General features: G+C 71.2%; 46 protein-coding genes and 16 pseudogenes (2 of these 62 cut by a window edge). 25 read left to right on the top strand and 37 right to left on the bottom strand.

Translation table 11 applies throughout. The features are described 5' to 3' along the window. Both L2X98_RS12685 and L2X98_RS12680 read left to right on the top strand, forming a co-directional pair. Nucleotides 1-692 (top strand): annotated as a pseudogene (locus L2X98_RS12685) (MFS transporter); it begins 680 nt to the left of the window's first position. Nucleotides 693-741: 49 nt separating this feature from the next. Then, a complete protein-coding gene (locus L2X98_RS12680; RefSeq protein WP_259611137.1) occupies nucleotides 742-1638 on the top strand; it encodes an alpha/beta hydrolase fold domain-containing protein in 897 nt (298 codons plus the stop codon). A 36-nt stretch (nucleotides 1639-1674) separates the two neighbouring features. Here the strand turns inward: L2X98_RS12680 and L2X98_RS12675 are convergent, their stop codons facing one another. Continuing rightward, nucleotides 1675-2418, bottom strand: coding sequence for a FadR/GntR family transcriptional regulator (locus L2X98_RS12675; RefSeq protein WP_259611136.1), 744 nt, complete (start codon nucleotides 2416-2418; stop codon nucleotides 1675-1677). A gap of 859 nt (nucleotides 2419-3277) precedes the next feature. Here L2X98_RS12675 and L2X98_RS12665 point away from each other — a divergent pair. From L2X98_RS12665 to L2X98_RS12655, 3 genes are read left to right on the top strand one after another with little or no spacing between them, the layout of a single operon-like run. Continuing rightward, entirely contained in the window at nucleotides 3278-4141 is an 864-nt protein-coding gene (locus tag L2X98_RS12665) for a phosphogluconate dehydrogenase C-terminal domain-containing protein (protein ID WP_259611135.1), read from the top strand. Between the two features lie 38 nt (nucleotides 4142-4179). After that, nucleotides 4180-4950, top strand: a complete 771-nt coding sequence (locus tag L2X98_RS12660; RefSeq protein WP_354002774.1) for an SDR family NAD(P)-dependent oxidoreductase — start codon at nucleotides 4180-4182, stop codon at nucleotides 4948-4950. A 16-nt stretch (nucleotides 4951-4966) separates the two neighbouring features. Next, entirely contained in the window at nucleotides 4967-6688 is a 1722-nt protein-coding gene (locus L2X98_RS12655; RefSeq protein WP_259613314.1) for a D-apionate lactonase family protein, read from the top strand. 9 nt (nucleotides 6689-6697) lie between these two features. On the opposite strand, the gene L2X98_RS12650 is transcribed toward L2X98_RS12655, so the two are convergent. Next, nucleotides 6698-7861, bottom strand: coding sequence for a glycerate kinase (locus L2X98_RS12650; protein ID WP_259611133.1), 1164 nt, complete (start codon nucleotides 7859-7861; stop codon nucleotides 6698-6700). A 130-nt stretch (nucleotides 7862-7991) separates the two neighbouring features. On the opposite strand from L2X98_RS12650, the gene L2X98_RS12645 reads away from it, so the two are divergent. From L2X98_RS12645 to L2X98_RS12620, 6 genes and pseudogenes are all read left to right on the top strand, one after another. Further along, on the top strand, nucleotides 7992-9512 hold the full coding sequence (locus L2X98_RS12645) for an MATE family efflux transporter (RefSeq protein ID WP_259611132.1): 1521 nt from the start codon (nucleotides 7992-7994) through the stop codon (nucleotides 9510-9512). 12 nt (nucleotides 9513-9524) lie between these two features. Continuing rightward, nucleotides 9525-9884, top strand: a complete 360-nt coding sequence (locus L2X98_RS12640) for a hypothetical protein (protein ID WP_259611131.1) — start codon at nucleotides 9525-9527, stop codon at nucleotides 9882-9884. Nucleotides 9885-9897: 13 nt separating this feature from the next. Then, nucleotides 9898-11568 carry a prolyl oligopeptidase family serine peptidase gene (locus L2X98_RS12635; protein WP_354002773.1) on the top strand — a complete coding sequence of 557 codons (1671 nt, stop codon included), beginning with the start codon at nucleotides 9898-9900 and terminating at the stop codon, nucleotides 11566-11568. A 43-nt stretch (nucleotides 11569-11611) separates the two neighbouring features. Next, nucleotides 11612-12172: a hypothetical protein gene (locus L2X98_RS12630; RefSeq protein WP_259613414.1), complete on the top strand. Its 561-nt coding sequence runs from the start codon at nucleotides 11612-11614 to the stop codon at nucleotides 12170-12172. Next, entirely contained in the window at nucleotides 12079-12699 is a 621-nt protein-coding gene (locus L2X98_RS12625; RefSeq protein WP_354003053.1) for an alpha/beta hydrolase, read from the top strand. The genes L2X98_RS12630 and L2X98_RS12625 overlap by 94 nt, the downstream gene beginning before the upstream one ends. 398 nt (nucleotides 12700-13097) lie before the next feature. Further along, a pseudogene (locus L2X98_RS12620) lies at nucleotides 13098-14314 on the top strand (molybdopterin-dependent oxidoreductase). An 18-nt stretch (nucleotides 14315-14332) separates the two neighbouring features. On the opposite strand, the gene L2X98_RS12615 reads toward L2X98_RS12620, so the two are convergent. The 16 genes and pseudogenes from L2X98_RS12615 to L2X98_RS12545 all read right to left on the bottom strand — a co-directional run bounded on the left by L2X98_RS12615 (nucleotide 14333) and on the right by L2X98_RS12545 (nucleotide 25458). Further along, nucleotides 14333-14869, bottom strand: coding sequence for an alpha/beta hydrolase (locus L2X98_RS12615; protein ID WP_259611130.1), 537 nt, complete (start codon nucleotides 14867-14869; stop codon nucleotides 14333-14335). A 46-nt stretch (nucleotides 14870-14915) separates the two neighbouring features. Further along, a pseudogene (locus tag L2X98_RS21190) lies at nucleotides 14916-14987 on the bottom strand (hypothetical protein); the annotation flags it as partial. Between the two features lie 507 nt (nucleotides 14988-15494). Then, nucleotides 15495-15917 (bottom strand): MarR family winged helix-turn-helix transcriptional regulator, encoded by a 423-nt coding sequence (locus L2X98_RS12605; RefSeq protein WP_259611128.1) that lies wholly within the window; start codon nucleotides 15915-15917, stop codon nucleotides 15495-15497. A gap of 156 nt (nucleotides 15918-16073) precedes the next feature. Beyond that, complete coding sequence (locus tag L2X98_RS12600) at nucleotides 16074-16937, bottom strand: alpha/beta fold hydrolase (protein ID WP_259611127.1); 864 nt, start codon at nucleotides 16935-16937, stop codon at nucleotides 16074-16076. 45 nt (nucleotides 16938-16982) lie between these two features. After that, on the bottom strand, nucleotides 16983-17672 hold the full coding sequence (locus tag L2X98_RS12595) for an alpha/beta fold hydrolase (protein ID WP_259611126.1): 690 nt from the start codon (nucleotides 17670-17672) through the stop codon (nucleotides 16983-16985). A 90-nt stretch (nucleotides 17673-17762) separates the two neighbouring features. Beyond that, complete coding sequence (locus tag L2X98_RS12590) at nucleotides 17763-18482, bottom strand: MFS transporter (RefSeq protein ID WP_259611125.1); 720 nt, start codon at nucleotides 18480-18482, stop codon at nucleotides 17763-17765. Further along, on the bottom strand, nucleotides 18476-18940 hold the full coding sequence (locus L2X98_RS12585; protein WP_259611124.1) for an MFS transporter: 465 nt from the start codon (nucleotides 18938-18940) through the stop codon (nucleotides 18476-18478). The genes L2X98_RS12590 and L2X98_RS12585 overlap by 7 nt, the downstream gene beginning before the upstream one ends. Before the next feature lie 66 nt (nucleotides 18941-19006). Further along, nucleotides 19007-19715, bottom strand: a pseudogene (locus L2X98_RS12580) (ABC transporter permease). 90 nt (nucleotides 19716-19805) lie between these two features. Then, on the bottom strand, nucleotides 19806-20639 hold the full coding sequence (locus tag L2X98_RS12575) for an ABC transporter ATP-binding protein (RefSeq protein ID WP_259611122.1): 834 nt from the start codon (nucleotides 20637-20639) through the stop codon (nucleotides 19806-19808). Between the two features lie 17 nt (nucleotides 20640-20656). Continuing rightward, nucleotides 20657-21430: pseudogene (locus L2X98_RS12570) on the bottom strand (ABC transporter substrate-binding protein); the annotation flags it as partial. Nucleotides 21431-21841: 411 nt separating this feature from the next. After that, on the bottom strand, nucleotides 21842-22006 hold the full coding sequence (locus tag L2X98_RS22690; RefSeq protein ID WP_494337235.1) for an aconitase X swivel domain-containing protein: 165 nt from the start codon (nucleotides 22004-22006) through the stop codon (nucleotides 21842-21844). A 34-nt stretch (nucleotides 22007-22040) separates the two neighbouring features. Further along, nucleotides 22041-22268: pseudogene (locus L2X98_RS22685) on the bottom strand (aconitase X swivel domain-containing protein); the annotation flags it as partial. After that, entirely contained in the window at nucleotides 22265-23341 is a 1077-nt protein-coding gene (locus tag L2X98_RS12560) for an aconitase X (protein WP_259611120.1), read from the bottom strand. The gene L2X98_RS12560 and the pseudogene L2X98_RS22685, both read right to left, overlap by 4 nt. Then, a complete protein-coding gene (locus tag L2X98_RS22680; RefSeq protein WP_259611119.1) occupies nucleotides 23338-23805 on the bottom strand; it encodes a hypothetical protein in 468 nt (155 codons plus the stop codon). Before L2X98_RS22680 ends, L2X98_RS12560 begins: the two co-directional genes overlap by 4 nt. After that, nucleotides 23802-24917: a hypothetical protein gene (locus L2X98_RS12550; protein WP_259611118.1), complete on the bottom strand. Its 1116-nt coding sequence runs from the start codon at nucleotides 24915-24917 to the stop codon at nucleotides 23802-23804. The genes L2X98_RS22680 and L2X98_RS12550 overlap by 4 nt, the downstream gene beginning before the upstream one ends. Nucleotide 24918: 1 nt before the next feature. Further along, entirely contained in the window at nucleotides 24919-25458 is a 540-nt protein-coding gene (locus L2X98_RS12545; RefSeq protein WP_259611117.1) for a UGSC family (seleno)protein, read from the bottom strand. Between the two features lie 181 nt (nucleotides 25459-25639). On the opposite strand from L2X98_RS12545, the gene L2X98_RS12540 reads away from it, so the two are divergent. Next, on the top strand, nucleotides 25640-25957 hold the full coding sequence (locus L2X98_RS12540) for an AMP-binding protein (protein ID WP_259611116.1): 318 nt from the start codon (nucleotides 25640-25642) through the stop codon (nucleotides 25955-25957). A gap of 162 nt (nucleotides 25958-26119) precedes the next feature. Beyond that, on the top strand, nucleotides 26120-27238 hold the full coding sequence (locus L2X98_RS12535) for an AMP-binding protein (RefSeq protein ID WP_259611115.1): 1119 nt from the start codon (nucleotides 26120-26122) through the stop codon (nucleotides 27236-27238). A 35-nt stretch (nucleotides 27239-27273) separates the two neighbouring features. Here the strand turns inward: L2X98_RS12535 and L2X98_RS12530 are convergent, their stop codons facing one another. The 4 genes and pseudogenes from L2X98_RS12530 to ddaH all read right to left on the bottom strand — a co-directional run bounded on the left by L2X98_RS12530 (nucleotide 27274) and on the right by ddaH (nucleotide 30193). Next, nucleotides 27274-27918, bottom strand: coding sequence for an IclR family transcriptional regulator (locus tag L2X98_RS12530; protein ID WP_259611114.1), 645 nt, complete (start codon nucleotides 27916-27918; stop codon nucleotides 27274-27276). 23 nt (nucleotides 27919-27941) lie between these two features. Further along, nucleotides 27942-28076: pseudogene (locus L2X98_RS21180) on the bottom strand (hypothetical protein); the annotation flags it as partial. 6 nt (nucleotides 28077-28082) lie between these two features. Then, nucleotides 28083-29306 carry an ornithine--oxo-acid transaminase gene (gene rocD, locus L2X98_RS12525; RefSeq protein ID WP_259611113.1) on the bottom strand — a complete coding sequence of 408 codons (1224 nt, stop codon included), beginning with the start codon at nucleotides 29304-29306 and terminating at the stop codon, nucleotides 28083-28085. After that, the gene (gene ddaH / locus L2X98_RS12520; protein ID WP_259611112.1) at nucleotides 29303-30193 is read right to left on the bottom strand and encodes a dimethylargininase; all 891 of its coding nucleotides are present in this window, start codon (nucleotides 30191-30193) and stop codon (nucleotides 29303-29305) included. The genes rocD and ddaH overlap by 4 nt, the downstream gene beginning before the upstream one ends. Before the next feature lie 620 nt (nucleotides 30194-30813). Between ddaH and L2X98_RS12515 the strand changes: the two genes are divergently transcribed. Next, nucleotides 30814-32208 (top strand): HNH endonuclease signature motif containing protein, encoded by a 1395-nt coding sequence (locus L2X98_RS12515; protein WP_259611111.1) that lies wholly within the window; start codon nucleotides 30814-30816, stop codon nucleotides 32206-32208. Nucleotides 32209-32278: 70 nt separating this feature from the next. On the opposite strand, the gene L2X98_RS21175 is transcribed toward L2X98_RS12515, so the two are convergent. The 5 genes and pseudogenes from L2X98_RS21175 to L2X98_RS12500 all read right to left on the bottom strand — a co-directional run bounded on the left by L2X98_RS21175 (nucleotide 32279) and on the right by L2X98_RS12500 (nucleotide 41989). Then, the gene (locus tag L2X98_RS21175) at nucleotides 32279-32632 is read right to left on the bottom strand and encodes a glycosyl hydrolase-related protein (protein ID WP_354003052.1); all 354 of its coding nucleotides are present in this window, start codon (nucleotides 32630-32632) and stop codon (nucleotides 32279-32281) included. After that, a complete protein-coding gene (locus tag L2X98_RS21170) occupies nucleotides 32601-33161 on the bottom strand; it encodes a glycoside hydrolase family 38 C-terminal domain-containing protein (RefSeq protein ID WP_354003051.1) in 561 nt (186 codons plus the stop codon). The genes L2X98_RS21175 and L2X98_RS21170 overlap by 32 nt, the downstream gene beginning before the upstream one ends. A 1-nt stretch (nucleotide 33162) precedes the next feature. Beyond that, nucleotides 33163-37125, bottom strand: a complete 3963-nt coding sequence (locus tag L2X98_RS21165; RefSeq protein ID WP_354002772.1) for a glycoside hydrolase family 38 N-terminal domain-containing protein — start codon at nucleotides 37123-37125, stop codon at nucleotides 33163-33165. After that, nucleotides 37070-37774, bottom strand: coding sequence for an excinuclease ABC subunit UvrA (locus tag L2X98_RS12505; protein WP_259611110.1), 705 nt, complete (start codon nucleotides 37772-37774; stop codon nucleotides 37070-37072). The genes L2X98_RS21165 and L2X98_RS12505 overlap by 56 nt, the downstream gene beginning before the upstream one ends. Nucleotides 37775-38299: 525 nt before the next feature. Continuing rightward, a pseudogene (locus L2X98_RS12500) lies at nucleotides 38300-41989 on the bottom strand (proline dehydrogenase family protein). Nucleotides 41990-42126: 137 nt separating this feature from the next. Between L2X98_RS12500 and L2X98_RS12490 the strand changes: the two are divergent. After that, nucleotides 42127-43011: pseudogene (locus L2X98_RS12490) on the top strand (LysR family transcriptional regulator). Nucleotides 43012-43018: 7 nt separating this feature from the next. Here L2X98_RS12490 and L2X98_RS12485 read toward each other — a convergent pair. Beyond that, entirely contained in the window at nucleotides 43019-43402 is a 384-nt protein-coding gene (locus L2X98_RS12485; RefSeq protein WP_354002771.1) for a thioesterase family protein, read from the bottom strand. Between L2X98_RS12485 and L2X98_RS12480 the strand changes: the two are divergent. The 3 genes and pseudogenes from L2X98_RS12480 to cofE form a co-directional block, all read left to right on the top strand. Beyond that, a pseudogene (locus L2X98_RS12480) lies at nucleotides 43355-43475 on the top strand (thioesterase family protein); the annotation flags it as partial. The gene L2X98_RS12485 and the pseudogene L2X98_RS12480 sit on opposite strands and share 48 nt — an antisense overlap. 326 nt (nucleotides 43476-43801) lie before the next feature. After that, entirely contained in the window at nucleotides 43802-44308 is a 507-nt protein-coding gene (locus L2X98_RS12475; RefSeq protein ID WP_259611108.1) for a GNAT family N-acetyltransferase, read from the top strand. Continuing rightward, nucleotides 44296-45089, top strand: a pseudogene (gene cofE / locus L2X98_RS12470) (coenzyme F420-0:L-glutamate ligase). Before L2X98_RS12475 ends, cofE begins: the two are co-directional and overlap by 13 nt. 57 nt (nucleotides 45090-45146) lie before the next feature. Here the strand turns inward: cofE and L2X98_RS12465 are convergent. The 6 genes and pseudogenes from L2X98_RS12465 to L2X98_RS12435 form a co-directional block, all read right to left on the bottom strand. Continuing rightward, nucleotides 45147-45731, bottom strand: coding sequence for a DUF4097 family beta strand repeat-containing protein (locus L2X98_RS12465; protein ID WP_259611107.1), 585 nt, complete (start codon nucleotides 45729-45731; stop codon nucleotides 45147-45149). A 288-nt stretch (nucleotides 45732-46019) separates the two neighbouring features. Next, nucleotides 46020-46698 (bottom strand): annotated as a pseudogene (locus L2X98_RS12460) (response regulator). Continuing rightward, nucleotides 46686-47971: pseudogene (locus tag L2X98_RS12455) on the bottom strand (sensor histidine kinase). The pseudogenes L2X98_RS12460 and L2X98_RS12455 overlap by 13 nt, the downstream one beginning before the upstream one ends. A gap of 63 nt (nucleotides 47972-48034) precedes the next feature. Beyond that, nucleotides 48035-49039, bottom strand: a complete 1005-nt coding sequence (locus L2X98_RS12450) for a cytochrome b/b6 domain-containing protein (RefSeq protein WP_259611106.1) — start codon at nucleotides 49037-49039, stop codon at nucleotides 48035-48037. Nucleotides 49040-49574: 535 nt separating this feature from the next. Beyond that, nucleotides 49575-50543, bottom strand: a pseudogene (locus L2X98_RS19485) (electron transfer flavoprotein subunit alpha/FixB family protein). Nucleotides 50544-50553: 10 nt separating this feature from the next. After that, entirely contained in the window at nucleotides 50554-51330 is a 777-nt protein-coding gene (locus tag L2X98_RS12435; RefSeq protein ID WP_259611105.1) for an electron transfer flavoprotein subunit beta/FixA family protein, read from the bottom strand. Nucleotides 51331-51432: 102 nt separating this feature from the next. Here L2X98_RS12435 and L2X98_RS12430 point away from each other — a divergent pair, with 102 nt between their 5' ends. The 5 genes and pseudogenes from L2X98_RS12430 to L2X98_RS12410 all read left to right on the top strand — a co-directional run bounded on the left by L2X98_RS12430 (nucleotide 51433) and on the right by L2X98_RS12410 (nucleotide 54348). Continuing rightward, nucleotides 51433-51969, top strand: coding sequence for a MarR family winged helix-turn-helix transcriptional regulator (locus tag L2X98_RS12430; RefSeq protein WP_259611104.1), 537 nt, complete (start codon nucleotides 51433-51435; stop codon nucleotides 51967-51969). 130 nt (nucleotides 51970-52099) lie between these two features. Then, nucleotides 52100-52429 carry a PadR family transcriptional regulator gene (locus tag L2X98_RS12425; protein ID WP_259613310.1) on the top strand — a complete coding sequence of 110 codons (330 nt, stop codon included), beginning with the start codon at nucleotides 52100-52102 and terminating at the stop codon, nucleotides 52427-52429. A 1-nt stretch (nucleotide 52430) separates the two neighbouring features. Next, entirely contained in the window at nucleotides 52431-52799 is a 369-nt protein-coding gene (locus L2X98_RS12420; RefSeq protein ID WP_259613309.1) for a DUF1048 domain-containing protein, read from the top strand. Continuing rightward, a pseudogene (locus tag L2X98_RS12415) lies at nucleotides 52796-53586 on the top strand (ABC transporter ATP-binding protein). Before L2X98_RS12420 ends, L2X98_RS12415 begins: the two are co-directional and overlap by 4 nt. Further along, nucleotides 53583-54348: pseudogene (locus L2X98_RS12410) on the top strand (ABC transporter permease). The pseudogenes L2X98_RS12415 and L2X98_RS12410 overlap by 4 nt, the downstream one beginning before the upstream one ends. Nucleotides 54349-54352: 4 nt before the next feature. On the opposite strand, the gene L2X98_RS12405 reads toward L2X98_RS12410, so the two are convergent. Continuing rightward, nucleotides 54353-54829 (bottom strand): ArsR/SmtB family transcription factor, encoded by a 477-nt coding sequence (locus L2X98_RS12405; protein ID WP_354003050.1) that lies wholly within the window; start codon nucleotides 54827-54829, stop codon nucleotides 54353-54355. Nucleotides 54830-55000: 171 nt separating this feature from the next. Between L2X98_RS12405 and L2X98_RS12400 the strand changes: the two genes are divergently transcribed. Further along, nucleotides 55001-55807, top strand: coding sequence for an MFS transporter (locus L2X98_RS12400; RefSeq protein WP_259611102.1), 807 nt, complete (start codon nucleotides 55001-55003; stop codon nucleotides 55805-55807). Continuing rightward, nucleotides 55692-56207, top strand: coding sequence for an MFS transporter (locus tag L2X98_RS12395; RefSeq protein WP_354002770.1), 516 nt, complete (start codon nucleotides 55692-55694; stop codon nucleotides 56205-56207). The genes L2X98_RS12400 and L2X98_RS12395 overlap by 116 nt, the downstream gene beginning before the upstream one ends. Before the next feature lie 11 nt (nucleotides 56208-56218). On the opposite strand, the gene L2X98_RS12390 is transcribed toward L2X98_RS12395, so the two are convergent. Further along, nucleotides 56219-56995 carry an enoyl-CoA hydratase gene (locus tag L2X98_RS12390; protein WP_259611100.1) on the bottom strand — a complete coding sequence of 259 codons (777 nt, stop codon included), beginning with the start codon at nucleotides 56993-56995 and terminating at the stop codon, nucleotides 56219-56221. An 81-nt stretch (nucleotides 56996-57076) separates the two neighbouring features. Further along, nucleotides 57077-57671: the 3' portion of an Ldh family oxidoreductase gene (locus tag L2X98_RS12385; RefSeq protein ID WP_259611099.1), read on the bottom strand. It continues 464 nt past the right edge of the window; the window shows 595 of its 1059 coding nt (coding positions 465-1059); the start codon falls outside the window, past its right edge — the gene reads right to left on this strand; it ends in the stop codon at nucleotides 57077-57079.

The raw sequence follows: 57671 nt of genomic DNA, 5'->3' as shown, positions 1-57671 counted from the left end.
CCTGATCGGCGCGTTCGGCATGAACTTCCCGATCTTCGCCTCGACCATGGCGCTGGAGTTCGGCAAGCAGGCCGACGGCTACGGCGCCCTCAGCTCGATGCTGGCCATCGGATCGCTCGCCGGCGCTCTCATGGCCGCGCGCCGCGAGAAGGCCCGCATCCGGGTGGTGATCATCGCGGCCGGCGGGTTCGGACTCGCCTCGATCATCTCGTCGGTGATGCCGGAGTACTGGATGTACGGGGCGACCGTCGTGTTCGTCGGCTTCTCGACCGTGTCGATGCTGACGACCGCCAACGGGTACGTGCAGACCACCACCGACGCCCAGCTTGCGCGGACGCGTCCTGGCCCTCTACATGGCCGTGATCATGGGGTCCACGCCGATCGGCGCCCCCATCGTGGGATGGGTGGCCACCGCGTTCGGCCCGCGCGCGGCGATCCAGGTCGGCGCTGCGGCAGGGATCATCGCGTGTGTGATCGGCGCGGTCTGGATGATCAGCTCGGGCCGGCTGCACCGGCACAGCACGAGTCGATTCCGGCTGACCATCGACGAGACGCTGCCGATCCGCGTGATCGAGCAGCCGATCCCCGAGGAGTTCAGCGACGGGCTGGCGCAGACCACGCCCATCCCGCTGCCGAACCGGGCCGGCGACGAGTCGCCCGCGTCCCGCGATCGCTTCCGGCACGCCGACTGACCGCCGTCAGCGGGCGGGCCGCTACCATTCGAGTGGTGAGGGCAGACGGATGCTGACGCCGGCCGACCTCGTGGTCCGCGCCATGGCGTGGTACCTGGGGCGCACAGCGCTGCGCCCCGATCCCCGCACCAACATCGACACCGCCTCACTGAAGCGCCGCTTCCCGCGTCTTGCTCCGGTCGAGGTCGGCGATGTCCCGATCATCGGCCCGCACGGGCCGGTCCCGGCACGGCTCTATCGTGCGCAGGGCCGGGCGCGCAGCGCCTTCGTCTGGGTGCACGGCGGAGCGTTCGTCGGCGGCGACCTGGACATGCCCGAGTCGAACTGGGTCGCCCTCGAGTTCGCCGCCGCCGGCATCCCGGTCCTGTCGGTGGACTACCGCAAGGCGCTGCGCGGGGTGCGGCATCCGGTCCCCGCGGACGACCTGCGTGCGGCGTGGCTGCACGCGACGGCGCACGCGGCGGAGCTGTTCGGGGTGGATGCCGGAGCCGTCCATCTCGGCGGCGCGAGCGCCGGCGGGGCGCTGGTGGCCGGCCTGGCGCTGCGGCTGCGCGACGAGCACGGCCCGATGCCGGCATCCCTCGTGCTGAGCTACCCGTTCCTGCACCCGATCCTCCCGCCGAACACGCCCGAGACGCTCGCGCTGACGGCGAAGATGCCGGCGCGGCTGCGGTTCCGGCCCAGCGTCGTGCGGGCGCTGGCCAAGCACTACGCCGGGTCGGCGGCGATGAGCGACCCCTACGCGTTCGCCGGGACGGCCCCCGACCTGCGCGGCTTCCCGCCGACCTACATCCTGGTGGCGATGATCGACGACCTGCGCTCGTCGGGCGACCTGTTCGCGCAAGGCTTCGCGCTGCCGGTGTGCGGGTGGAGCTGTTCGCCGAGCGCAGCGCCACGCACGGCCATCTCAACCACCCCGAGGCGAACTCCGCGCAGCGCAGTGTGAGGCGGATGATCGCCTGGGTCGACGCGTTCGGATAGCTCAGGGAGCGGCCGAGAGCCGGGACGAGGCGGTGGCCATGTGCATGGCCATCGCCGAGGCGGCGGCATCCTCGTCGCCTTCGGCGACCGCGCGGGCGATGGCATCGTGCTCGGCGACCGCGACGCGTGCCTGCGCGTCGTCGTGCACGGCCCGGTCGGCATACACCTGCAGAAGCGAGCGGACCACGTGCAGCAGGTCGATGAGCGCGGCATTGCCGGCGACCGCCGCCAGCTGGTCGTGGAACGCCAGATCGGCACGGGCGAACGCCTTCAGCCCGGCGGCCGTGCCCTGCAGAGACTCCCGCATCCGGGCGAGGTGCCCCTCCAGCGCCGCGCGCGCCGCCGGGTCTCCCCGCTTGGCCGCGAGCCGGGCGACGTAGATCTCCAGCCCGGAGCGCAGCTCGAGCAGCTCGGCGGTGTTGCGCTCGCCGATCAGCAGGCCCCAGCGGAGGGTCTGCGGCAGCAGTTCGCTGGCCGTGCCGCGCAGGTACGTGCCCGAGCCGGCGCGCACGTCCACGATGCCGAGGATCTCGAGGGCGGCGAGCGCCTCGCGCACGGCCGAGCGGCCCACCCCGAGCGTCTGCGCCAGCTGCCGCTCGGGCGGCAGGCGCGTGCCCGGCGCGATCGATCCGCTCGTGAACAGATCCAGCAGCCGTCGCGCGACCTCCGACACCGGCGTCCCGGTGGGCAGCGCGCCCAGACCGGCCGCGATCTCGGCGGCCGGACCGGCGGGGAATGCGGGCATGCCGACAATCTACCGCAGCACAGCGGGATCCGCCCTTGCAATTGGTCAACCGGTTTGCCAAACTGATGATGTGATCGGCCTGGGCACCTACGCGTTCTTCTGGCAGCACTCCGACGGGGTGCCCGAGCCGCTGTCGCTGATCGGCGCGTTCGAGTCGACCCGCGAGCTCGGCGTCGACCTCTTCCAGATCTGCGACTATGCGCCCCTCGAGACGATGACCGATGCCGAGATCCGGGATGCCGCGGCCGCCGCCCGTGAGTTGGGGGTGACGGTCCAGCTCGGCACGAAGGGCATCGATCCCGAGCATCTCGCCCGGTTCCTCGGGCGCGCCACGGTGTTCGGGGCGGACCTGGTGCGCTCGATGCTGCACGGCCCGGACTCCCGTCCCCACCTCGCTGAGGCGGAGGAGCAGCTGCGCGCCGTGCTGCCCGGTACGAGGCATCCGGGGTCACGCTCGCGCTGGAGACCTACGAGCAGGTGGCGACCGACGACCTGGTCGCGCTCGTCGAACGCCTCGACAGCCCGGCCCTGGGCATCTGCCTCGACCCGGCCAACGTCGTGGCGCGACTGGAGCGACCGCGGGACTGCGTCGAGGCGGCCGCGGCCCTCACCCGGAACGTGCACGTCAAGGACTTCGCGTTCGCCCGGCAGCCGGGCTGGGTCGGCTTCACCTACGGCGGCGCCCCGATGGGCACGGGCTGCACGACTATCCGCACCTGCTGCGCGCCGTGCGACCGCGCGAGCGCGGCATCGACGAGATCGTCGAGCACTGGCTGAGCTGGCAGGGCGACGCCGAGACCACCATCCGCACCGAGCGGGAGTGGACCCGCACGGCCATCGACTATCTGAGGAGCACGAGATGACCACCAGCACCGACACCTACCGGATCGCCGTCATCGGAGCAGGCGGCAAGATGGGCATGCGCGTCTCGGACAACCTCGCCAAGACCGCTCATCGGGTGGCCTACGTCGAGAACTCGCCCGCCGGGCAGCAGCGCACCACCGACGCCGGGCGCCCCCTGACCGACGCGGCGACGGCCGTCGCCGACGCCGACATCGTCGTGTTCGCCGTCCCCGACCTGGCGCTGCAGGCGGTCACCGCCGAGCTGGTGCCGCAGCTGCGCTCGGGCGCGATCGCGCTGACGCTCGACCCGGCGGCCGCCTACGCCGGGCTGCTCACCGATCGCGACGACGTGATCCGTGCGGTCGCCCACCCCTGCCACCCCTCGATCTTCCTGCAGCGCACGACGCCCGAGGAGTACGCCGACACGTTCGGCGGCATCGCCGCCCCGCAGGACTCGATCGCCGCGATCGAGTCGGACGACCCGGCCAAGAAGGCGATTCTGGACGCGACCGTGCGGGCCATCTACGCCCCGGTCATCGACGTGCACTACGTCACGATCAAGCAGCTCGCCCAGCTCGAGCCGACCCTGGTCGAGACCGTGACCTGCATGATCGGCAGCCTGCTGAACGAGGCGCTCGACGAGGCCGTGCACACCATGGGCGTGCCCGAGGCGGCGGCCCGCAGCATCCTCTACGGACACACGCAGGTGGCGCTGGCCAACGGCCTGCGCGGTGACAACCCGTTCAGCGACGCCTGCCTGATCGCGATGGAGTACGGTCGCGAGAGCATCATCAAGGACGATTGGAAGAAGATCTTCCGCGACGACGAGCTCGATGCGAACCTGGCACGGATGCTGCACCTGGACCGCATCGAGCGCTGACCCGGGCGACGCTGCCGGATCGGACACGGAGGAGCAAGATGGGCATGCTGGAGGGCAAGACCGCGCTGGTGACCGGCGCGGGCACGGGCATCGGGCGCGGTGTGGCCGAGCGGTTCGCACGCGAGGGCGCCCGGGTCGTGATCGCGGATCGGGACGCGGATGCCGCGGCCGGCGCGGCCGCTGCGATCGGGGCCGCGGCACGTGCGGTGGTCGTGGACATCTCGGACGAGGCCTCCGTCGCGGCCGCGTTCGCGACGCTCGAGTCGGACGGCTGGGCGCCCGATGTCGTGGTGGCCAACGCCGGCGTGCAGCTGTTCGGGCAGGACGCGAAGGCGGCCGACCTCGACCTGGACGTGTGGCGCCGCACCCTCGATGTGAATCTGACCGGCACGTTCCTGACCGTCAAGCACGCGGTGCGCTCGATGCTCCGGGGCGTGGACGAGGCGGCCGGGGGCGGGTCGATCATCCTGACCGGCAGCCCCACCGGACTGAACGGCGAGGGCGCGGACTTCACCGCGTACAGCGCCACGAAGGCCGGGATCCACGGGCTGGCCCGCACCGTCGCCGCCGCGTACGCCGACCGGAACATCCGGGTGAACACCGTCGTCCCGGCCTACACCGAGACGTCGCTGGTGACCAGCATCTCGACGAACCCCGAAGACCGCGCGGCGATCATCGGCCGCATCCCGCTCGGCCGGCCGGGCGCGCCGCGCGACGTCGAGGGCATCATGGTCTTCCTCGCCTCGGACGACGGCGCGTTCGCGACGGGTTCGCTGTTCGCCGTCGACGGCGGAATGTCGACGCTCTGAGAGGGTGCGTGTGCAGATGAGCTGGTACTGGGAGCACCGCACCTGGCGCAGCGGCGCCTGGGGGTTCGAGCTGCGCGATGACGAGATCGCCGACCTCACGTTCGAGGGACGGCGCGTGCTGCGCAGCATCCGCGCCGTCGTCCGCGACGAGGACTGGAACACGCCGGTCATGGTGGTGGACGCCGTCGATGACGGCACCCCCGGGCGGCTGACGCTGCGGCTGCACTCGGAAGGCTTCGGCGCGGATCTGCACGGGACGCTCGTGGTCACCGCCACCGGGGACGCCTTCGAGGTCGAGCTCGAGCTGGGCGCGCATGACGAGTTCTGGACGAACCGCGCCGGGCTGGTCGTGCTGCATCCGCCGCAGACCGCCGGCGCGCCGTTGAAGGTCGTCCATTCCGACGGCACGGTCGAGAAGACCGCGTTTCCGCGGCAGATCAGTCCGCATCAGCCGGCGTTCGACATCGCCGGGCTGCATTGGCGGGATGCCGGCGCCGACATCCGGCTGCGCTTCGGCGGCGACGTGTTCGAGATGGAGGACCAGCGCAACTGGACCGACGCGTCGTTCAAGACGTACAGCCGCCCGCTGGCGCTCCCGTTCCCGTACCGGCTGGCGGCCGGTGAGGTGATCAACCAGACGCTGCGCGTGCGGGTGCACGAGACGACTGCGACGTCGGCGGCGGTCGGCACTGACGCCCGGATCACGCTCGCTGCCGGCGGCGCCTTCCCGGTACTCGGTGTCGGGGCGGCGACCGCGCCCGATCCCGCTCCGGCGTTCGAGGCCGCGGGCATGCCGGTGCTCGTCGAGCTCGACCTGCGGACGCCGAACTGGCGCGCCGCGCTGCAGCGGGCGACCGCCGGGGCGACCGCACTGGACGTGCGGTTCGTGCTGGGCGCGGATGCCGCCTCGCTCGGCGAGGGGGTGCGCGCCCTGGTCGGTCTGCCGGTCGTGCGGGTGTCGGCCTTCCAACCGGACGGCGCTGCCCGACACGTGTCGGATCACGAGGCGACCGCGGCGCTGCGCGAACAGCTCGCCGCCGCGGACGTGGAGGTCGCGGTCATCGGCGGCGTCCGGTCGCACTTCACCGAGCTGAACCGCGAGCACGCCCGGCTGCCGGAGGACCTGGACGGCATCACGTTCAGCATGACCCCGCTGTTCCACAGCCCGGCCACCGAGCAGCTCGTCGAGGCCGTCGCCATCCAGCGTCTGGTCGCCGAGCAGGCGGTCGAGATCGCCGGCGGCGCGCCGGTGCACGTCGGACCGGTGACCCTGCGCCCGCACTTCAACGACGTGGCCACCACACCCCCGCCGATGGCAGACCATTCCGACCTGGCCGCCGGCTACGGCACCCAGCTCACCGACGCCGACGACCTGCGGTACGACGCGCCCGAACTGGCGGCCTGGACGATCGCGAGCTTCGCCGCGCTGGCGGTGCCGGGCGTGGCATCCGTGGCGCACTTCGAGCAGTGGGGTCCGCGCGGATGGCTGCGTGCAGACGGTTCCGCCCGGCCGGTTCTGGCCGCACGCGAGGCGCTGCGGACGCTGATCGGGACGACACTGCTGCACGGCAACAGCCCGGATGGCCTGGTGTGGGCCGTCGGCGGCGTCGCCGCGGATGGGAGCGAGGCGGTCCTGGTGGCGAACCTCGATCGGGTCGAGCGCACCGTACCGGTGCGCACGCCCGGCCGGACGGCATCCCTCACACTCGCACCGAGCAGCTGGGGTCGGCTGCCGTGAGCCGCCGGCTCAGTCCCGGCGCGGCCTGATCGATCGGATGTCTTCGGCCGGCGGGGCCGGATCTCCGCCCCGCTCGGCCAGCAGGCGGCCCGCCGCGCGCAGCCAGCGCTCCGGATCGGAGCGCGCCGCCTCGGCGCTTCCGGCGAGCGCAGCGAGCGAGACGGATGCCGCGAACGACGAGGTGTCGGCGTCCGGCGCGATCCGCCCGGCCACGAGCGCGATCGGAACTCCCGCGGCCGCCGCCAGTGCGGCCACCTGCGCGGGCGCCTTTCCCGCCGCCGACTGCGCGTCGAACGACCCCTCCCCCGTGACGACGAGGGATGCTCCGGCCAGCGCCTTCGGCAGCCGCACGAGGTCGGCGACCTCGGCCGAGCCCGAGACCAGACGCGCCCCCCACGCCTGCAGCGCGAAGCCGGTGCCGCCGGCGGCGCCGGCACCGGCGGCGGCCGCATCGGCGTCCGGGAGGGCGGCGGCCAGGATCTCGGACCAGTGCCGGAGCGCGGCATCCGCGTCGGCGACGTCGCCGGGGGCGAGGCCCTTCTGGGCGCCGAACACCGCGGCCGCACCGGTCGGGCCGAGCAACGGATTGGTGACGTCGGACAGGACGAGGGCGCCGCCGGGCGGCGGCATCCGCATCTCGGCGACATCGACGGCCGTGACCGCCCGGAGCCCGCGCAGGCCGAGGGCCCCCGGGAATCGCGCACCGAGCGCCCGCAGCATCCCCGACCCGCCATCAGTGGACGCGCTCGAGCCGATGCCGAGGATCAGCCGCGAGACGCCGTGGTCCAGCGCGGCGGCGATCGCCTGGCCGAATCCGACCGTGTGCGCGTCGAAGGGCAGACGCGTCTCGCCGAGCAGCTCGATCCCGCTCGTGCCGGCGAGCTCGACGACCCCGGTGCTGCTCGGGGCGTCCGGCGCGGGCGGCAGCAGCATCCATTCGGCGGGGATGTCGCGACCGGCCGGACCGGTGACGACGACGGGCATGCGCCGCGCGCCGGGGACGGCGGCGGCGAACGCGTCCCGCGTGCCCTCCCCGCCGTCGGCCATCGGGCGCGCGACGAGTCGCGCGTCGGGATCGGTCTCGCGCCAGCCGGCGGCGAGGGCGTCACACGCGCCCGCCGCCGTGATCGATCCCTTGAAGCTGTCGAGGGCCAGGACGACGGTCGCGGTCACGGCGCCCAGCGTAGTCCGTACCCGGCGTTCTCTCGATCTCACCCGAATCGATTCGATAGACTGGAGCCCGCAGGCGACCGGCTCTCGGTCGCCTTCCTTCTTCCGTCCTCCGTCCCGCGAGAGCACCCGCATGACCACTTCCCTGACCACGGGCCGCCCCTGGCGTGTCATCCTCGCCTTCTCGATCCCGCTGCTGGTCGGCAACGTGGTCCAGCAGCTGTATCAGTTCGCCGACACCATCGTGGTGGGTCGGCGCCTCGGCGTGGATGCACTGGCCGCCGTCGGCGCCACCGGCAGCCTGCTGTTCCTGCTGCTCGGCTTCGCCTGGGGCCTGACCAGCGGGTTCGCGATCCCCACCGCCCAGGCGTTCGGTGCGCGCGACGACGCCGGGGTGCGCCGGTCCGTGGCCTCCGGGACCATCCTCACCGCCATCACCAGCGTGATCCTGACCGTCGCAGCTCCCCTGATCGCCCGCCCGGTGCTCGTGCTGCTGCAGACCCCGCCCGAGCTGCTGGCCGATGCCACCGTGTTCACGCAGGTGAGCTTCCTCGGCGCCGGGGCCACGATGTTCTTCAACTACTTCGCCGCGATCATCCGCGCGATCGGCGACTCCCGCACCCCGCTGGTGTTCCTCACCCTGGCGTGCGGCCTGAACGTCGGCCTCGTGATCTGGATGGTCGGCCCCCTGGGCCTGGGCGTGGCCGGCGCCGCGCTGGCCACCGTCGTCTCGCAGGCGGTCTCGGTGCTGCTGTGCCTGGAATTCGTGCGCCGCCGGGTGCCGGTGCTGCACGTGCGCCGAGAGGACTGGCGCGTCGCCCGCGCCGACCTGGCCGAGCACCTGCGCCTGGGTCTGCCCATGGGGTTCCAGGCTTCGATCATCGCGATCGGCACGCTCACCGTGCAGGTCGCGCTGAACCTGCTGGGCGCCGACGCCGTCGCCGCCTACACCACCGCGTCCCGCGTGGACTCGATCGCCGTCGCCCTGCTGCAGTCGCTCGGGCTCGCCGTCTCGATGTACGCCGCGCAGAACCTCGGCGGGCGACGCCCCGACCGCATCCGCCGCGGGGTGGTCGAGGCCACGTGGATGGCGATCGCGGCCTCAGTCGCCCTGGGCGCCCTGCTCGTGGCGTTCGGCACCCAGATGGTGCGGGTCTTCATCGGCGACGGCTCGGACGAGGTGGTGGAGCTGGCCCACCTGATGCTCATCATCAACGGGGTCAGCTACGCGGCCCTGGGCACCCTGTTCGTGCCTCGCGGGGCCCTGCAGGGTCTGGGGCGCACCCTCATCCCGACGGTGACCGGCGTGATCGAGCTCGTGATGCGCGTGGCGGCCGCCCTCATCCTGGGCGGACTCATCGGCTACCCCGGCGTCGTGCTGAGCAACCCGCTCGCCTGGCTGGGGGCGGCGGCGCTGCTGATCCCGGCATATCTGGCCGCGCACCGGCAGCTGGCCGCGATGCCGGTGGCCCCCGACCTGGCCACCGAGACCACCCCGATCGCGGTGGTGGGTCCGACGGACGGGTCGATGGTGGTGGATGCCGTGGTGACGGCGTCGGTGCCGGTCGTCGGCGCTCGCTCCCCACGACGGACGAAGGCCCCGCGGCGTCCACGCCGGACCGGTCGACGGGCGGGTCGCGGCATCCGCTCGTGAAACGATGGGACGATGCACGACTACCCCGCCGCACGCCGCGATGACCTGACCGAGACGCTCCACGGGGAGGATGTCGCCGACCCGTACCGGTGGCTGGAAGATGCCGATTCGGCCGGGACGGCCGCGTTCGTGGCCGCGCAGAACGCCCACTCCCGGCCGCTGCTGAATGCGCTCAGCGGCCGCGAGGAGTTCCTCGAGGACGTCACCGCGCTGCTGACCGCGCCCACCCGAGGCTGCCCGTTCGAGCGGGGCGACCGCGTGTTCGCGTGGCACAACGACGGACAGAACCAGAACGTGCTGGTCGTCGCCGACAGCGTCGACGGACTCGAGGACGCACGCGTGCCTGCTCGACCCGAACCTGCTCTCGGATGACGGCACCCGGGCGGTGACCACCGCCTCGGTCAGCCCGGACGGCGCCCTGCTCGCCTACGGCATCGCCGACGGCGGGTCGGACTGGCGCACGATCCGGGTCCGGGACGTCGCGACCGGGCAGGACCTGCCCGATGTGATCGAGTGGACGAAGTGGAACTCCCCGGTGTGGCAGCCCGGCTCGCGCGCGTTCACCACCTGGCGCTACGACCCTCCGACCGGCAACGCGCTGACCGACGAGCAGGGCGCGGGCCGGCTTCAGGTGCACGAGATCGGCGAGGATGCCGCGTCCGACCGCGTCGTGTTCACCCGTCCGGACGAGCCGCGGCTGTTCGCCCGGGACTGGCCGCACGACGACGTCTGGTTCGTGCTGCACACCGACGGCGGCTCGTCGTCGGGCAACGACCTCGCGGCCCGTCGCCACGACGAGCCGGCCGAGGCGCTGCGCATGCTCGTGCAGGGCCGCGAGCACGAGTGGCACTCGATCGGGGTGCGCGGCGATGTGCTGTACACCGTCACCGACCAGGACGCGCCCCGGTATCGCCTGGCGGCGTTCGACCTGGTCACTGGCCGGCAGTGGACCCTCGTGCCCGAGCACCCCGAGGACGTGCTGCTGGATGCCCATCTGACCGCGAGCGGCCTGGTGCTGGAGTACTCGCACGACGCCGCCCATCGCGCCCAGGCGGCGACCTTCGACGGCGTCCTGGGCGACGCGCTGCCGCTGGGCGACGGAGTGAGCATCACGGCGATGTCGACCAGCGACGAGACGAACCGCGTGTTCGCCACGACGTCGAGCTTCGTCGACCGGGGCACCCGGCACGTGATCGAGGTGGACGGCGCCTCGGTGCTGACCCACCGGACGCTGCCGACGCCCGGCCCGGCGGCACCGGCGGCGACCGCGACGCGCATCCGCGTGACCGGCTCCGACGGCGTCGAGGTGCCGGCGTTCGTGGTGCGGCCTGCCGACGACGACGGCGCGACGCCGCGCCCGACGCTGATCTGGGGGTACGGCGGGTTCAACATCCCGATGAATCCGGAGTTCCGCCCGATCCTGGCGACCTGGGTGCAGGCCGGCGGCGTGCTCGTCGTGCCCAACCTGCGCGGCGGGGGCGAGTTCGGCTCGGACTGGCACCACGCCGGGACGAAGGCGCGCAAGCAGCAGGTCTTCGACGACCTGTACGCGGTCGCCGAGCATCTGATCGAGACCGGCGTCACCACCCGTGACCGGCTCGCCCTGCATGGGCGGTCCAACGGCGGCCTGCTGGCCGGCGCCGCGCTCACCCAGCGGCCCGAGCTGTGGGCGGCGGTGCTGCCCGGGGTGGGCGTGCTGGACATGCTGCGGTTCCACCGCTTCACGATCGGCTGGGCGTGGATCAGCGACTACGGCGACCCGGATGACGCCGAGGCATTCGCGTATCTGCGCGCGTACTCGCCGCTGCACAATGTGCAGGACGGGGTCGAGTACCCGCCGACGCTGATCACCACCGGGGATCACGACGACCGCGTGGTGCCCGGCCACTCGCTGAAGTTCGCCGCCGCGCTGCAGGAGGCGCAGGCATCGGATGCCCCCATCCTGCTCGCCGTGGACACCCGCGCCGGGCACGGCATGGGCAAGCCGAAGGATGCCGCGGCCGCCGAGTTCGCCGATCAGCTCGCGTTCGCCGCCCACTTCACCGGCCTGCGCTGAGCTGTGACTCTTGCCTCTCACAAATGGCGCTATGACGACAGCATTGACAATCGCCGTGTTCGCGGCAGCGGCCCTGCTCCCACTGCGCCCCCGGCGCTCCACACCGTTCAATGTGCAGTTTGCGCTCTCCTGGTGGATGAACGAGCTGCCGTTCATCGGCCTGTGGTGGCTGCTGGCCGGCACCCTCGCCACCCTCCTGAACCCAGGGTCCAGCTTCTGGTGGTGGCTGATCGCGGCTCTCACCTTGGCCGTGACGCTGATTCTCGCCTGGATCCTCGTGCGGGCGCGATTCGCGCGGCGCGCACTCACGGCGGCGCTCCAGAACGTCTATGGGCCTCGCGGGCGCCCGCATGAGACCCGCTCCCCGTGGTGGCGCATCGTGCTGCTGCCCATCGTGGCGTGGCGCCCGACGTTCGGCGCATCCGCAATCGTCGATATGGCCCGGCACGCTTCGGAAACCTGCTCGACGTCTATGTCTCGCGCCGCCGAAACCGACAGGCCAGGGCACCCGTGCTGGTGTACCTGCACGGAGGCGGAGGAGACAAGGCAATATTCGCCCACGCGCTCATGTATCAGCTCGCCGCCAGGGGGTGGGTCTGCATGAGCGCGAATTACCGGATGCTCCGAGTGAATTATGGCGATCAGCTCGCCGATGCCCAGGATGCCATGAGCTGGGCGCGCAGGCATGCGGAAGAATTCGGCGGCGACCCGGCTTCCGTCATCGCCATCGGTGCGTCGTTGGGCGCAAACCTGGCTGCATCCGCCGCACTCTCCGGGGCGCAGGTCCGCGGCGTCGTGTGCCTCTGCGGTTACTATGGCTCTGCCGGCGCGACAGGCACGGGCCCCCACTCTCCGGCCGGCAGAATCACTTCGGAAGCCCCGCCGTTTCTGGTTGTCCACGGCGCGCAAGACACCCTCGTGCGACGCGAGGATGCTCGGGACTTCGCCGAACGACTCAAGTCGCGTTCACAGGAACCCGTTGTGTATGCGGAACTGCCGGGAGCGAATCACAACTTCGACTTCTTTCCGTCGTTGCGTCTTCACGCTGTCGGTGATGCAATCCAGCGCTTCACCAAGATCACGGTCGGGAAGCAGCCGCGTAGCGTCCAGCCGGTTCGCCCTCCCGCCTAATTCTCGGTTGACTGCGCGCTGAGCACGCCGCGCGATCGCCCTCCCGCCCGCGGGGACTCGGACGTAGGCTCGGGATCGTGAACGTGTCCACCGGAGGGCGCTCGGCCGCGGCCGGGGTGGCCGCCGTCGTCCTCGGCGCGGGGCTGGGCGAGCTCGTCGCGGCCGCGTTCGCCCCGTCGTCCAGCCCGATCGCGGTGATCGGCGACGCGCTCATCGACGTGGCTCCGCCCTGGGCGAAGGAGACCGCGATCTCGGTGTTCGGCACGAACGACAAGCTCGCGCTCGTGATCGGAGTCGCCGTGGTCCTCGTCGCGGCCGCGGCCGGCATCGGCATCCTCCAGGTCCGCTTCCCGCCGATCGGCCGCATCCTCTGCGCGGCGCTGGGTCTGATCGGCATCATGGCGGCCGTGAGCCGCGCGGATGCCGGCGGTCTCGCCTGGGCGCCCTCGGCGGTGGCCGGTGCGGTGGCCGCGATCGCGATCGGCCCGCTCGCGCGTCGCGCCGCGGCGCCGGCCGTCTCGCGCGGCGATTCCGACGCCCGGGTGGCAGACCCCGACCGGCGGCGGTTCTTCGCCTGGACCGGCGCCGCCGCCCTCGTCGGGGTGGCGGCGGCCGTCGGCGGCACGCTGCAGTCGGGCGCGCGTGCGGCCAGCGCGGTGCGGGCGAGCCTGCATCTGCCCATGCCGGCCCGGCCGGCGGCGCCCATCCCCGCCGGCGCCGACCTCGGTGTGGCCGGGGTGGCCCCGCTGGTCACGCCCAACGACCGGTTCTACCGGATCGACACGGCCCTGCTGGTTCCGCAGATCGATCCCACGCAGTGGTCGCTGCGCATCCACGGCATGGTCGACCGCACCGTCACCCTCACCTGGGACCAGTTGCTCGCCCTGCCCCTGCAGGAGAGCTACACCACCCTCGCCTGCGTGTCGAACGAGGTCGGCGGCGACCTGATCGGCAACGCGAAGTGGCTCGGATACCCGATCCGCGAACTGCTCGCCCAGGCCGGTCCGCACGCGGACGCCGACATGGTGCTGTCGCGGTCGGCGGACGGGTTCACCGCCTCGACCCCGCTGGCCGCGCTCACCGACGCCCGGGACGCGATCCTCGCGGTCGGCATGAACGGGCAGCGCTGCCGGCCGCTCACGGGTTCCCGGTGCGGATGGTCGTGCCCGGGCTGTACGGCTACGTGTCGGCGACCAAATGGGTGGTCGACCTCGAGGTGACCCGATTCGACCGCGCCACCGGGTTCTGGACGACGCAGGGCTGGGCGCCGCGCGGGCCGATCAAGCTCGAATCGCGGATCGACGTGCCGCGGCCCGGCGACACCGTGCCCGCCGGGGATGCCGTGATCGCCGGGGTGGCCTGGCAGCAGCACACGGGCGTGTCGAAGGTCGAGGTGTCGGTGGACGACGGGCCGTGGGTCCCCGCCGAGCTGGCTCCTGCGACCTCGGTCGACACCTGGGTGCAGTGGCGCCTGCCCTGGCGCGCCGAGGCGGGCGACCACGTGATCCGGTGCCGGGCGACCAGCCGCACCGGCGAGGTCCAGACCGCGCACCAGGCGCCGCCGGCGCCGGACGGCGCCAGCGGCTGGCACCAGGTCACGGCTCACGTGGGGTGATGCCCGGCCTCACCGCCGTCACGGGCGGGCAGCGAGGGCCCACGCGGTGAAGGCTTCCACCCCGTCGACCACCGCCTCGAATCTCGGCGAGTGGAACACGTCGAAGGAGTGCTGGCCGCCGGGGAGTTCGGCATAGACCACGTCGTTGACCCCTCCCTCGCGAGCCAGACTCGCGAAGTGTCTGGCCGCCTCGACCGTGCCCCAGCCGTCGTTCGTCCCGTGCGCGATGAACAGCGGAGGCGTACGACCGGTGAAGTAGCCCTGCGGCTGGAGCACCGACCCCGGCTCGTCGGGCGCATCCGTCAAGTAATGCCCGTAGTACCCGTACAGAAGGATCGCACCACTCACTGTCGTGTCGGCGTGCTCGAACCGGGGCTGGAACCGGGGATCGTTCGGGGTGAAGGCGCACAGCCCCGCCAGGTTGGCTCCGGCAGAACTGCCCGATACGAACACCCTCGTCGGGTCGATACCGTAGACATGCCCGTGCTCCCGGGCCCAGGCGATGACCTTCTTCGCGTCGATCTGATGGTCGGGGAAGTCTGCCTCGGGACGCAAGCCGGTAATTGGCGCTGATGCACACCCATCCGCGGCTCGCGAGTCGGGTCAGCAGCGGTCTGGCCTCATGGCTCTTCCTGCCCGTGCTGAAGCCACCGCCGTGGAAGTAGACCAGCACCGGAGCATGCGAGGGAGCGTCGCGGGGGCGGTAGATGTCCAGCAGGTTGCCGCGTCCGGCGTCGCCATAGCGGATGTCCTTGATTCGCTCCACATCCGGCCGCCACTGGACGAACGGAATCAGAAGGATGCGCAGCCAGGGCCGGTGCCGACGTGGCTTCACGTGCACGCTTGCTTCGCCAATCTGCTCCCAGTCCGCGGTCCAATGCGCGCTCGACAGCGCGATCGCTGCGCGCCCCTCGCCACGCCACGATCACGAGGCCGACGATCACGAGACCGGCGATTCCGGCCGCGCCGCGACCGGCGAGCGAGTCGAGATCCCCCTCTGAAGCCGCGAGCACGGTGGAGGCGATCAGGAAGTAGATGGCCAGGAACGGCACCTCGTTGACGATCATGCCGAACAACCAGCTCGACTTGGCAAGCAGGTTGGGGCGGCGGGGTGCCACGCATGCGAAGAACGTGCACCAGGCGACGATCGCCACGGTGACCACGTACCCGACCGGCCACGTCATGGTCGCCCCTCGTTCGGCGTGACGGCATCACCTGCGTGCTGATAGCCGCGATGGTGTTCCACCAGCCTCTGCAGCAGTGCGACCAGCTGGAGTCGTTCATTCGGCGAGAGCGGTTCGAGCATTTCGTCCTGCGCGGCCGCGGCTGCCGCCTCGAGCTCGGACAACGTCACGCGGCCGGCAGGCGTGATCTCGACGGCGTTGCGACGACGGTCGTTCCGATCCTGCTGTCGCACGACCGACCCTTTCGCCTCCAGCCGCTTGAGTACGGCGACCAGGTCTCCGAGGTTGATCCCGAGACGGCGGCCGAGGATCGCCTGACTGACCGCGCCGTACTGGGCGAGCCCGGCGAGGACTGCGAAGTCGGTGCGCCCGGTGGAGTTCCCGAAGGACTGCGCCACGAAGCGCCGCGCATCCACCACCGCATGCCCGATGAGCCATGTCGCCAACATCCAGAGCTTCTCCGGGGGCGCCGCCGCCTCAGATGAGTCTGCCTCAGCCATGACAGGAAGCGTAACAGATCGTTTGGCTGACAAACGATCTGCATGGTCGAGCCCCGGGGCGGCCGACGCCCGGCGTCACCCTCGCGACGCGCCCTGATCCAGCCAGTTCGCGACATCGGCCCCCAGTACGCCCGCGGCTTCCAACGGAACCAGATGCCCGGCCGCGGGGATGATGAAGGTGTCGGCGACCCCCGGTATGCGCGTGGCCAGCTCGGCGGCCTGCGCCACAGGAATCCAGGGATCAGCCTCACCCCACGCGACGCGAACCCGGCACGCCACACGTGCGAGGTCATCCACGATCGGTCGCGTGTGCGCGGGCTTCAACGCGGCGATCTGCCTGTAGAACGCGCGCTGACCCTCCGGCGTGCACCATGGACTCGCGAGCCGAGCTGACACGCGGGCGTCGAGCTTGCCGTTGCTCGCCCCAGAGATGTACTCGTGCACCAAGGCCGCATGAAGGCTCGCAGGCAGAGCGCCGAAGACCTCTTCGTGCTGCGCGACGAGCTGAAAGAACGGCGAACCCCATGGGTCGAGAGTCACGACGTCGGCCAGATACAGCGACGACATCTGAACCCCCTCGAGAAGATGGGCGCCGAGCGCGACCGCTCCCCCGATGTCATGCGCCACCACGTGTGGGCGACTCAGCCCCCAGTGGTCGAGCATCGCCGCGAACCGGCGGCGCTGGGTCACCAGGTCGACGTCCGACGAGCAGGCGCTGATCGAGGCGCCGTATCCGGGCATGTCGTACAGGTACACGCGACGGGCTGACGCGAGGTGATGCGCCACCGGCGACCACACCGCCGCAGACCAGGGCGTGCCGTGACAGAGCACCACGTCGCCGATCGGCTCCGCGCTGGACGGCTCGAACACGTACGTCGCGATGCGCTCGCCGTCGAGATCGACGTACCGAGGGGCAGGGAGCGAGAGCCGATCAAGCACGCCGTCCACGGTAGGACCCATGGGCATCACACGGGCGCCGGCTGTTCAACGGGTCCCCAGGTCGATCAGCAGCTCGGCGACCCTCGCCGGGGCTTCGCGCAGCGCGTTATGGCCCGTGGGGATGTCCTGTACTCGCCAGCCCGGGTCGGCATCGAGACGGGCGCGCAGGCCCGCAAAGGGCGTCCCGTCCTCCCATCCCGAGCAGTAGATGAAGTCGCGTCGAGCAATGGTCTCGACGGCTCCGGTCAGCCGGATGCGCTGTACGAGGGAGGCCAGCGGGTGCGGGCGGCGGCGAGCATCGCCGCCGTGCGGAGCCCGGAACGGCGGGCGAACGGCATAGCCCAGCTCGGCTGCACCGTCGATGAAGGAGTGCCGGTAGGCGTCCGTTGTCAACGACCAGCAGGAGTCGCCGTCGCGAGGAACGTACGCGTCGAGATGGACCAGGCGGGAGATTCGCTCGGCCGCACGATCCGCGGCGGCCGAGATGACCATCCCGCCGTAGCTGTGTCCGACGAGCGTCGCCTCGGTGATCCCGGCCGTCTCCACGACCCGGATCACGTCGTCTGCGTGGGTGTCGAGGTTCGCGCGTGCCACCGCCGCTTCGTCTGGATCCGGCCCCAAGCCGGTCAACGTCAGGGCGTGCACGGTGTGACCAGCCGCCTCCAGGAGCGGCGTCACGGCTTCGAACGCCCACGAGCCGTGCCACGCCCCGGGGACGAGAACAAACGTTGCCATCACTGCCTCTCATCTGCGTCCATCACTCACGCGGAACTACCTTCACACACACTCCTTTCGTGATGCAAGCGACTCCGTCCCTCCTGATCGTCAAGACTGGACGTCGGTGACCCCGGCCCGAGCCCGCCGCCGCGTGCGACGGACGGATGCCGCGGCCACGACGCCGGCGCCGATACTCGCGACCAGGCACCCCGCCATCACCAGCGCCGTCGGCAGCGCCGTGTGCGAGCCGGCGACGCCGCCCAGCGGCGAGACGACGGCGCTGAACGTGAACTGCAGACAGCCCATCAGCGCGGCGCCGGTGCCGGCGGCGAACGTCGCCCGCGACATCCCCAGCGCCGTGCCGTTGGCCAGCACCGACGAGATCGCCGCAGAGCCGATCATCACCACCACCAGGTATCCGACGATCGTGGGCCGCCCGGCGGCGACGACCACGAACGCGACCGCGGCGGCGAGCGCGACGCCCTGCCCGGCCAGCAGCATCCGGCGCGGGCCGAAGCGTCCGGCCAGCGGCGCGTTCAGCCAGCTGCCGCCCATCACCGCGACGGCGTAGCAGGCGTAAAGGATCGCATAGCCCCACGTTCCGGTTCCCAGCACCTCCTGCGCGATGAACGAGGACGCGCTCACGTGCACCGACAGCGCCCCGAAGGCGAGGGCGACCGCCGCGGCATCCCCCGCGAACGGCACGTCGCCCAGCAGCCGCCGGTAGTTGCGCAGGAGCGGTGCCAGCCGCAGCGGCGCCCGGCGCGCGACGGGAAGCGTCTCGGGCACCGTCATCCCCGCCACCACGAGGTAGACCACGGTCACCACGAGAAGTCCGACGAAGATCGTCCGCCAGCCGCCCAGCTCGGCAGCGCCGTGCCCAGCAGCGGCGCCACCAGCGGACCCGCCGCGAGGATCCCCATCAGCACGCTGAACGCCCGCGCCGCCTGCCGCCCCCGGGCGACATCCGACACGATGGCGCGCACGACCACGATCGCCGTCGACGACCCCAGTCCCTGCAGCACCCGCGCCCCGATGAGGATCGGCGCGGCGGGCGCCAGCGCGACCGCCACCGTGGCCGCGGCCAGCACGCCCAGGCCGACCAGCAGCACCGACCGGCGCCCGAGCGCGTCGGTCAGCGGACCGCCGAACATCACCCCGACGGCGACGCCGAGGTAATACCCGGTCAGCGCCAGCTGCACCACGGCGATCGACACGCCCAGATCGTCGGCGATCGCGCCGAGCGCGGGCAGATAGATGCTCGCGGTGATGGGGTTCAGCGTCATCAGCAGCCCCAGCACCGCGAGCAGCCCGGCGACAGGCCGTGCCCGGAACGGGGCACGGCCGCCGCCTCAGGCCGTCGCGGTGCGGAGCCCGTAGACCGACTCATGCCACGGGATCACGAACCGCTTGGCCTCGTTCACTATCAGGTACAGCACCAGTCCGATCAGCGCCAGGAGCAGGATGATGGCGAACGTCCCGGCGGCATCCAGCGAGTTCATCGCCCGCACCACCATCGCGCCGAGCCCGACGCTGCCGCCGAGGTACTCGCCGACGATGGCGCCGATGGTGCCGAGCACGATCGCGACCTCCATCCCGGCGAACAGGTAGGGCTGCAGGTTGCGCAAGCTCGAGCTGCGTGAACGTCTGCGACCTGCTGGCGTTCAGGCTCGTCATGACCTCTTTCTGCCCCTGCTCGACCGACCGCACCCCGAGGAGCACGTTGAGCATGACCGGGAAGAACGCCAGCAGCGCCGACAGCACGATCTTCGAGGTCATCCCGAAGCCGAACCAGATCACGAACATGGGGATGAACGCCACCTTCGGCGCGACCTGGGCGATGATGATCAGCGGACGGATGCTGATCTCCAGCCACGGCAGCTTTCCGAGCACCACGCCCACCGCGACCCCGAGCACGACCGCGATCGCGAAGCCGACGACGATCTCGGTGACGGTGACCAGCGCCTCCTGCCAGGTGGCGGGGTCCAGGATCAGGGCGAGGAACGCCTTGCCGACCGCCGCCGGCGGCGGGAAGACGAACGGGTTCACCTGGCTGACCATGACGAACACCTGCCAGCCCGCGATGAGCAGGATCACCAGAGCCGGGGTGACGATCCACGGCAGCGCTTGGCCATGCGCGATGAGGGCATGTCATTCCTCCTCGTCGAGGTCGTGGCGGAGGGCCCGCACGATGTCGTTGAACTCGGGGGTCGTCTGCAGCTCCACCGAGCGCGGCTTGGCGAAGTCCACCGGCAGGATCTGCCGGATCCGGCCCGGCCGCGGCGTCAGGTGCACCACCCGGTCGGCCAGGAACACCGCCTCGGGGATGTCGTGCGTCACGAACACCACCGTCGATCCGGTCTCCATCACGATCCGCTCGAGCTCGAGGTTCATCCGCTCGCGGGTCAGGGCGTCCAGCGCCCCGAACGGCTCGTCCATCAGCAGCAGGTCGGGCTCGGTGCTCAGCGCGCGGGCGATCGCGGCGCGCTGCCGCATCCCGCCGGACAGCTCGCGGGGATAGGAATCGACGAAGTCGGCGAGTCCGACCAGCTGGGCCAGCTCTGCCGCCCGCGCCCGCCGCTCGGCCTTGCGGATCCCGCGCAGCTTCAGCGGCAGGGCGATGTTGTCCAGCACGCTGAACCAGGGGAACAGGTTGCTCTCCTGGAACACGAATCCGAGCTTGGTGACGGCCGAGCTCTCCACCCGGCCGTCGCTCCACAGCTGCCGGCCGTCCACGGCGATGGTGCCGGCGGTGGGGGCCAGCAGCCCGCCGATCATCCGCAGCAGGGTCGTCTTGCCGCATCCGGATCGTCCGATCAGGGCCACGAACTCCCCGATCCGGATGTCCAGATCGACTCCCGACACGGCGTGTGTGATGCCGGACCGGGTGTGGAAGTCGCGTCCGATGCCGCGGATCTGCAGGCGGGGGATGTCGCCGCCGACGTCCGCGTCGGGCACGGGCGGGGCGAGTGTGTCATTGGTCACGGGTGCACCTTCCTCACTCACTCGGGCAGGTAGTCGTTCGTGATCCAGTCGCTCGGATCGTGGCCGCCCTGCAGCATCCCGGCCTCGACGTACGTGTCGTACGTCTTCTTCCAGGCGTCGACGTTGTTCTGCAGCAGCGGCACGTCGCCGGAGGCATCCACCCAGGTCTGGCTGGTGTACACGTCCAGGGCGTCGGCGGCCACCTGATCGTCCTCGAGCGCCGGGAACTTCCAGTCGCCGCTGTCGCGGAGCGTCTTCAGCACGTTCGCGTAGTGGTTGGGCGCGTCGTCGATCACGGCCTGCACGGCCTCGCGGATCGCGGCCAGGAACGCCGTGACCTCCTTCGCCTTCTCCGGATCCTTCAGCGTGGATGCCGTGGCCAGCCACGTCTGGATGTCGGGCGAGTCGCCGAGTCCGGCGTCGTCGACGACGGCGTCGTCGTTCTGGGCGCCGATGCCGATCGAGGTGTCCAGGCTGACGATGTAGCCGTCCAGCTGGCCCTTGCGCACGACCTCGAGCGTGGCGGCGGTGACGGGGACGGCCTGACGGGTGACGTCGTCCTTGGCGATGTCGTTGGCGTGCAGGGTCAGGTCGAGCATCTTCTCGCTGGTGCCGCCCACCGAGCCCATGCCGATGGTCTTGCCCTTCATGTCCTGCGGAGTGGCGACCGGGTTGTCTTTGACCGAGATCATGCGCAGGTTCGACTTGTAGGCCATCGTGCCGACCGCCTGGATCGGCTGGCCCTTCTCCATCGCGGGGAACACGTCCACGGTGCTGGCCCGGGTGATGGTGGCCGCGCCGCCGAGGCAGCGACTGGATGGCCGCCGCGGTGCCCTTCACCGGCTGCAGGTCGACCTTGAGGCCGTGCTTCTCGAAGTAGCCCCCGGAGTAGGCGAACATCTCGGGGGTGAAGGTGAAGGACTCGAGCGGGAGGAACGTGACGACGGTCATCTCCTTCAGGCCCTCCGCGTCGCCGCCGGCAGCCGACCCGGAGCCGGATGCACAGCCGGTCAGCGCGAGTGCGGCGGCTGCGGTGAGCGCGGCGGCCGCTCGGAAGAGGCGCCGTCGGGAAGAGGGGGTCGTTCGCATGAGGAGACTCCTTTGTCGCTTCGTCGGTGTTGCACCGTCTGTACTGCTTGCGTCCACGGCTATGCGGACGGGTCGAGTCTGGCCACGGTCCGCGGCCCGGACCAGAGGCCTTTTCATTCAACGAAAGAATGCGCCCGCTCAAGGATCGTGACCGTGCCGGCGTCGCCGTCCACCCGCACCAGGTCGCCGGTGCGGATCGCCTGAACCGGATCCGGCGTCGCGCCGACCACGGCCGGCACTCGGGTCACGATCGCGCCGAGCGCCGCCTTCGTGGTCATCGTCGTGAACACGAGCGCAAGCCGGGGCGGTGCCCATCAGCCGGGTGCTCTGGAAGAACCCGGACCACCCGGACGACCCCTTCGCCCCGGGGAAGACCAGCACCTGGCCGGTGAAGCACACGCCGAACAGCTCGTGCCGCGGCTCGATCACGGTGCCGGTGGCCACGTCGATGCCGCCGAACCCCGAGATCGCATCGTGGGTGACCAGGGCGCGCGCCTCGACCACTCCGCCCACGATGCCGCGTCCGCGCAGGACCGTCATGCCGCCAGGCCTCCGTGCCAGCGGCCGGTGACGGCCGCGTCGATGCACTCCCCGAGCGTGCCGAACCAGGCCTCGATGCCCAGGATCGCCGGCAGGTAGTGCGCCTGCTTGGCCGAGTCGGTGGCGAACACGCGCGTGCCGGGCGGGGCGGCGCGCGACATCGCGGGGCACGAGTCGGTGAGCACCCGGCCGCCGGCCCGCGTGATCGCCCGGGTGAAGCCGCTGCGGTCGGCGACCGAGCGCAGCGCCCGCGGCGTCATGACCCACAGTTCGGTGTCCGGATGCAGCGTCCGCCCGTCCAGCAGCCCGGCGATCTCGGCGAGCTGGTCCAGCGAGGCGTGCGGGCAGCCGAGCAGGATGAAGTCCACGTCGTCGCTGGAGCCCTGACTGTTCAGGGCGTCGTACACCTCCCGGCGGGCCCGCTCGTCGTAGACGATCGGCTCGGGCACGGCGCCGCCGCCGAACGCTGCGGCCAGGTCGGGGGCCTCCGGGGTGATCCCCGGCAGGTGGTACAGCTCGACGCCGCCCGAGGTCGCCGTCGCCGCGCCGAAGTGCTTCAGCGCGGCGGCGTCGGGCTGCCCGAGTGCGCCGACCACGGCGGGCCGGGCCTCCTGCACGGCGTCGCCGACGAAGTAGCCGAGCATCCCCCAGTCCTGGAACGTGCCGACCTCGACGTCGGCGCGGATCAGATGGGTGGCCGACCGGTTCTCGGGCAGATGATTGCCCCAGTACGGGATGCGGCCGGTCAGCGCCGCCGCCCCGGTCGACGTGGAGCCCTCGCAGTTGGTGCGGGCCCCCAGCACCGAGTTGCAGTAGACGACCGCCGAGGACTCCATCCACGCGCAGTGCTCGCCGCGCACCGGCAGGTTGCCGACCTGGTACGGGGTGCACGTGGCCAGGACCGTGACGCCGCGCTCGCTGAAGTACGCCTCGGCGTCGTCCTGCATCGCGATGGACGAATCCGGGTAGCCGGTCAGACCCGCGGCATCCGTCCCGAAGCCGTGCTCGAGCTGGCAGGTGGGCACCTTCATCCGCGGGATCTCGATGTCGTCGTCGCAGTCCAGGTTCGTCACCGCGTACACGTGCGCCCACCCGCCCTCGTCGAACAGCTTGCGCCTTGGCCGGGGACGGCTGGGTCATCGTGCCGGCGACATTGCGGGTGGGCACCAGGCGCTCCGCGCCGAGCGCGTCGCCGTACCGCACGAGCAGGTCCATCGCCGCGGCGACCGCGGCGCCCTCGGCGCCGTCGTGCATCCGCTTCTCTTCGTCGGTCAGCAGCATGCGTGCTCCCCTCAGTGCGCCCCCGGAGCTCGACCCGCTCCACGTCGTACGGCGTGTCGGCCAGTGCCGAAGTCATGATCGCGGTCATCACCGGCGCCGGCACGAGGCAGTCCGCGCACGCGCCCTCGGTCGCCGAGATCCGCACCACGATGCGATCGGGACTGGCCGGCTCCCAGTTCAGCAGGTAGCCGTCGGCGGCCATCATCTCGGTGAACTGCGCGAGCGCGGCATCCACCCGGTCCGTGTCGATCGTCATCGTCGTGCTCCGACCTGCGCGTACGAGTACGGGTTCTCGCGCGGCGGGTTCAGCGTGAACACCTCGACGACGGCCGAGACGCCGGCGTTGTCGGCGCCGGCCACGACCACCTGGATCGACGTGGGGTGGCTGAGCACCGGCACGGTGTCGGGCTCGGCGCTGCCGCTGGCGGTGTCGGGCGTGGCATCGGGATGCTGCGCCGAGAGCCGCCACCGGCTCTTGTGCGACAGCGCGTCCTTGCCGACGGCGGCCAGCTCGTCCCGCGAGCGCACGGCGTGGTCGAACACGTACCGGCGCAGGTCGTCCTTGCTCCAGCCGGCCGATGCGAACACGTCGGCATGCTCCGGGGTGAGCACCAGCAGCGCGCTGGTGTACTCGTGGATCAGGGCGCCGGTGCGGCGCACGCTGTCGGCGAAGTCGAGGGCGAGCTGCTCGGGCACCGAGGTGTGCCGTGCCTCGATGTGCATCACCGAGCGGATCACGTACGCGGTCACGACGCTGTCGGCGGCGTCGAAGCCGTAGTCCACGTGCAGCGGGGGCCAGGGACTCTGCTCCTCGTTCTCGCCGATGCAGGCCGAGTACTTCGCCGGCGTGGCCTGGGTGGCCTGGTCGAGCTTGTGCGGATGCAGACCGAACACGTTGATGCAGGCCAGGCGGATGGCCCGGCCGATGGTCGCGTTGGCACGGAACCCGGAGCCGAAGATGTTTCCCCGGCTGTTCAGTCCGATCTCGGTGCGCACCGGCCCGTTGACCACGAGGAAGGGTGCCGTTCCGGTGGTGGACTGCCAGATGCCCCGCACCGGGTGCGGCTCCTGGGCGATGGCCTCCCACGCGGCCAGAATCACCGGGAAGTACTCGGGCCGGCAGCCGGCCAGGCCGGCGTTGATGGCCGCGGTGCGCACCGTCAGGCTGCGGTTCAGGTGCGGCATGGTGAACAGCACCTCGTCCGGGTCGCGGTCCACCGTGTCCAGGAAGCGCCGCAGATACGACTCGGTCACCGGCACCACCGGCAGGCCGTCGGTCCATTCCTGGTCCCAGTAGTACTCCAGCACCTCCCGCATCCGGTCGGTGTCGGCATCCGGTGCCGCCGTCTCGTCCACGATCGTCGACATGTCAGTCCTCCACTCCGAGAATCCGCAGCACGTTCGGCAGCGCCTCCAGCGCCCGCTCGTGCACCTCCTGCGCCGAAAGGCTCGCCATCGGATGCCTCACCGCATGGAAGTCGAAGCCCGCGAAGCCCTGCACGTGCGCCATCGCACGGCCGGACATCAGGAACGAGTCGGAGGTGATGCTCACCGTCGGCACGCCGGCGCGTTCCAGCAGGATGCCGTCGGCCACGGTCGCGGCGCTGCACGAGCCGCAGTCGCCCACGGCGGTGACCACCACATCGCACTCGTCGGCGATCTGCGCGATCAGCTCGGATTTCGCCGGCGTGCCGAAGTAGTCCTTCGTGTACAGGCGGGTCTCGGCCGCACCGTGCCGGCCGGTCAGCAGGGTGCCGATCTCCTCCAGCAGCAGCGTCGCGTTCGGCTTCGTGTTGTCCAGGAGCCCGATCGTGAGACCGCTGAGCGTGACCGGGCGCGGTGAGAGCGTGCTCTCCTGTGCGCCCTCCGCCGCCCCGGTGGGGTCCAGGAGCAGTTCGTGTGTGGCCATTGCCACCCCTTTCGTCGTCGGCGTCACTCTGGCACGCGACATCCGCCTGGATCCTTCCCGGTTTCCACCGTGCGAAAAAGTCCGTGAGCGCGGCACGGCGGAGACGGCATGCTTCTGCTGTCGACGACAGCTGTCGACGGGAGGCGCGGACGCGGGCGTCCGCGCGGGACGGAGTGATCACGTGACGGCGCCGCACTACAGCGACCTCTGGCAGGCCATCGCACGGGCAGACCCCGAGCGCCCCGCGGTGATCACCCGGGACGAGACGGTCGGCTACGGCCGGCTCGCCGCCGAGGCGGGGGCACTGGCCCGCCACCTCACCGAGCGCGGGGTGGGCTTCGGAGACGCCGCGGCCCTGCTGCTGTACAACCGTGCGGAGTACCTCGCGTTCTTCTGGGCGTGCCTGGCCATCGGGGCGGCGCCGGTCGCCATCAACTACCGGTACCGTGCCGGCGAGGTCCGCGAGCTGCTGGACGACTCGGGGCGCGGGTGCTGCTGACCTGCACCTCGCTGGGCGAGGTGGCCGCCGAGGCCGCGGGACAGGATGTCGCGGTGATCGCGATCGACGACGGCGGCCCGGCGGTGCCCGGCGCGCTGTCGTACGCCGAGGTGATCGCCGGCGGCGGCGTGCTGCCGCCCGCGGCCCCGCGTGGCGCCGAGCTTGCGGCTGTACACCGGCGGCACGACCGGTCGCCCGCGCGCGGTGGTGTGGGACATGGACACGCTGCTGGTCGCCCGCCGCCAGTCGACGTGGGGGATCCTCGGGATCACCCCGCCGGACGACCTGGACGCGGCGGTGCGCATCGCCCTGGACCCGGGGATCGTGCGCCCGGTCACCCTGCCGCTGCCGCCGCTGCCGCACGGCACCGCGCAGTCCACCACCATGGCCACCCTCGCCCTCGGCGGCACGGTCGTGCTGCACGCGGCGGCGCGGATGGACATCGACGAGGCGCTCCGGCTGATGCTGGCCCACCACGTGACCCGGATCATCGTCGCCGGTGACGCCCTCGCCCTGCCCCTGGCCGAGGCCGCGGAGCGGTCCGGCGCGGGGCTCCTGCACGTGCGCACGATCATCAGCTCGGGCATGCGGTTCAGCGACGACGTGAAGCGCCGGCTGCACGCGCTGGGCGAGCTGACCATCATCGACATGGTGGCCTCGAGCGAGGGCGGCCCATACGCGTTCGGCACGACGCAGGGGGTCGACGATCTTCCCACCCGGCTGGAGATGACCCCGGGCACGGTGCTGCTGGACGAGGAGCTGCGCGAGATCCAGACGGATGCCGGGGCCCTCGGCATCCTCGCGTTCCGCGGAATCCTGCCCACCGGGTATTTCGGCGATCCGGAGAAGACCGCGCTGACGTTCCCGACCATCCGCGGGCACCGCTACGTCATGCCCGGCGACTGGGCGCGCGCGGACGGGCGCGGCGGGATCGAGCTGCTCGGACGCCTCAGCGCCGTGGTGAACACCGGCGGCGAGAAGGTGTTCCCGGGCGAGGTGGAGGAGAGCCTGCTGGCGCACCCGTCGGTGGATGACGCGGTCGTGTTCGGCCTGCCGGATCGGCGGTTCGGCGAGGTCGTCAGCGCGATGGTGTCGCCGGCGCCCGGGGCGGTCATCGACGTGCCGGCGCTGCTCGGATTCCTCGACGGGCGCCTGGCGGGCTACAAGCGGCCGCGGCACGTGTTCGTGCGTCCGTCGCTGGAGCGCACTCCGACCGGCAAGGTGGAGCTGGCCCGGGTCAAGGCCGACGCGGAGAGCGAGCTGGCCGCACAGGCGAGCTGAGCGCGACTCAGCGGCGGGGGCTCAGCGGGCGGGGCTCAGCTCTCGGCGCGCCCGAAGCCGGACGACGCCAGCGCACGCCCGATCGAGGTGGCCGTCAGCCGCACGAGGTGGATGAGGTTCTTCGGGTCGGCGCCCTGCTCATCCAGGGCGAGCGAGACCGCCGCGACCACCGAGCCGTCCGCCCCGCGCACGGGGGCGGCGAAGCCCACGTGCACCTCGTCGACCTGCCGGTCGCTGACCGCGTAGCCGGCCCGCTCGACGTCGACCAGCACCCGGCGCAGGGTCTCGACATCCGTGTACGTGCGCGTGGTGAACGGCTCCAGTCCGCGCTCCAGCACCTCGTCCTGCACCTCGGCCGGGGCGTGGGCGAGCAGCACGAGGCCGATCGCCGTCGCATGCAGCGGGTAGCGGCTGCCCACCAGCGGACGCCGCACCCGCCGGCGCGGGCTCTGGAAGCGCTCGATCGAGACGAGTTCGAGGCCCTCGCGGATGGCGAGGTGACAGGCGTACCCGGTGGTCTCGTAGAGGTCCTGCATGTAGGGCCGGGCCAGGCGCTGCAGGCCGACCGAGCGCGGCGCGAACGACGCGATCTCCCACAGACGCAGGCCGATGCTGTACCGGCCCTCGGCGTCGCGCTCCAGCGCCCCCAGTCGGTGAGGCGCGCGACGATGCGATAGCACGTGGCGATCGGCAGCCCGGTGCGGCGGCTGATGTCCGACAGGCTCTGCCGCGAGCGGCCGCCCTGGAACGTGCCGATGACGGCGAAGGCGCGGTCGATCAGCGAACGCGCCCCGCGCGGGTCGTCGTCCTCCGTGACCTCCGTCGCCTTCGCCGTCACGTCCGCTCAGCCCTCCAGCACGACGCGGAGCTGGTCCAGCGCCCAGTCCAGTTCGGTGGCGCGGACGACCAGCGGCGGGGCGATCCGGATGGTCTGGCCGTGGGTGTCCTTCACGAGCACGCCCCGCGCCAGCAGCCGCTCGGCGATCTCGCGCCCGGTGCCGATCGCCGGGTCGATGTCGACCCCGGCCCACAGTCCCGCGACCCGCACCTCGGTGACGCCGTGGCCGAGGAACGCGTCCAGCTTGGTCTTGAGGTGCTCGCCGAGGGCGGCCGCGCGCTGCTGGAACTCGCCCGAGGAGAGCATCTCGACGACCCGCAGGCCGACCGCGGCCGCCAGCGGGTTGCCGCCGAACGTCGAGCCGTGCTCGCCGGGGTGGATCACCCCGAGCACGTCCCGGTCGGCGACGACGGCCGAGACCGGCAGGATGCCGCCGCCCAGCGCCTTGCCCAGCAGATACACGTCCGGCACGACGCCTTCGCGGTCGCAGGCGAACGTGGTGCCCACCCGGCCCAGGCCGGACTGGATCTCGTCGGCGATGAACAGCACGTTGTTCTCGGTGCACAGCTCGCGCACACGCGCCAGGTAGCCCTCCGGCGGGATGATCACCCCGGCCTCGCCCTGGATCGGCTCGACCAGCACCGCGGCGGTGTTCTCGTCGATCGCCGCCGCGATGGCATCGGCATCCCCGTACGGGACCCGCACGAAGCCGGGCGTGAACGGTCCGAACCCGTCGCGGGCGCTCTCGTCGTCGCTGAAGCCGACGATCGTGGTCGTGCGGCCGTGGAAGTTGCCGTCTGCGACGATGATGGTCGCGGCATCCGTCGGCACGCCCTTGACCCGGTACGCCCAGGCGCGCGCGGTCTTGATGCCGGTCTCGACCGCTTCGGCGCCGGTGTTCATCGGCAGCACCAGGTCCTTGCCGCACAGTTCGGCCAGGGCGGTGGCGAACGCGCCGAGCCGGTCGTTGTGGAACGCGCGGCTGGTCAGGGTGAGTCGGCCCAGCTGCTCGGTCGCCGCGGCGACGAGGGCGGGATGCCGGTGCCCGAAGTTCAGCGCCGAGTAGGCCGACAGCAGGTCGAGGTAGCGCTTGCCCTCGACATCCGTCACCCACGAGCCCTCGCCCGTGGCCACGACCACCGGCAGCGGATGGTAGTTGTGGGCGAGGTGGTCGTCCTCGGTGCGGATGATCCGGACCGCCTTGGTGTCCAGGTTGGTCGCCGTGCTCATCGTGCACCCCGCGCAAGCTCGAGGGTGCAGCGCTTGATGCCGCCGCCGCCCAGCAGCAGCTCGGACAGGTCGACGTGCACCGGCTCGTAGCCGCGCTCGCGCAGCAGGGCGTCGAACCCGGTGGCACGCGGCGAGATGAACACGTGCTTCCCGTCGCTGGAGGCGTTGATGCCGAACACGGCGCCGTCGGCCTCGGGCACGCGGATCGCATCCGGGTAGCGCTGTTCGAGGATCGCCCGGCTGGCGTCGTCGAAGGCGCTCGGCAGGTAGGCGATGTTGGCCCTGTCCACCCCGCCCGGACCCTGCACCGGATCCAGCACGCAGATCGCCGTGTCGAGGTGATAGAAGTTCGGGTTCACGAGCTTGAGCGAGACGACCTCCCGGTCGAACACGCGGGCGATCTCGGCGTGGCTGGCGATGTCGGAGCGGAAGCCGTGGCCGGCCAGGATCACATCCCCGACCAGCAGGATGTCGCCCTCGCCCTCCTGGATCGCGACCGGCTCGACGACCTCGAAGCCGTTGCGGGCGAACCAGTCCATGAACGGACGCTCCTCGCCGCTGCGCTCCCCCACGCTGAAGCGGACGCCCAGCGCGGTGCCGTCGATGATGAACCCGCCGTTGGCGGTATAGACCATGTCGGGCAGGCCCTCGATCGGGTCGATCAGCTCGACGTCGTGGCCCAGGGCGAGGTACGTGTCGTAGAGCGTCTGCCACTGACGCACGGCCTTGGGCGTGTCGGTCGGGTCGGCCTTGTGCATCCACGGGTTGATCTCGTACGCCACGGTGAAGTACTCGGGCTTGCACATCAGATAGCGCCGATGCTGCGCGATCCGCTCGGATGCCGGGGCCGAGGCGTGCTCGGGTGCGGCGGTGTTCTGCAGGGACATATCGCTCCTCACTGAGTGTGGTGGCGGACGCCGTCCTGTGGCCCGGCGGCACTTCGACCCACACTGTCGGGTGAGGAAGAGGCGACACGAGCACGCCGCATCCATTCTCTCACCGCCGGGTGCTGTCCCCGGTCAGTCGGCTCTCAGCGGGTCGAGGCGCCTCACAGCTCGTTGAGCGACGAGCTGCCCACAGCCCGTTGAGCGACGAGCGCAGCGAGGAGACGAAACGCGGTCAGCCGGGCCGGTCAGACCGCCCCACAGCTCGTTGAGCGACGAGCGCAGCGAGGAGACGAAACGCGGCCAGCCGGGGCCAGTCAGACCGCCCCACAGCTCGTTGAGCGACGAGCGCAGCGAGGAGACGAAACGCGGTCAGCCGGGGCCAGTCAGACCGCCCCACAGCCCGTTGAGCGACGAGCGCAGCGAGGAGACGAAACGCGGCCAGGGGGGCACAGTCAGTCCGCCTCTTTGTTCGCATATCGGTCAGATCTGAAGGCAAGGACGAGGGGATGCTGATACCGACCAATATCGCGGAATAATCACGAATCGACCATTGACATGGCGAAGCTTCGTTCGATACACTGGAGGTAGTTCACCCGAGGAGCAGACCGGAGGTTTCGCTGATGTCATCACCGTCTGCGGGCCGGTCTGCGGTGCTGTCGGAGTTGGATCAGCTGGTCGAAGACCTGACCGGGTCGCGGGCCCTGGCGGCGCGGGCGTTCGCGGCGGAGATGTTCTTCTTCGAACGGGTCGCCGGGGTAGTCGAAGAGCGGGAACGGGAACGCGCCGCCCGGGACGGGAACGGGGCGGTCACCGCCTCGTCGCAGTTGGGGATGCGGGAGGTGTACGCCGAGGTCGCGGCCGCGTTGCGGCTCAGTGAGTGGCAGGTGGCGCGGAAGGTGTCACAGGCGTGGAGCCTGACCCACCGGTTCTACGAGACGCTGTGCGAGGCCAGCGACGGCCGGATCTGGCCGGAGCATGCGACCCTGATCGCGGAGACCGGTGCGGTGATCGAAGACGATCAGGTGCGCCGCCAGTACGAGGCGGTCGCTTTGGATATGGCGGGGGAGATGACCCCGGCCCAGTTGCGGCCGGCGCTGTCCGGGCTGGTGTCCCGGCTGGACCCGGAAGGCACCCAGCAGCGGGTCCGGGACGCCGTGAAACGGCGGAGGGTGACGGTGCGGGAGTTGGAGCCGGGGCTTGCCCGGGTCACCGCCGACCTGCCCACGGCGCAGGCCGTGGGCGCATACAACCGGGTCCAGCAGATGGCCACCGACCTGTACGAACAGAACCAAACCGACCAAGCCGCAGCTCAAGCCGACGCCGGCGTCGATGCGGGCGGCCTGGTGGTTGATGAGCGGACGCGGTCGCAGATCATGGCGGACGTGTTCAGCGACCTGCTGCTGACCAACATCCCCGACGGGCACGGTGCCACCGACCAGGCCAGAGAGAACCTCGGGGCGATCACCGGGACGGTGCAGGTCACCATCCCGGCCAGCACCCTGACCGGGCAGACCACCGGCGGGGCGACCGTGGTCGGGTTCGGGGCGATCGATGACCAGACCGCCCGGGACCTGGCCGGGGCGGCCCGGGCGTGGACCCGGGTGTTCACCGACCCGTGCACCGGGGTCCCCACCCGTGTGGACCGGTACCGGCCCTCGAAGCGACAACGGCTGTTGCTGCGGGTGCGGGATGAGCACTGCCGGTTCCCCGGCTGCCGCCGCCCCGCCCACAAATGCGACATCGACCACACCCTCGCGTACGCCGAGGGCGGGCAGACGTGCCTGTGCAATCTGGCACACCTGTGCAAACGCCACCACACCCTCAAGCACGAGACCGACTGGACCGTGATCCAGCGGCCCGGCGGGATCCTGGAATGGACCGCACCCACCGGCCGCACCCACCACACCCGACCACCCGGCACCGTCAGATTCGAACCCATCGCGCTGATCGCCGACGAACCACGACACAGGCACGAGATCAGCCACGCCCTCGCCCGCGACCCCGCACCCTTCTGACGCGGAAGCGCCGGCGCGTGGCGTGCGGCCGGTGAGAGCAGGGGGTCTGCACTGACATGTGCAGGCAGAGTCACCGGCGCCGCACCCGCAGCGTCGCGATCTCGAACGGACGCAGCGGCAGCTGCACCGTGCCGTCCACGACCGGCAACGACTCCCCCGGCCGCTCCAGCAGATCGGTGTGTACGACGTCTCCGGCCGGCAGGGTGAGGGATGCCGTGGCCCGCCCGCCGCGCGCCTCGTACACCCGCACCACCAGATCGCCCGAGCGATCGTCGGCAAGCTTCACCGCGCTCAGCGCGGCACCCGTCACGCGCACGAGGGGTGCGACCTCGGGCCCCGTCGCCGGGAGGAGCGGCGCCGCGAAGCGGGATGCGGCGGCTGCGGCATCCGTCTCATCCGTGCCGATCACGAGCCCGTATCGCATGCGCTGCACGCCCTGATCGGTATGCGGATCGGGATACCGGGGCGCGCGCAGGCATCGAGAACCGCGCGACCTGGACGATCCGGCCGTCGTGCTCGACCCGGGTCGCGTCGAACCCATAGCTGCTGTCGTTCAGGAACGCGACTCCGAACCCGGGCTCGCCCAGCACGAACCAGCGCTGCGTGTGCTGTTCGAACCGGGCGGCATCCCACGACGTGTTCGTGTGCGTCGGCCGCGCGTGGTGGCCGAACTGCGTCTCGACGATCACCTGGTCGCCGAATACGTCGAGCGGGAACGCGAGCTTGAGGAACTTCTCGGTCTCGCGCCAGTCGACCTCGTTGTCGATGTGAAGGGTGCGGCCGTCGTCCGACAGGGTCAGCCGCTGCGTGATGGCGGATGCGCCGAACGTCGCCCGCACGACGATCGCGTCGCCGTCCCGTTCGGCACGGACGACGGTGACATCGACGGCCGAGCCGCGATAGTGCGCGTCGACGTCCCACGCATCCCACGCATTCGGGAAGTCCCGATGCAGCTCAGCACGTTGCCGGAAAGCCCCGCCGGGATCGCGTCCCGCCCGGTCGCGCGCTGAATCGCAGAGGTGATGCGGCCGGCGGCATCGACCGCGACACGGACGTGCGCACTCTCCAGCACGAAGCCGTCGTCGGATGCCGCGACCCGGCCGGCCGCGGCATCCGTGCCGACGCCGACCCCACCGGCCGGCACGCCGCGCTGCGCGACGACGGCGGGGTTGATGAGCATTCCCCCTCGCCATGGCGCACCCCGAGCGCGCGCAGCGCCTCGTCGACGATCCCCTGCAGCGTCCGCTCGATCCGCGCGTACCGCTCGCGCGCCTCGCGGTGCACCCACGCGATCGACGATCCGGGGAGGATGTCGTGGAATTGCAGCAGGAGCACCTCGCGCCACATCCCGTCGAGCGCCTCGTACGGATACCGATGCCCAGCCCGCACCGCCGCGGTCGCCGCCCACAGCTCGGCCTGACGCAGCGCTCCTCGCTCGTGCGATTGCCCTGCTTCATCGCGTGCTGGCTGGTGTAGGTGCCCCGGTGCGAGCTCGAGGTACAGCTCGCCGCGCCACACCGGCGGATCGGGCAGCTCGGCCTTGGCCTGTGCGAAGAAGTCGTCCGGCGTCTGCCAGGCCACACGGGCACTGCCCTCGAGGTCGCCCAGTCGCGCCGCGCGGGCGATCATCTCGCGGGTCGTCCCACCGCCCCCGTCGCCGTGACCGGTGGGGGCCAGCGAAGAGGACGCCACCGCCATCTCGGCGAACTGCCGCGTCGCGCGGGCGAGCTCTGCTCCCGACAGCTCGGCCTCGTAGGTGTCCATCGGCGGGAAGTGCGTGAAGATCCGGGTGCCGTCGATGCCCTCCCAGGCGAAGGTGTGGTGCGGGAAGCGGTTGGTCTGATTCCACGACATCTTCTGGGTGAGGAACCACTCGAACCCGGCTCCGGCCAGGATCTGCGGCAGCGCTCCGGAATAGCCGAAGCTGTCCGGCAGCCATGCGCCGCGGGACTCGACTCCGAACTCCTCGCGGAAGAACCGCTGTCCGTAGGCGATCTGTCGGATGAGCGACTCGCCGCCCGGCAGGACGGCATCCGTCTCCACCCACATCCCGCCCACCGGGATGAACCGTCCGTCGTCCACGGCCTGCCTGACGCGGGCGAACACCTCGGGTCGCTCGTCGCGCAGCCACGCGTACTGCTGCGCGCTCGACATCGCGTAGACGAACTCGGGATGCTCATCCAGCAGCCGGGTCATGGATGCCGCGGTCCGGGCGACCTTGCGCACGGTCTCGCGCAGCGGCCAGAGCCAGGCCGAGTCGATGTGCGCATGACCGATCGCTGCGATCCGCTGGGCGCTGGCCTCGGCCGGCGCGGCGAGCACGTCGGCGAGGGCGGCGCGCGCGGAGGCGGCGGTCCCGGCGACCTGCTGCAGGTCGATCAGGTCCAGCGCCCGGTCGAGGGCGTGCAGGATCCGGGCGCGGCGGGTCGAGGCATCCGGCAGCTCGACGGCCAGCTCGAGCAGCACCTCGACATCGTGCACGAGTTCGAACACCTCGGGTTCGAACACGCACAGGTCCGCCCGCCTCAGCCGATACAGCGGCGCTTCACCCGCGGTCTCCCATTCGCCGACACCGGTGGGCCGGAACGGCGCGGCCAGGTCGAGCACGACCGGGTTGGACGCGGCCTCGATGAAGAACTCGACGGTCGCTTCGACGACGGTGTCCCCCGTCTCGATCGGCACCCACTGCGCGCGGGGATGCAGGGCGCGGATCGGGGTGCCGTCGGCGCGGTAGACCAGCCCCTCGGCCTGGAACCCCGGGACGGCGCTGTTGAAGCCGAGGTCGATGACCGCCTCGACCCGCTTCCCGGCGAAGGATGCCGGCACCCGCCCGCTCACCCGGAACCACGCCGTGTCCCACGCCCGCCCCCAGGCCGCGCCGATCGCCGTCGGCGCGAACGGTCCGCTCAGTCCCTCGGCGACCGGGATCGGCTCGCCGCCGACGACGTGCGCCGCCAGCTCGAGCGGATGCGGATCAGAATGGATCGCCGGCCGCAGCCGCTCCTCGAGCACCCGGCGCGCCCGTGCGATCGTCAGGGTCTGGTGGTCGTGCATGGGTGCTCCTTCAGGTGGGCCGCGAGGTACGTCCCGGTGATGCCTGCCGGGCGCCGTCACGAGGTCGTCGACGGTGCCGGCGAACACGACCCGCCCGCCGTCGACTCCGCCGCCCGGGCCCAGGTCGACCACCCCGTCGGCGTTCGCGATCAGGTCGAGGTCGTGCTCGATGACGATCACCGTCGCACCGTGCTCGACCAGGCGCTGCAGCACGCCGATCAGCACGCGCACGTCGAGCGGATGCAGGCCGACCGTGGGCTCGTCCAGCACGAACACGGCGCCGTCCTGCCGGCGCCGCAACTGACCGGAGAGCTTCAGGCGCTGCGCCTCGCCACCAGACAGCCCCGGGGTCGCCTCGCCCAGCGTGAGGTAGCCGAGCCCGAGGTCGACCAGCGTCTGCAGGTGCGGCCGCACCTGCGGCATGGCGCCGATCGCGTCCAGCGCGCCGGCGACGGTCAGCGCGAGCACGTCGGGCAGGCTCATCCCGTTCTCCAGCCGCGCCGCGTCGGCCTCGGGCGCGTATCGCGAGCCCCGGCACACCGGGCAGGTGATGTCGATGTCGGGCAGGAACTGCACGTCCAGCGACACCTCCCCGGTGCCGTCGAGCGCGGGCAGCGCAGACTCCCGGTGTTGTACGAGAAGTCGCCGAGACCCCATCCCCGGCTGCGTGCCGCTTCGGTCTCGGCGAACGCGCGGCGCAAGCCGGTCCATCACGCCCGAGTACGTGGCCACGGTCGAGCGCACGTTGATGCCGATGGGTGCGGCGTCCACCACGTACACCTGCGTCAACGGCGCACCGGTGATCTCGAGCGCGGTGATGGGGTGCGGCATCCGGCCGCCGTCGATCCGTGCCCGCAGCGCGGGGATCAGCGCCTCCAGGACGAGGGTGGTCTTGCCCGAGCCCGACACGCCGGTCACGGCCATCAGGCGTCCACGCGGGATGTCGACATCCAGCGCGTGCACGGTGTGCAGCGGGGCCGTCGCCAGGTGGATGCGCCCGTGCGCGAACAACTCGTCCGCACGCGCGCGGTCGCGGACGAGCACCGCCGTGCCGCCGGACAGGAACGGTCCGAGCCGCGACGCCACAGACGCCGCGAGCTCGTCTGCGGTGCCGGCGGCGATCACCCGCCCGCCGTCGGCTCCCGAGGCGGGGCCGATCTCGATCAGGTGCGACGCCTGGCCGAGCACCTGCACGTCGTGGTCGACGAACACGACCGAGTTGCCGTCGGCCAGCAGGTCGCGCATGACGCCGACGAGCCCCTCGACGTTCGCCGGGTGCAGCCCGATCGACGGCTCGTCGAGCACGTACAGCACACCCGTCGTGCGGTTGCGCACGGCCCGGGCCAACTGCACGCGCTGCCGTTCGCCGGTCGACAGCGTGGCGCTCGCCCGGTCGAGGGTGAGGTACCCGAGCCCGAGCTCCCGCAGCCGCCGCGCCATGCCGGCGAGCGTGTCCGCCAGCGCCGATGCCATGGCGCGCATCTCGTCCGGCAGGGCGGCGGGCACGCCCGCGGCCCACTCCACGATCTGCTCGAGCGTGTAGGCGGTGGTTTCGGCGAGGTTCACCTCACCGATGCGAGGCGCCCGTGCCGCAGGCGACAGCCGCGTTCCCCCGCAGTCGGGGCAGACCGTCTCGGTGAGGAACCGTGCGACCCGCTGGTAGCGCTTCTCGTCGGTGGCGCGCTCGAGCTCCTTCGTGACCGTGAGGCGCGCGTTTCGGAAGGTGAAGTCGAGGTCGTGCAGGCCCCTGCGGCTGGTGACGACGATGTGCTTCTTCTCTTCGGGCCCGGCCAGCACGACCTGCTTCTCACGGTCCGTGAGGTCCCGGTACGGGATGTCGGTGCGCACCCCGAACTCGCGCACGATGTCGGGCTTGCACGTTGAACCCGAACATGTTCCACGGCGCGACCGCGCCCTCATCGATCGTCTTGCCGGCGTCGGGAATCAGCGCGTCGTCGTCGACGCCGCGGACGATGCCGGTGCCGGAACAGGTTGGGCAGGCCCCTTCCGAGTTGAACGCGAGCGCTTCAGCCCCGGGCGGATGCACCCTCTCGCCACAGACCGGGCAGAACATCGGGGTCTCTGCGGCCACGTCGATCGTCGGCGGCACGCGGTGGCCGTTGGGGCACACATGCGAAGAGAGCCGTGAGAACATCAGCCGCAGCACGTTCAGCAGTTCGCTGGAGGTGCCGAACGTCGAGCGCACCCCCGGCACGCCGGGTCGCTGGCGCAGGGCGAGCGCGGCGGGCACGTGTTCGACGCTGTCGATGTCGGCACGGGATGCCTGCGCCATCCGGCGCCTGGTGTACGTCGACAGCGCCTCCAGATACCGACGCGACCCCTCGGCGTAGAGCACGCCCATCGCCAGCGACGACTTGCCCGATCCGGACACGCCCGCGATCCCCACCAGCCGTTGCAGCGGCACGTCGACGTCGACGCTCTTCAGGTTGTGCACGCGGGCTCCGCGCACCCGGATCCGATCGGGCGCGGAGGTGGGCTCGGTCTGTGTCATCCCGCCATTGTCCCGCGCCATCTCCCACGTCGTCCGGGCGCTCACAGGAGCGCTCGCTCGAACACGAAGACGTCGGCACCGGTGCCCTGTCGAACACCGAGCTTCGGTCCGCGGAGGACTACCACGGTCATATCGCCGCCACCGTCGACACTGACCGTCATCACCGTCGCGCCGCTCTCGCCCGGCTCGCTGTCGCCTCCGCCTCCGCCTCCCAGCTGCCATGTGCAGTCGGCCGAGTACGGCTCCCCATAAGGAGGTCCCATACCGTCTTCCACCCCACGGGGAAGTCCCGTGACATGACACGTCCCGTCCTCGGCGAGGTCGAGCGCGGCGTTCGTCTCGAAGTTCGTCCACGTGCCGAGGCAAGCTGCGTCCTGTCTGGCAGAACGAGCTGCGCGCATGCGCTCATCACCATCGACAGCAAGACGAGGCTCCCCGCGCTGATGGCGAGTCGCTTACCGCTCGCGCCCAGCCCCATGCTCATGGCCGAACCTTACAACCCGCCCCGCGCGAGCTTCACGGGGGTCAGATCACGTTCTCGGACCAATCGTCGGGGTTGCCGAACCGGTGCGCGGTGATGGCGATCGCCTGCTCGTGCAGGAACGGCAGCAGCTCGAGCCTGCCGGCGGTGGTCACCTCGTTGTCGTACACGGCCAGGTCCGGGTCGCCGTCCACGGCCGCGGCGAGCGCTCGGTGCAGTGCGGACACGCTCTGCGGCCGGCCGAGCAGCCGCACCCGCGGCGGTCGAGCGCCCGCGGCGCCGACCCGCTGCATCCACTGCGCGTCGCTCTCGACGAACACCGGCACCCCCTGCGCGGACAGCACTCGTCGCACCTCGGCGGGCAGCCCGGTCGACAGCGACAGCGTGAACGCCGACCCGGCCCGCACGCCGGCTAGAGCCACGCGCAGCACTTCCTGCAGCTCGGCGTCGGCGGTGGCGCGCACCGCGACCGGCAGCGGCCGATAGCGGAACAGGTTCCGTTCGATGCCCAGATGCGAGACATCCTTCACCTGGCCGAACTCGCGGTCCCACCCGATCGCGTCCGACAGCGCTGCCCGGCGCAAGCCATTCGAAGGCGGGGTAGTCCAGCGACGGTTGCGCGGCCTCGATCACATCCGTGATGCGCGAATCGAGCCCGCGCAGGTGCAGGGTGGTGGAGGCCGCCGCTCCGTGCGAGGCGCGCCACGACCCGAGGCCGATGAGATAGTTCGGGCCGCCGGCCTTCGTGCCGGCCCCGACCGACGAGCGCTTCCACCCGCCGAACGGCTGACGCTGCACGATCGCGCCGGTGATGCCGCGGTTCACGTACAGGTTGCCCGCCTCGACGCGGTCCAGCCAGGTGGCCAGATCGTCCGGGTTCTGCGTGTACAGCCCGGCGGTCAGTCCATACGCGACGGCGTTCTGCAGCTCGATGGCCTCGGCCAGCGACGACGCGTGCATCACGCCCATGACCGGGCCGAAGAACTCCTCGCGGTGGAAGCGCGAACCGGGTTCCACGCCCACGCGCACTCCGGGCGTCCAGAACCGGCCCGCCGTCTCAGGACCGAAGTCGAGTGAGCGCGGCTCGATGAGCCAGCTCTCCCCCTCGGCGAGGGTGGTCAGGGCCCACTCGAGCTTGCCCTGCGGCTTCTCGATCACCGGGCCGACCTCGGCCATCGGGTCGGACGGCGGACCGACGCGCAGCGAGGTCACCGAGTCCATGAGCTGACGGCGGAACCGCTCCGACTTGGCCACGGCGCCCACGAGGATCACCAGTGAGGCGGCCGAGCACTTCTGGCCGGCATGTCCGAACGCGCTCTTGACGAGGTCGGATGCCGCCAGGTCGAGGTCGGCGGAGGGCATCACGATCATCGCGTTCTTGCCGCTGGTCTCGGCCAGCAGCGGCAGCTCGGGCCGCCACGAGCGGAACAGCGCCGCCGTGTCCCACGCCCCGGTGAGGATGATGCGGTCGACATCCGCGTGCGTGATCAGCTGCCGGCCGAGCCCGCCTTCGTCGATGTCGACCAGCGCGAGCAGCTCCCGCGGCACCCCGGCCTCCCACAGGGCCTCGCTGATGACGGCCGCGCAGCGGCGTGCCTGCGGGGCGGGCTTGAACACGACCCCGGACCCGGCGGCCAGAGCGGCCAGCACGCCGCCGGTGGGAATGGCGATCGGGAAGTTCCACGGCGGCGTGACCACCGTCACCTCGGACGGCACGAACACGGCCCCGGCGATGCTGTCCAGCTCGCGCGCGCAGGCGCCGTAGTACTTCGCGAAGTCGACGGCCTCGCTGACCTCGACATCCCCCTCGCTGAAGACCTTCCCGGTCTCGGATGCCGCGACCTCGATGAGTTCGCCGCGGCGCGCCTCCAGGCTCCGTGCGGCAGCCTGCAGGACGGCCGACCGCTCGGCCGCCGGCGTCGCCCCCCAGGCCGCGCCGGCCGCCCGGACCCGCGCGACGATCTCGTCGAGCGCAAGCCGGGTCGGTCACGCGCGCCGCCGCCAGCGTCGCATCGCCCGCCGTCGAGGTCTCGATCCGACCGATCACCTCGTCAGCCCACTCGCGGTTCGCCGGCAGCGCCGGGTCGGAGTCGGGTGTGTTGCGGAACCCGGGTGCGCCCACCGCACGGGTCCCGGATTCGCGTGGCGAGAACACCGCGGTCTCGACGAATCCCTCGCCGCCGAACAGCAGCTCCTCCGCGTCCGGCGAGACGGCCTCGGTGTCGGCGAGCGCCGGTACGACCTGCTCGGCGGCTGCCGAGCGGGCGATGCTGATCACGGCCTCGGTCAGCTCGTGATCCGGGCCGGACGGGGCATCGCGCCGCCTTCGCGCAGGCTCGCCGTTGGCGGCGACCTCGGCGGTGCGATCCTGCGTCCGGAACGGTCCGGTGTGCAGCGCCGGGTCGGCCGAGCGCTGCACCGACGTGAGGAAGCGTCCCTTCTCCCGGTCGAACAGCGAGAGGTCCTCGTGCAGCTCGAACGCGGCCGAGAGGAAGTTCTCGGTGGAGGCGTTCTCTTCCAGGCGGCGCACCAGATAGCTGATCGCGACGTCGAACTCGCTCGGCTTGACCACCGGGACGTACAGCAGCACGGGACCGACCTCGCGCGAGACGGCCTCGACCTGCCCCTGAGCCATGCCCAGCAGCATCTCGAACTCGATGCTGTCGCGCACGCCCCGCTCGCCGGCCAGCAGCCACGCGTAGGCGATGTCGAACAGGTTGTGTCCGGCGATCCCGAGCCGCACCGCGCGGGTGCGTTCGGGTGCAAGCGCCGCGTCCAGGCACCGCAGGTAGTTCGCGTCGGTGTCGAGCTTGCGCGAGTACGGGCTGCCGGCCACCCGTGCATGACGGCGTCGACGTGCTCCATCGCCAGGTTCGCGCCCTTCACCAGGCGCACCTTGATCCGTGCACCGCCGGCGTCGACCCGTCGCTGCGCCCACTCGGTGAGCCGGTCGAGGGCGGGCTGCGCATCCGGCAGATACGCCTGCAGCACGATCCCGGCCTCGAGGCCGCGCAGCGCGGGCTCGTCGAGGATGCGGGTGAACACCTCGACGGTCAGGTCGAGGTCGCGGTACTCCTCCATGTCGAGGTTGACGAAGGTGCCGGTCTGCGCGGCGGTCAGATACAGAGGGGTGAGCCGTTCGACGACCGATGCGACGACCTCGTCGTACGCCCACATCGACAGATGGCTGACGACGGCGGAGACCTTCACCGAGACGTAGTCCACGTCGGCGCGGCGGATGAGCTCGTGCACGCCCTCCAGGCGCCGGTGCGCCTCGGCCTCGCCGAGCACGGCCTCGCCGAGCAGGTTCAGGTTGAGGCGGTGGCCGGTTCCGCGCAGCTTCTCGATCGTCGGGCCCAGCTTGTCCGGCCGCGCGTCGACGATCAGATGCCCGACCATTCCGCGCAGCACCCGCCGCGCGATCGGCACCACGGGATACGGCAGGATCGGGGCGACGGCGCCGCCCACCCGCACGGCCGCGCGCAGATACCAGGGCAGGAACTCCGGCACGAGCGGTGCCACGCGACGGAGGTTGGATGCCGCGGCCGCCAGGGACTCGGGGCGCATCACGCCGTCGACGAACCCGAGCGTGAACGGCAGCCCGTTCTCGTCCTGCAGCACCCCGCGAGTCTCTGCGCGGCGGGGTCCACCTGCGCCACCGCTGACTCGTCCACCCATCGCTGCGCCAGAGCCACGGCCTCGTGGGCGAGCTCCGGCGTGTGCGCCTCGTTCATCTGCACTCCCGTCTGGCTCATCCCAGACTGCACCACATCATGCTTCACCCTTTCAGGATGCGGCATCCGACTCATTGTGAATAGTGATGATCTACGATGGATTCACATCGGGATTCTCGATGATTGAGGAAGGCTGCATGTTCGAACTCCGCCGACTCCGGATGCTGCACGAGCTCGCCCTGCGGGGCACGCTCGCAAGCCGTGGCCGATGCGCTCGCCTACAGCCCGTCGACGATCTCGGCAGCGCTCGGACAGCTGGAGCAGGAAGCCGGTGTCACGCTGTTCGAACCGGACGGCCGCGGCGTGCGGCTGACCGCGCACGGGCGGCTCCTGGCGGCCCACGCGGAACGCGTGCTCGAACTCGACGAGCAGGCACGGGGCGAGCTGGAGCGGCTGCAAGCCGGGCGCGGCGCCGGTGCGCGTGGCCGTGATGCAGACGGCGGCGCAGGCGATCCTCGCTCCCGCCCTCTCGATCCTCGCCGACACCGAGCCCAGTCTGCGCGTCGAGGTCGCCGAGGTGCCGCCGGAAGAGGGGCTGTTCGAGCTGTCGGCACGACGGTTCGACCTCGTGATCGCCGAACAGTACCCGGGGTCCGCGCGCGAGCACCGCGCCGACCTCGACCGCGTCGTGATCGGCCGCGACCCGATCCGGCTCGCGCTGCCGCCGCAGGACGACGCCCGGGCGCTCGCCCGGCTCGCCGATCGGGCCTGGGCGATGGAGCCGCGGGGCACCGCCGCGCGGCGCTGGGCGGTCGAGCAGTGCCGCGCCGCCGGGTTCGAGCCCGACGTGCGGTTCGAGATCGCCGATCTGACCGCGCAGGTGCGGCTCATCGCCGCCGGGCACGCGGTCGGGATGCTGCCGGACCTGGTCTGGACCGCCGTCGCACCCACCGCGACGCTCGTCGACCTGCCCGGCGCGCCGGCGCGCGAGCTGTTCACCGCCGCACGGCGCTCGACCGCGCAAGCGCAGCGGCATCGTCGCGGTGCGCGCCGCCCTGGATGCCGCGTTCGACGCTCGCTGAGCCGGCGCTACTCCCAGACGCTCGGCGCGGGCGCCTTCGTCGACGGCAGTGCCGAGCCGGTCGCCCACGTCTGCACCCACGGTTCGAGCGGCGGGAGGTCATCGGGGCGGTAGAGGGCCTCGAAGAGCTCGTCGAGGGAGACGATGCCGCCGCTGCGTCGGAGGAAGCGGGCGCGGACGATCATCTCGGCGTATATCTCTCCCTTCACGACTGCGCGGTGCACCATGTACACCGACTTGTCGTCGTGGCCGGCGAGGCGCGACTCGACGGTGAAGCGCTGCCACAGCTGCAGGGACTTGCGGAAAGTGATGGTCTCGCTCGCAACGACCGCGTACCAGCCGCGCTGGTTGACGACATCACGCTGCCCACCGATATCGACCTGCTCGGCCACATGAACAACGGACGGTACGGCTCGCTGTTCGACCTCGGCCGGTTCGACCTGCTCATCAGAACCGGCATGTGGGAGCGCAGCCGCACGCGCCCGACCGATCGCGGCGCTATGACGCCGTTGCGCCGCAGCATCGCCTTGGCGCGCAGGATTGTCATGAGGGTCCGCCACCACACGTTCACGAGGGGCGATGCTAGCGCTGTCAGCGATGGGTCGCCCTCATCGATTGTGTGATGCCCACAATTCAGCGAACAGCGTGACTCGTCATAAGTGGTCGCTCTGACTGCGATCATTCCAGCCACTCGCGTCACATGACGCGAGATTCAGGTTCGCCGCTCACCTACGTAACCCTGCGTTGACCCGCCGATTTCCCCCGGCGACCGGGCCGCGTAGAGTCTGGCCATGGAAGCCGAACTGCAGACCGACATCGTCGTCCGTCCGGTCCGGGACGTGGATGCCGAGGCTCTCGGCCGCGTGCACGCGACGTGCTGGCATGAGACCTACGACCATCTGATCAGCCACGCGGCCCTGGAGCGGATCTCGCCCCGGCGCCTCGCCGAACTGTGGACCCACTGGGCCGTCCAGGGCGACGAGTTCAAGATGAGCGCCGCCCTCGTCGACGGCGAGATCGTGGGATTCGTGGGCTCGGGGCCCGCCCGCGACAAGGACGCCCCGCGCAACCGCGAGCTGTACTTCATCTACCTGCTTGCGAAGTACCACGGCAGCGGGATCGGCAAACAGCTGTTCGACGCTGCCGTCGAGGAGGGCGAGCCGCTCTACCTCTGGGTCGCCGAGGACAACCCGCGTGCGCACCGGTTCTATCTGCGCAACGGGTTCGCGCTGGATGGCGCGAGCCACACCGAGCCGTTCCTCGGTGAGCAGCTCACCGAGGTCCGATTCGTCCGCTGATCGTGCTGCAGATCTGGGCCCTCGAGGGCATCCCCGAGATCAGCACCGGCGTCGACCTGGTACGGGTCATCGCCGACGCGGCGGACGGCACCCTGGCCGACGGCGACATCCTCGTCGTCACGTCCAAGATCGTCTCCAAGTCCGAGGGGCGCACGGTCGCCGCCGATGACCGCGAAGCAGCCATCACCGCCGAGACCGTGCGGGTCGTGGCATCCCGCACCTCCGAGTCGGGGCACATCACCCGGATCGTGGAGAACCGGCTGGGAGTCGTCGCGGCCGCCGCCGGGGTCGACTCGTCGAACACCCCGCACGGCACCGTGCGCTGCTTCCGCAGGATCCGGATGCCTCGGCCCGCGCGATCGCGACGGGTCTGCGCGCCCTGCTCGGCGTGACGGTCGGCGTGATCGTGTCGGACACCCTGGGCCGCGCCTGGCGCGAGGGCCAGACCGACACCGCCATCGGCGCCGGCGGCGTCCGCGTGTTCGAGGACCTGCGCGGGCAGACGGATGCCGAGGGTCGGCCGCTGGTCGTCACCATGCCGTGCGTCGCCGACGAGCTGGCGGCGGCCGCCGATCTGGTCAAGGGCAAGGCTTCGCGCCTGCCGGTCGCCGTCGTCCGCGGCCGCGCCGATCTGGTCGGCGACCTGGATCTGCCCGGCGCCCGTTCGATCGTGCGCCCCGCCGAGCGGGACATGTTCCGCGTCGGCACGGACGAGGCCTACGACCAGGGCTACGCCGCCGGCGTGGAAGACGTGTGGGAGGACGGCGGCTCCGGCCGCTGACCTCCCACCGTCCCCCGCTCGTCAAGGGCGCTCGTCGAGGGCACTCGTCGAGGGTGCTCAGCGCCCCGAGCGGAGCACGACGTGCCCGGCCGAGACATCCACGTCCACCGTGCTGGACGCCCCCGGAGTCGAGCCGATGCGATTGTCGAACGAACCCGCCGAGAGCTGCGAGGTCACGTCGTACTCGCCGGCCGGCACCGTCACGTTCATGGCTCCCGCGCTCGCGCTCAGCTTCACCTGGTCCGGCTGCGCGCCGGTCAGGGTGGCGTCGATGTCGCCCGCGCTCACCTCGAGATCGGCGGTGCGCACCCCGGAGAGCCGGATGTCGGCATCCCCGGCGCTGAGGTCGGCGGAGACCGACTGCGCGCTCCCGCTCACGGTCAGGCGCCCCGCGCCCACCGTGGCCTCGAGGTCGCCGAAGTCGCCCTCGGCGGTGAGCGTCCCGGCCGCCTGGTCGAGGTTGACGTCCAGTCCGGCCAGGGAGTGCGGCAGCTGGAGCACGGCCTCGCCGTTGCCATGGCCGAACCAGCCGCCCCACCAGTGGAATCGTCCGTCGGGCGCGGCGACCACGAGCTCCGAGCCGTCCCGGCGCAGCGTCCACTGGTCGGCGCGGAACGTGCTGGTCACGGTGAGCTTGCGCATCGTCGACGTCCGAGAACTCGACACGCAGCGAGCCGGCGTTCAGATCCGCCGACAGCGCGTCCACCCCGTCGACCGCGATCGATCGGCTCGTGGTCTCCTGCGATCCGGACAGGAGGGTGGACAGCACGGCCGAGGTGACGCCCCCGACGACGATGAGGGCGCCGAGGACGATTGCCACGATCGCCACCACGCGCGCAGTGCTCGACCCCGGCGCCGGCGGCTGCGGGGTCGGCGGCTGCGGCGCCGGCGACGGCGGGAGCGGCGGGGCGCCGGTGGTGTTCATGGTGCTCATCGGGTCTCTCCTGACTGCGGCGTGTCGCCGCTGTGTGCGATGTGGGCGAGCGCGGCCTGCACCCGCCGGTTGCCCGACTGGTCGGGCTCGAGCTCGAGCTTGGAGAACACCGAGGTGATGTGCTTCTCGACGCTCCCCTCGGTGATGTACAGCGTCTGCGCGATCGCCTGATTGGACTTGCCCTCGGCGATCAGCGCCAGCACGGTGGCCTCGCGTCCGGTCAGCCGCAGCATCCGCTCGTCCTGGGCGCGCCGGCTCAGCAGCTGGGCGACGACCTCGGGGTCGAAGACGGTCGCCCCGGCGGCGATCTGCTCCACCGTCTGGACGAAGTCCGCGACATCGGCCACCCGGTCCTTCAGCAGGTAGCCCAGCGCCCCGCCGCGGCCGGCGATGAGGTCGGCCGCGTAGCGCTCCTCGACGTATTGCGACAGCACGAGGATCGGGAGGGTCGGATGCTGATCGCGGATGCGCAAGCGCGGCCCGGATGCCCTCGTCGGTGCCGGTCGGCGGCAGCCGCACGTCGAGGATGCACATGTCCGGTGCGGTCTCGGCCAGCGCCTCGTCCAGGCCGTCGGCGTCCGGCAGTGCGGCGACCACCTCGTGGCCGGCGTCGTCCAGCAGACGGGCGAGCCCCTCGCGGAGGAGGACGGAGTCCTCGCAGATCAGAATGCGCACGGGACGCTCACCTCGACGCTCGTCGGGCCGCCGACGGGGCTGTCCAGGCGGAACGTGCCGCCCACCCCCAGGACCCGGTTGGACAGTCCGTCCAGTCCGCCGCCGGCGACCACGGTCGCGCCGCCGATGCCGTTGTCCTCGATCCGCGCCCAGAGGATGCCGCCGTCGCGCTGGCGCACGGTCACGCGGCACTCCGCCGCGCGGGAGTGCTTGGCCGCGTTGGTCAGGGTCTCGGCGATGACGAAGTAGACGGCGGCCTCGGCCTGGGGGCTTGGAGCGCTGGGTGATCCGCGCGTCCAGCGCCACCGGCACCGGCGAGCGGGCGGCCAGGGCCGACAGCGCGGCATCCAGTCCCCGGTCGTCCAGGACGGACGTGTGGATGCCGCGGGCCAGCTGTCGCAGCTCGGTGATGGCCGCCTTCGTCGACGTGTGCGCCTCGGCGATCAGCGCCTTGGCCGCCGTCGGGTCGTCGTCGATCTTCTGCTGGGCCAGGCCCAGGGTCATCCCGACCGAGACCAGCCGCGGCTGGACGCCGTCGTGCAGATCGCGCTCGATGCGGGTGCGCTCGACGTCGGCGGCGCGCACCGCGCCCACCCGCTGCTCCTGCGAGGTGCGGGCCTGCTCGGCCAGCTGCGCCTCGCGCGAGGGCACCAGGATCGCCCGGGAGAGCACGCCGTGCAGCGCGGCCAGGCCGACGAGGCCGGCGAGGCTCGCGACCAGGGCGATGATCCCCACGACCACGGCCCAGCTGATCGGCACGTCCACGCCGATGCCCTGCAGAGGCACGGTCGAGTCGTCGCCGCGCACCAGCGGGGCGAAGGCCACCACGACGCCGGAGGCGGCGATGGTGACGAGCGAGAGCGTCGCCCAGCCGAGGACGGCCGAGACGCCGGCGTTTGCGATCCCGCGCCACATCGAGCCGTCGATGAACTGCAAGCCAGACGGTGCTGAGGAACCCGACGAATCCCGGCCGTCCACTCACCCGCGGCCGGCGGGGCGCCAGGCCGAAGCCGTACAGCCCCTCGACCCGGGCCACTTCGAGCCAGGAGAACCCGAACAGCGCGTAGACGAAGAAGAGCAGCACGAGCAGCCCGACACCGAACGCGAAGGTGAGTCCGATCCCGGTGGCGAACAGGGCGATGAGGATTCCGAAGATCACCGCCCAGGCGACACCGACGAGGGCGAGCTGCGCGATCGCGCCCAGGATGAGTGGGGGCGAGAACAGCCGGACGGTCGAGCCGGGCCCCGCAGCGGAGGGGGAAGTCGTGGTCATGACTCCACGGTAGGGCGAAGCATCCCCCCGCACAGCGTGGGGATCTGGAGACGTGACTTCGGGTTATCCCCCGGTCAGCGGCCGCTCACCGTGCCGAACAGCCGCGCGATGGGCGCGAGCACGAGCGGGCGGGCCGCCACCCAGCCGATCCCGACGACGACCATCGCGCCGATGAAGAACCAGAACCCGACCCAGCTTGCCGCCGCCGTTGGCCGCGAACATGCTGTTCAGGTTGTGCAGGGCTCCGGTGGTCAGCACGAGGAACACGTGGCCGACGATGAACAGCGCGAACACCAGCATCACCGGGAAGTGCACGGCGCGCGCCCACTCGACCGGGTAGGCCTTGTTCAGCGCCTTGGCGTTCTGCGGCCAGATGCCGCTCATCCGGACGCCGGTGACGGCCGCCAGCGGAGCGGCCAGGAACACGATCGCGAAGTAGGTCAGCTGCTGCAGGCTGTTGTAGTTGACCCAGCCGTCCTCGATCGGCCAGTCCAGCGACACGTACTGCAGCCCTGCCGAGATCGCGTTCGGGATGACGTCCCAGCTGGTGGGCACGAGCCGCATCCACTGCCCGGTGGCGAATAGCAGGATCACGAAGATCACACCGTTGACCAGCCACAGGATGTCCAGCGACTGATGGAACCACAGCGCGAGGGTGATCTTGCGCTTCGGGTTCGTGCGCGGACTCCAGTACGCGCTCGGCCGCTTCTGATGGCGCACGGTCAGACCGGAGCGGATGATCAGCACCATCAGGAAGATGTTGAAGAAGTGCTGCCAGTTCACCCAGGCGGCGAAGCCGACCGGCGCGCTCGACGGCAGCGCGTATGCGCCCGGGTAGGCGGTGAGGAAGTCCTGCATGAACGAAAGGCTGAGGAACCACCGCATCAGCAGCACGACCATGCCGGCGGCGAACAGCAGTCCCGCGCCGGCGACGATCACGGCGCCGGCCCACTGGACTCTGGTGAAGGGGCCGTAGCGCTTCGGCTCGTCAGCGACGATCGGGGTGCGCTTCGGGATCGTGCGGGCCCGGTCGGCCTCCCAACGCGCCGCGGCGGTCCCGGCGAACACGGTCTGCTCGTACGGGAGCGGCGCCAGGGCAGGGGCGGCGGGTTCCGGGACGGATGCCGCGACCTCGGCGGGCGCGGGAGCCGTGGCAGGTGCCGGAGCCGTGGCGGCGGCCCCGGGACGGGGCAGGCCCGTGCGGCGGCCGGCCCTGGCCGGCTCCGGAGCCGCTGCGACTGACTGGGCTGGTTCGGCGACCTGGTCGACGGTCGGCCCCGCGGACTCGGTTGCGACGGCGGCCGCGGAGCCCGCCGGCGGCCACGGCTCGCCGCCAGAGGTGCGCGGCAGGCCGCGGCGCAGTGCACCCCCAGAGGTCCCTGAGCGAGGAGCGAAGCGACGAGACGAAGGGCCGGTCGCCTCTTCGGCGACGACGGGAGCCGCTACCGGCCCTTCGTCTCGCTCCGCTCGCTCAGGGACCTGGGAGTCCGCTCGCTCAGGGACCTGGGGGAGCGAGCGACAGCGAGTTCGGCGGGCGGCCACGGCTCGCCGCCAGAGGTGCGCGGCAGGCCACGGCGCAGTGCGGGTCCGTAGGTCGCCACGGCTACTGCTTCCGCGCGTTCAGCGTCTCGATCAGCTGCGGCACGACGGTGAACAGATCGCCGACCACGCCGAAGTCGGCGATGTCGAAGATCGGGGCATCCGCGTCCTTGTTGATCGCCACGATGGTCTTGGCCGTCTGCATGCCGGCCTTGTGCTGGATCGCGCCCGAGATCCCCAGGGCGACATACAGCTCCGGCGAGACCGAGACACCGGTCTGACCGACCTGGTAGGACTGCGGCACGTACCCGGCATCCACCGCCGCCCGCGAGGCGCCGACGGCGGCGCCGAGCGCGTCGGCCAGATCGTCGACGAGCGCGAACTTGTCGCCCGAGCCCAGCCCCCGACCGCCCGAGACCACCTTCGCGGCGCCGCGCAAGCTCCGGCCGAGACGACACCTCGGTGGACTCCTGCACCGACTCCACGGTCGCCGCCTTGCGACCGGATGCCGTCACCTCGAGCATCTCGGAGGCGACCGGCTTGCGCGTCGGCGCGGGCGTCCACGGCACCCTCGCGCACGGTGATCACCGGCGCGCCGAACGTGGCCGCCGAGTCGACGTTGTACATCCCGCCATAGACGGAGTGATGAGCCACGACGCCCTCTTCGTCCCGCGAGACGCCGACGGCGTCGATCGCGAGCGCGGAACGGGTCCGGGCGGCGTAGCGGCCCGCGACATCCCGCCCGTCCACCGAGTGCGAGACGAGGATCGCGTCCGGTCCGACGGCGTCGGCGGCCGCAGGCCAGGGCGTCCACGATCGGGACGGTCAGCTCCGTGCCCGGGCTCGCGACCAGGACGCGCGCGGCACCGAGGGCGGCCGCGGCATCCGCCAGCTTCTCGTCGCCGACGACCAGCGCGACGGGCGTGCCGATGCCGGATGCCGCGCCCAGCAGGGCGGCGGACGATTTGGCGAGCTCGCCCGACGGGGCGACGTCCAGCAGGACGAGGATCGAGTCTGCAGCGTATTCAGCCATCTGTGCCACCTCAGGCCAGTCGGTTCGAGATAAGGAATTCGGCGAGCTTCGTGCCGGCATCGCCCTCGTCGACGATCTTCGTGCCCGCCGTGCGCGGCGGCTTCTCGCTGATCGCGACCATGATCGACCGGGATGCCGCCGGGTCGGCCGGATCGACGCCGAGGTCGACAAGCGAACGGGTCTCGTACGGCTTCTTCTTGGCCGCCATGATCCCCTTGAAGTTCGGGAAGCGGGCGTCGGGGAGCCGCTCGGTGATGGAGATCACCGCGGGGAGCTGCGCCGACACCGTCGCCGTACCGCCGTCGATCGCCCGCTCGCCCGACACCTTCTCGTCCGTCAGCTCCACGGAGTTCAGGCTCGTCAGCTGGGGCACGTCCAGCAGCTCGGCGAGCATGGCCGGCATCACCCCGCCCGAGCCGTCGGTGGACTGATTGCCGGTGATCACCAGGTCGAACCCGGTCTCGCGGATCGCCGCAGCCAGCGCCTCGGCCGTCAGCCCCAGATCGGCGCCCTGCAGCTGCTCGTCGACGATCTGCACCGCCGAATCGGCACCCATCGCCAGGGCCTTGCGGATCGTGGCCTGCGCGGATTCGGGAGCCATCGACAGCACGACCACCTCGGTCCCCGCGTTCGCTCCGGCGTGAGCGAGCGCCACCTCGAGCGCACGGCCGCCGATCTCGTCGAGCACCGTCTCACTGGCCGAGCGATCGGCCAGGCCCGTCTCGAGATTCAGTTTTCGGTCCCCGTAGGTATCCGGGACCTCCTTGACCAGGACGACGATCTTCATTGGCTCTCCTTCGTCGTGTTCGAGTCTATTCAGACGGCGGGGTCCGCCACAGCCGCCAGTGGGGAAACGACTACCGTGGACTCGGAAGAACCGGAGGTGATTGTGGCTCGCGTGAAACGACTGCCCGTCGACCCGATCGCCGAGGCGCGGCGGCAATGGCTCGCGCACGGGTGGACGGATGCCGCAGGCGGCATGACCCTGGTCACCTCGATCATGCGCGCACAGCAGCTCCTGCTCGCGCGGGTGGACGCGACGCTCAAGCCGTTCACGCTCACGTTCGCCCGCTACGAGCTGCTCACGCTGCTGCGCTTCACGCATGACGGACGGATGCCGATGGCCTCGGCATCCGCGCGACTGCAGGTGCACCCGACCAGCGTGACGAACACGGTCGATCGGCTCGAGGCATCCGGTCATGTGCGGCGCGAGCCGCATCCCGAGGACGGACGGGCCACGCTCATCGTGCTCACCGACAGCGGGCGCGCGCTGAGCGAGCGGGCCACGGACGCACTGAACACGGCGGTGTTCGAGCAGCCCGGGCTCTCGGCGCAGGACACGGATGCGCTCGTCGGTCTGGTGGCGAGCTTGCGCCGCAATGCCGGGGACTTCGAGGACCCCCGCCCGGCGCCCGACCCGCTCTGACACCCTTCTTCGTCCGCTCCACGCTCCGCCGAGAGATCGGCGCTACTCAGTGTTGCCAACTACCGGTACTTAGTGTTATCGTCTACTGGTAGTCAGCAACACCAAGTAGTACCGAGCAGTGGGAGGACAGATGGGCAAGCAGACCACCGAGATGCTCAAGGGCGTTCTCGAGGGCATCATCCTCGCCGTCCTCGCGCGTCGCCCGGCGTACGGATACGAGATCACCGCGTGGCTGCGCGAGCAGGGGTTCGCCGACATCGTCGAGGGCACCGTCTACGCCCTCCTCGTGCGGATCGAGCAGCGCGGACTCGTGGATGTCGAGAAGGTCCCGTCCGAGAAGGGGCCACCGCGCAAGGTGTACTCCCTGAACGCGCAGGGCCGGGACCAGCTGACCGAGTTCTGGAGGACCTGGAGCTTCCTCGTGAACCGACTGGAACAGCTCCGTGAAGGAGAAGACTGACATGGCCGCGAAGTGGATCGAGACCCTCACCGGCTCACTCGAGCAGAAGAAGCAGTACAGGCAGTACAAGGCACGCATCGAGGCGCTTCCCGCGCCGTACGGCTCGGTCGCGAAGGCGGTCGAGCGGTACCTCATGGTCTCGGGCGTCGTCCTGGACGGCGACACGATGGTCACGATGTTCGGCGACCTCGCCGATCTGTGGGACCGCGCCGCCGCCGACGGCACGCCGGTGCGCGACATCGTCGGAGCCGACCCGGCTGAGTTCGCCGAGACGTTCGCCCAGGCCTACTCGGGCCGGCAGTGGATCGACAAGGAGCGGGCGCGCCTGACCAAGGCCGTCGAGGACGCAGAGCGCGAGGAGCGGAAATGACCGCGACAGCACCGCCGGCGATCCGGGTGCAGGGCCTGGAGATGTCGTACAAGGATCTGCACGTCCTGCGCGGCGTCGATTTCGAGGTCCCGCGAGGCAGCATCTTCGCCCTCCTCGGCTCGAACGGCGCCGGCAAGACGACCGTCATCCGCATCCTGTCGACCCTGCTCAGCGCGGATGCCGGAACCGCCCAGGTGGCCGGGTTCGACGTCGCCACGCGCGGCGCCGACGTGCGCGCGGCGATCAGCCTGACCGGCCAGTTCGCCGCGGTCGATGAAATCCTCAGTGGCCGGGAGAATCTGGTCCTGGTCGCGCAGCTCGGCATCTGCGCAAGCCCGGCGAGATCGCGGACGACCTGCTCGCCCGGTTCTCACTGACCGAGGCGGGTGACCGCAGGGCCGGTGAGTACTCCGGCGGCATGCGGCGACGGCTGGACATCGCGATGAGCCTGGTCGGCAGCCCGCCGGTGATCTTCCTCGACGAGCCGACGACCGGTCTGGATCCGCAGGCCCGTCTCGAGGTGTGGGCCACCGTGCGCACGCTCGCCGAGAACGGCACGACGGTGCTGCTGACCACGCAGTACCTCGACGAGGCCGAGCAGCTGGCCGACCGCATCGCGATCCTGCATCAGGGCCGGATCATCGTGGAGGACACGCTCGAGGGGCTGAAGAAGCTGCTTCCGCCCGCCGAAGTCACCTACGTCGAGAAGCAGCCGTCGCTGGAGGACGTCTTCCTCGCCCTGACCGGCGAGACGGACGCCGACCGATCGAAGGGAACACGACCATGAGCACCGCGCACTTCTTCGCCGACACCGCCGTGCTGACCGGCCGCTCGCTCAAGCACATCACGCGGAGCCTGGACACGATTCTCACCACGGTGATCACCCCGATCGCCCTGATGCTGCTGTTCGTCTTCGTGCTGGGCGGGGCGATCGACACCGGATCGGCCTCTTCGATCGACTACATGGCCCCCGGCATCCTGCTGATCACCGTGGCATCCGGCGTCTCGTACACGTCGTACCGCCTGTTCATGGATCTGAAGGGCGGGATCTTCGAGCGGTTCCAGTCGATGCCGATCGCCCGCAGCGGATTCCTCTGGTCGCATGTGCTCACCTCGCTGGTGGCCAACCTCATCTCGGTGGCCGTCGTGATGCTGGTGGCCGTGGCCTTCGGGTTCCGCAGCGGGGCGAGCGTGGCCGCCTGGCTGGGGGTGACGGGCATCCTCGTGCTGTTCATCCTCGCTTTGACCTGGCTCGCGGTGATCGCGGGGCTCGGGGCGAAGACCGTCGACGGAGCCGGCGCCTTCGCCTACCCGCTGATCTTCCTGCCGTTCATCAGCTCGGCATTCGTCCCCACCGAGACCATGCCCGGCCCGGTGCGCTGGTTCGCCGAGAACCAGCCGGTGACCTCGATCGTCAACACCATCCGGGCGCTGTTCGCGCAGCGAGCCGGTGGGCGCCGACATCTGGATCGCGCTGGCCTGGTGCGTGGGCATCCTCGTCGTCGCCTACGTCGGGGCGATCGCGGTCTATCGACGCCGACTCGGCTAGCGCCTCACTCGGCCGGGTGCACGCCCTGGATCCAGAAGATCTCGTGTTCGGGTCCCTCGGTGTCCTCGTCGAACTCGTCGATGACTTCGTGGATGCGGCGGTGCAGCTCCTTTCCACGGTCCTTTGTCAGGCGCAGCTGGGTGTGCGTGTACGAGGACGGCCACGGCGTGCCGTCGGGACTCATCGGCGGGCCCGCGGAGAGCAGCCGGGTGACCTCGGTGAGGATGTTCTGCATCATCGCCCGCCCCATCGCCTCATCCGGCTGGCCCGAGATCTCCAGGCCACTCCCCCGTGCCCGCCAGGGACGCTCCCGCCCGTCTCCCGAGTCGTCGCGCTCGATGTACCCGGCTCGGGCGAGCTGATTGAGGTGGTAGCTCATCGCCGAGGGCGAGAGTCCGGTCAGCTCGGCAGCCTGCGTCGCGGTGAGCGTCTCGGCGCGGTCGAAGAGCTCGGTGAGCACCTGCCAGCGCACCGGATGCATCGCCGCACGCATCTGGCCCAACTCGGTCACTCTGATCGGATCGCCGCGCACGCTCGCAGTCTACTTGTGGATCCGGTTCCTGAAGCATATGCTTCATAAATTGTGAAGCGTTCCTTTCAGAGTTCCATCTGGGCCATCCGCGACGCCCGGATAGCGCTGTCGGCGCGCGCGGTGAGCACGGCGGGGACGGCGGTGACCTCGATCGCGGCGATCCTGCTGCCGCACAATGCCTTCGCCGACCGGGGCGTCGCCGACGAGGGCACGGCCGCGTTCGTGGTCGCGGCGTTCCTGGCGGCGCTGGTGATCCCGACCATCGCGACGATGGGCGTCGCCGGGCGGGTCGCCGACACCGTCGACTCCCGGCTCGTGCTCACCGTGACCGCGCTGGTACAGGCCGCGGCGGTCACCGCCCTCGGCTTCGCGCCGGTGCCGGCGATGATCTTCGTCACCGGCGTGATCATCGCCCTCGCACAGGCCTTCGCACAGCCGACCTGGTCGGCCCTGGTCCCGCGGGTGGTCGGCGAGGAGAAGATCGGCCAGGCCATCTCGTGGCAGCAGGGACTGGCGGCCGTGGCCTCGCCGATCGGCGCCGCCTTCGGGGGTCTGCTGGTCACCCTCGACGATGTCGCGTGGGGGTTCTGGGCGGATGCCGCGACCTACCTCCTGCTGGCGGGGGCGGCCCTGTTGATCCGCACGCGGCGGAAGGGCGCAGGCATCCGGATCCGACGACGCGTCCGCAGCGGCGCCGACCGCCTCGTGGACGGCGGGGATCCGGGTCGTGGCCCGCGACCGCATCCTGCAGCCGCTGTTCGCCTCGATCCTCGTGTTCGTCATCCTGGTCGAGGGCATCAACCCGGTCGAGGTGTTCCTGGTGCGCGACGCCCTGCACGCGACGAACTGGCAGTACGGGCTCAGCGAGTTCTTCGCCGGCGCCGGCGGCCTGATCGGGGCGGCGATTGCCGGACGCATCCTCAGTAATACGGTCCGCGCCCGAATCGCGACGCTGGGATTCGGTGCGGCGGCCGTGATCATGGTGGCGATGGGGCTGGCACCGAGCTTCTGGGCATATGCCGTCTTGCTCACGCTGCTGGTGGCGGCATTCGGCACCGGCAACGCGACGTTCGGGGCGCTGCTGACCAGCCGCACCCCGGATGCGCAGCGCGGCCGGGTGTATGCCGCGCTGAACGGGCTCGCCCGGACGGCGTCGCTGATCGCGCTCGGCCTGGGCGGCACGGCGAACGCCGTGCTGGGGCCGCGTTCGACGTTCGTGGTGGCGGGCATCGCCGGTGCGGTCACCATGGCGGTCGCCGGCGTCGCAGTGCTGCGGGCCCAGCGGGCCGAGGCATCCGCCCTCGCCGCCGCCGCTCCCCCGGCCTGACCGGCGACCGGTCAGCGGTTCTCGAAGGCGGGGGCGCGCTTCTCCCGGAAGGCCGCCATGCCCTCCTTCTGATCGTGCGTGTCGAACAGCGACGCGAACGCCTGCTTCTCGAAGCGCAGGCCCTCGGCCAGCGGCGTCTCCATCGCGGCATCCAGCGCCGCCTTCGCGGCGAAGACGCTGGGCAGCGACTTCGAGGCGATGGTCTCGGCGGCCGTGGATGCCTCGGCCAGCAGCTCTGTCGCGGGCACCACCCGCGAGACCAGTCCGGCGCGCTCGGCCTCGGCGGCATCCATCAGCCGCCCGGTGAGGACCAGCTCGGCGGCCTTGTAGTAGCCCACGGCGCGGATGAGGCGCTGCGTGCCGCCCATGCCGGGGATCACGCCGAGGTTGATCTCGGGCTGGCCGAACTTCGCGGTATCGGCGGCGAGGATGATGTCGCACATCATCGCGAGCTCGCAGCCGCCGCCGAGGGCATAGCCCGACACGGCGGCGATCACCGGGGTGCGCACGGCGGCGAAGTCGGCCCAGCCGCCGAAGTGGTCGCCCATGACCATGTCGAGGCCGGTCTTGGACTCCATCTCCTTGATGTCCGCGCCGGCGGCGAAGGCCCGCTCGCTGCCGGTGACGACGATCGCGCCGATGTCGGGATCGGCGTCGAACGCGGTCGCGGCGGCGACGACCTCCGCGCACACCTGGGAGTTGAGGGCGTTCAGCGCCTCGGGACGGTTCAGGGTGATCCAGCCGACGCGCCCGCGGGTCTCGACCAGGATCGTCTCGTACTCGGTCATCCCCCCATCGTGTCACGCCGTTCCCGCGTCGAGATCGTACGATTTGGCCGAGTGCACATCAATTTCGGCCCAGGATGATGTTCAGTCGGCCAAATCGTACGATCCCGTGGGAGGGAAGGGGATGCCGCGGGCGGCGCCGAGGGCGGCGAGGTCGCGCCGCGTCTTGGCGGGCAGCGGGATGCCGCGGCCCGATGCCGCGTTGCGGTTCTCGAGCTCGCCCGGGTAGAGGATGTCCCCGGCGCCGGGGGCCGGGCGCACACCCTTGACCTGGCCGATCAGCTGCGACATCCGCTCGTCGAACGCCGCAAGCGGCTGGAACGCGGCGATGTCGATCGCGATCGCGAGGTGACCCGCTCCGCTGTGCGCATCGGGCTGCCACGGCCCGCCGACGTCCGTGCCGAACGACGAACCGGTGAGCACCCCCGAGAACACGTCCATCATGAACGAGATCGCGTACCCCTTGTGCCCGCCCATCGGCAGCACGACGCCGCCGCCGAGCGCCGCCGCGGGGTCCGTCGTCGGGTGGCCCGAGGAGTCCAGCGCCCACCCCTCGGGCATCGGCTCGCCCTTCTCTGCGGCCGCATAGATCTTGCCCCGCGCGACGCCGGTGTTCGCGATGTCGAGCACCGCGGCATCCCCCTGCCCGTCCGGGGTGGCGAACGACCAGGGGTTCGCG

This window comes from Microbacterium elymi (assembly GCF_021582895.2).
GTDB lineage: Bacteria > Actinomycetota > Actinomycetes > Actinomycetales > Microbacteriaceae > Microbacterium > Microbacterium humicola.
This window is presented reverse-complemented; position numbering and strand designations above follow the sequence as displayed.

Coding starts and splice junctions, on each gene's coding strand:
- L2X98_RS12585 (WP_259611124.1), bottom strand. CDS start 18,940: ATGACGCTGAACCCCATCACCGCGAGCATCTATCTGCCCGCGCTCGGC.
- L2X98_RS12465 (WP_259611107.1), bottom strand. CDS start 45,731: ATGCGCAAGCTCACCGTGACCAGCACGTTCCGCGCCGACCAGTGGACG.
- L2X98_RS12545 (WP_259611117.1), bottom strand. CDS start 25,458: ATGGCCACACACGAACTGCTCCTGGACCCCACCGGGGCGGCGGAGGGC.
- L2X98_RS12550 (WP_259611118.1), bottom strand. CDS start 24,917: ATGTCGACGATCGTGGACGAGACGGCGGCACCGGATGCCGACACCGAC.
- L2X98_RS12655 (WP_259613314.1), top strand. CDS start 4,967: ATGAGCTGGTACTGGGAGCACCGCACCTGGCGCAGCGGCGCCTGGGGG.
- L2X98_RS12640 (WP_259611131.1), top strand. CDS start 9,525: ATGCACGACTACCCCGCCGCACGCCGCGATGACCTGACCGAGACGCTC.
- L2X98_RS12645 (WP_259611132.1), top strand. CDS start 7,992: ATGACCACTTCCCTGACCACGGGCCGCCCCTGGCGTGTCATCCTCGCC.
- L2X98_RS22680 (WP_259611119.1), bottom strand. CDS start 23,805: ATGACGATCGACACGGACCGGGTGGATGCCGCGCTCGCGCAGTTCACC.
- L2X98_RS12675 (WP_259611136.1), bottom strand. CDS start 2,418: ATGCCCGCATTCCCCGCCGGTCCGGCCGCCGAGATCGCGGCCGGTCTG.
- L2X98_RS12680 (WP_259611137.1), top strand. CDS start 742: ATGCTGACGCCGGCCGACCTCGTGGTCCGCGCCATGGCGTGGTACCTG.
- L2X98_RS12425 (WP_259613310.1), top strand. CDS start 52,100: ATGGGCAAGCAGACCACCGAGATGCTCAAGGGCGTTCTCGAGGGCATC.
- L2X98_RS22690 (WP_494337235.1), bottom strand. CDS start 22,006: ATGACCACGAAGGCGGCGCTCGGCGCGATCGTGACCCGAGTGCCGGCC.
- L2X98_RS12515 (WP_259611111.1), top strand. CDS start 30,814: ATGTCATCACCGTCTGCGGGCCGGTCTGCGGTGCTGTCGGAGTTGGAT.
- L2X98_RS12505 (WP_259611110.1), bottom strand. CDS start 37,774: ATGACACAGACCGAGCCCACCTCCGCGCCCGATCGGATCCGGGTGCGC.
- L2X98_RS12595 (WP_259611126.1), bottom strand. CDS start 17,672: ATGGCAACGTTTGTTCTCGTCCCCGGGGCGTGGCACGGCTCGTGGGCG.
- L2X98_RS12435 (WP_259611105.1), bottom strand. CDS start 51,330: ATGAAGATCGTCGTCCTGGTCAAGGAGGTCCCGGATACCTACGGGGAC.
- L2X98_RS12405 (WP_354003050.1), bottom strand. CDS start 54,829: ATGCATCCGGTGCGCTGGCAGGTGCTCACCGAGCTCTTCGACCGCGCC.
- L2X98_RS21175 (WP_354003052.1), bottom strand. CDS start 32,632: ATGCGATACGGGCTCGTGATCGGCACGGATGAGACGGATGCCGCAGCC.
- rocD (WP_259611113.1), bottom strand. CDS start 29,306: ATGAGCACGGCGACCAACCTGGACACCAAGGCGGTCCGGATCATCCGC.
- L2X98_RS12475 (WP_259611108.1), top strand. CDS start 43,802: ATGGAAGCCGAACTGCAGACCGACATCGTCGTCCGTCCGGTCCGGGAC.
- L2X98_RS12390 (WP_259611100.1), bottom strand. CDS start 56,995: ATGACCGAGTACGAGACGATCCTGGTCGAGACCCGCGGGCGCGTCGGC.
- L2X98_RS12420 (WP_259613309.1), top strand. CDS start 52,431: ATGGCCGCGAAGTGGATCGAGACCCTCACCGGCTCACTCGAGCAGAAG.
- L2X98_RS12660 (WP_354002774.1), top strand. CDS start 4,180: ATGGGCATGCTGGAGGGCAAGACCGCGCTGGTGACCGGCGCGGGCACG.
- ddaH (WP_259611112.1), bottom strand. CDS start 30,193: ATGTCCCTGCAGAACACCGCCGCACCCGAGCACGCCTCGGCCCCGGCA.
- L2X98_RS12665 (WP_259611135.1), top strand. CDS start 3,278: ATGACCACCAGCACCGACACCTACCGGATCGCCGTCATCGGAGCAGGC.